Origin of the sequence: Paenibacillus hubeiensis (assembly GCF_032334105.1) — a bacterium.
GTDB classification, from domain to species: Bacteria; Bacillota; Bacilli; order Paenibacillales; family Paenibacillaceae; genus Paenibacillus; species Paenibacillus hubeiensis.
The window spans coordinates 1-57671 of record NZ_JAVYAE020000018.1 but is presented as its reverse complement, the minus strand read 5'-3'; the positions used below and the strand labels follow the sequence as shown (position 1 = coordinate 57671).

At 45.3% G+C, this 57671-nt stretch carries 48 protein-coding genes and 3 pseudogenes (1 of these 51 running past the window's edge); 42 read left to right on the top strand and 9 right to left on the bottom strand.

The genetic code is table 11. The features are described 5' to 3' along the window. From RSX24_RS28560 to RSX24_RS28515, 10 genes are all read left to right on the top strand, one after another. Positions 1 to 36: the 3' end of an ABC transporter substrate-binding protein gene (locus RSX24_RS28560; protein ID WP_343262474.1), read on the top strand. It extends 975 nt beyond the left edge of the window; the window shows 36 of its 1011 coding nt (coding positions 976-1011); its start codon lies beyond the left edge, outside the window; it ends in the stop codon at positions 34 to 36. 221 nt (positions 37 to 257) lie between these two features. Then, positions 258 to 1259 (top strand): FecCD family ABC transporter permease, encoded by a 1002-nt coding sequence (locus RSX24_RS28555; protein ID WP_343262473.1) that lies wholly within the window; start codon positions 258 to 260, stop codon positions 1257 to 1259. Further along, positions 1256 to 2263, top strand: coding sequence for a FecCD family ABC transporter permease (locus tag RSX24_RS28550; protein ID WP_343262472.1), 1008 nt, complete (start codon positions 1256 to 1258; stop codon positions 2261 to 2263). Before RSX24_RS28555 ends, RSX24_RS28550 begins: the two co-directional genes overlap by 4 nt. Before the next feature lie 46 nt (positions 2264 to 2309). Further along, entirely contained in the window at positions 2310 to 3920 is a 1611-nt protein-coding gene (locus RSX24_RS28545; RefSeq protein ID WP_343262471.1) for a helix-turn-helix domain-containing protein, read from the top strand. Between the two features lie 225 nt (positions 3921 to 4145). After that, positions 4146 to 5858: a helix-turn-helix domain-containing protein gene (locus RSX24_RS28540; protein ID WP_343262470.1), complete on the top strand. Its 1713-nt coding sequence runs from the start codon at positions 4146 to 4148 to the stop codon at positions 5856 to 5858. A gap of 42 nt (positions 5859 to 5900) precedes the next feature. After that, complete coding sequence (locus RSX24_RS28535) at positions 5901 to 6914, top strand: ABC transporter substrate-binding protein (protein ID WP_343262469.1); 1014 nt, start codon at positions 5901 to 5903, stop codon at positions 6912 to 6914. A gap of 24 nt (positions 6915 to 6938) precedes the next feature. Further along, positions 6939 to 7982 (top strand): FecCD family ABC transporter permease, encoded by a 1044-nt coding sequence (locus RSX24_RS28530; protein WP_236417480.1) that lies wholly within the window; start codon positions 6939 to 6941, stop codon positions 7980 to 7982. Further along, complete coding sequence (locus RSX24_RS28525; RefSeq protein WP_343262468.1) at positions 7979 to 9010, top strand: FecCD family ABC transporter permease; 1032 nt, start codon at positions 7979 to 7981, stop codon at positions 9008 to 9010. Before RSX24_RS28530 ends, RSX24_RS28525 begins: the two co-directional genes overlap by 4 nt. A 4-nt stretch (positions 9011 to 9014) precedes the next feature. Continuing rightward, entirely contained in the window at positions 9015 to 10631 is a 1617-nt protein-coding gene (locus RSX24_RS28520; protein ID WP_343262467.1) for an alpha/beta hydrolase, read from the top strand. 213 nt (positions 10632 to 10844) lie between these two features. Then, positions 10845 to 12083: a M48 family metallopeptidase gene (locus RSX24_RS28515; protein WP_343262466.1), complete on the top strand. Its 1239-nt coding sequence runs from the start codon at positions 10845 to 10847 to the stop codon at positions 12081 to 12083. A gap of 125 nt (positions 12084 to 12208) precedes the next feature. Here the strand turns inward: RSX24_RS28515 and RSX24_RS28510 are convergent, their stop codons facing one another. Continuing rightward, positions 12209 to 12490 (bottom strand): transposase, encoded by a 282-nt coding sequence (locus tag RSX24_RS28510; RefSeq protein ID WP_236417474.1) that lies wholly within the window; start codon positions 12488 to 12490, stop codon positions 12209 to 12211. A 398-nt stretch (positions 12491 to 12888) separates the two neighbouring features. Here RSX24_RS28510 and RSX24_RS28505 point away from each other — a divergent pair, with 398 nt between their 5' ends. The 8 genes from RSX24_RS28505 to RSX24_RS28470 all read left to right on the top strand — a co-directional run bounded on the left by RSX24_RS28505 (position 12889) and on the right by RSX24_RS28470 (position 20050). Then, entirely contained in the window at positions 12889 to 13077 is a 189-nt protein-coding gene (locus RSX24_RS28505) for a hypothetical protein (RefSeq protein ID WP_236417473.1), read from the top strand. Between the two features lie 208 nt (positions 13078 to 13285). Further along, positions 13286 to 14047 carry a type I methionyl aminopeptidase gene (gene map / locus RSX24_RS28500; protein ID WP_236417472.1) on the top strand — a complete coding sequence of 254 codons (762 nt, stop codon included), beginning with the start codon at positions 13286 to 13288 and terminating at the stop codon, positions 14045 to 14047. 551 nt (positions 14048 to 14598) lie between these two features. After that, entirely contained in the window at positions 14599 to 15651 is a 1053-nt protein-coding gene (gene coxB, locus RSX24_RS28495) for a cytochrome c oxidase subunit II (protein ID WP_236417471.1), read from the top strand. A 71-nt stretch (positions 15652 to 15722) separates the two neighbouring features. Beyond that, on the top strand, positions 15723 to 17573 hold the full coding sequence (gene ctaD, locus RSX24_RS28490; protein WP_438286903.1) for a cytochrome c oxidase subunit I: 1851 nt from the start codon (positions 15723 to 15725) through the stop codon (positions 17571 to 17573). Continuing rightward, positions 17570 to 18199: a cytochrome (ubi)quinol oxidase subunit III gene (locus tag RSX24_RS28485; protein ID WP_343262465.1), complete on the top strand. Its 630-nt coding sequence runs from the start codon at positions 17570 to 17572 to the stop codon at positions 18197 to 18199. The genes ctaD and RSX24_RS28485 overlap by 4 nt, the downstream gene beginning before the upstream one ends. 3 nt (positions 18200 to 18202) lie before the next feature. After that, positions 18203 to 18523: a cytochrome C oxidase subunit IV family protein gene (locus RSX24_RS28480; RefSeq protein ID WP_236417468.1), complete on the top strand. Its 321-nt coding sequence runs from the start codon at positions 18203 to 18205 to the stop codon at positions 18521 to 18523. A gap of 105 nt (positions 18524 to 18628) precedes the next feature. Beyond that, complete coding sequence (gene ctaG / locus RSX24_RS28475) at positions 18629 to 19552, top strand: cytochrome c oxidase assembly factor CtaG (protein WP_236417466.1); 924 nt, start codon at positions 18629 to 18631, stop codon at positions 19550 to 19552. Between the two features lie 33 nt (positions 19553 to 19585). Next, positions 19586 to 20050 (top strand): DUF420 domain-containing protein, encoded by a 465-nt coding sequence (locus tag RSX24_RS28470; protein ID WP_236417464.1) that lies wholly within the window; start codon positions 19586 to 19588, stop codon positions 20048 to 20050. 119 nt (positions 20051 to 20169) lie between these two features. Here the strand turns inward: RSX24_RS28470 and RSX24_RS28465 are convergent, their stop codons facing one another. Next, positions 20170 to 20463 carry a hypothetical protein gene (locus tag RSX24_RS28465; RefSeq protein WP_343262464.1) on the bottom strand — a complete coding sequence of 98 codons (294 nt, stop codon included), beginning with the start codon at positions 20461 to 20463 and terminating at the stop codon, positions 20170 to 20172. Between the two features lie 216 nt (positions 20464 to 20679). Here RSX24_RS28465 and RSX24_RS28460 point away from each other — a divergent pair, with 216 nt between their 5' ends. From RSX24_RS28460 to RSX24_RS28420, 9 genes and pseudogenes are all read left to right on the top strand, one after another. After that, positions 20680 to 21390 (top strand): hypothetical protein, encoded by a 711-nt coding sequence (locus RSX24_RS28460; protein ID WP_339275915.1) that lies wholly within the window; start codon positions 20680 to 20682, stop codon positions 21388 to 21390. 88 nt (positions 21391 to 21478) lie between these two features. Next, on the top strand, positions 21479 to 21880 hold the full coding sequence (locus RSX24_RS28455) for a GntR family transcriptional regulator (RefSeq protein WP_236417459.1): 402 nt from the start codon (positions 21479 to 21481) through the stop codon (positions 21878 to 21880). A 7-nt stretch (positions 21881 to 21887) separates the two neighbouring features. Beyond that, a complete protein-coding gene (locus tag RSX24_RS28450; RefSeq protein WP_339275918.1) occupies positions 21888 to 22805 on the top strand; it encodes an ATP-binding cassette domain-containing protein in 918 nt (305 codons plus the stop codon). Further along, positions 22802 to 23704: an ABC transporter ATP-binding protein gene (locus tag RSX24_RS28445; RefSeq protein ID WP_236417455.1), complete on the top strand. Its 903-nt coding sequence runs from the start codon at positions 22802 to 22804 to the stop codon at positions 23702 to 23704. The genes RSX24_RS28450 and RSX24_RS28445 overlap by 4 nt, the downstream gene beginning before the upstream one ends. Then, a complete protein-coding gene (locus RSX24_RS28440) occupies positions 23697 to 24992 on the top strand; it encodes an ABC transporter permease (protein WP_236417453.1) in 1296 nt (431 codons plus the stop codon). Before RSX24_RS28445 ends, RSX24_RS28440 begins: the two co-directional genes overlap by 8 nt. Positions 24993 to 25101: 109 nt before the next feature. Further along, on the top strand, positions 25102 to 25284 hold the full coding sequence (locus RSX24_RS28435) for a hypothetical protein (protein WP_343262463.1): 183 nt from the start codon (positions 25102 to 25104) through the stop codon (positions 25282 to 25284). Between the two features lie 136 nt (positions 25285 to 25420). Further along, positions 25421 to 26641, top strand: coding sequence for a TraB/GumN family protein (locus tag RSX24_RS28430; protein WP_343262462.1), 1221 nt, complete (start codon positions 25421 to 25423; stop codon positions 26639 to 26641). Positions 26642 to 26903: 262 nt separating this feature from the next. Next, positions 26904 to 27992 (top strand): hypothetical protein, encoded by a 1089-nt coding sequence (locus tag RSX24_RS28425; protein WP_343262461.1) that lies wholly within the window; start codon positions 26904 to 26906, stop codon positions 27990 to 27992. A gap of 408 nt (positions 27993 to 28400) precedes the next feature. Then, a pseudogene (locus RSX24_RS28420) lies at positions 28401 to 28791 on the top strand (phosphotransferase-like protein). Between the two features lie 233 nt (positions 28792 to 29024). On the opposite strand, the gene RSX24_RS28415 reads toward RSX24_RS28420, so the two are convergent. Then, positions 29025 to 29672: a 7-cyano-7-deazaguanine synthase gene (locus RSX24_RS28415; RefSeq protein WP_343262460.1), complete on the bottom strand. Its 648-nt coding sequence runs from the start codon at positions 29670 to 29672 to the stop codon at positions 29025 to 29027. A gap of 206 nt (positions 29673 to 29878) precedes the next feature. On the opposite strand from RSX24_RS28415, the gene RSX24_RS28410 reads away from it, so the two are divergent. The 5 genes from RSX24_RS28410 to RSX24_RS28390 all read left to right on the top strand — a co-directional run bounded on the left by RSX24_RS28410 (position 29879) and on the right by RSX24_RS28390 (position 38344). Then, entirely contained in the window at positions 29879 to 30535 is a 657-nt protein-coding gene (locus tag RSX24_RS28410) for a 7-cyano-7-deazaguanine synthase (protein ID WP_343262459.1), read from the top strand. Positions 30536 to 30941: 406 nt separating this feature from the next. Next, positions 30942 to 32087, top strand: a complete 1146-nt coding sequence (locus tag RSX24_RS28405; protein WP_343262458.1) for a hypothetical protein — start codon at positions 30942 to 30944, stop codon at positions 32085 to 32087. A 68-nt stretch (positions 32088 to 32155) separates the two neighbouring features. After that, the gene (locus tag RSX24_RS28400; RefSeq protein WP_343262457.1) at positions 32156 to 35413 is read left to right on the top strand and encodes a DEAD/DEAH box helicase; all 3258 of its coding nucleotides are present in this window, start codon (positions 32156 to 32158) and stop codon (positions 35411 to 35413) included. Between the two features lie 109 nt (positions 35414 to 35522). Further along, a complete protein-coding gene (locus RSX24_RS28395; RefSeq protein ID WP_343262456.1) occupies positions 35523 to 37328 on the top strand; it encodes an AAA family ATPase in 1806 nt (601 codons plus the stop codon). A 2-nt stretch (positions 37329 to 37330) separates the two neighbouring features. Next, positions 37331 to 38344: a hypothetical protein gene (locus tag RSX24_RS28390; protein ID WP_343262455.1), complete on the top strand. Its 1014-nt coding sequence runs from the start codon at positions 37331 to 37333 to the stop codon at positions 38342 to 38344. 1368 nt (positions 38345 to 39712) lie between these two features. Here RSX24_RS28390 and RSX24_RS28385 read toward each other — a convergent pair. Further along, complete coding sequence (locus RSX24_RS28385) at positions 39713 to 41500, bottom strand: sensor histidine kinase (RefSeq protein WP_343262454.1); 1788 nt, start codon at positions 41498 to 41500, stop codon at positions 39713 to 39715. Beyond that, complete coding sequence (locus tag RSX24_RS28380; RefSeq protein WP_343262453.1) at positions 41497 to 42177, bottom strand: response regulator transcription factor; 681 nt, start codon at positions 42175 to 42177, stop codon at positions 41497 to 41499. Before RSX24_RS28380 ends, RSX24_RS28385 begins: the two co-directional genes overlap by 4 nt. 290 nt (positions 42178 to 42467) lie before the next feature. Between RSX24_RS28380 and RSX24_RS28375 the strand changes: the two genes are divergently transcribed. The 4 genes and pseudogenes from RSX24_RS28375 to RSX24_RS28360 form a co-directional block, all read left to right on the top strand. Continuing rightward, on the top strand, positions 42468 to 43157 hold the full coding sequence (locus tag RSX24_RS28375) for a hypothetical protein (RefSeq protein WP_343262452.1): 690 nt from the start codon (positions 42468 to 42470) through the stop codon (positions 43155 to 43157). 66 nt (positions 43158 to 43223) lie between these two features. Beyond that, on the top strand, positions 43224 to 44942 hold the full coding sequence (locus tag RSX24_RS28370; protein WP_343262451.1) for a hypothetical protein: 1719 nt from the start codon (positions 43224 to 43226) through the stop codon (positions 44940 to 44942). A 14-nt stretch (positions 44943 to 44956) separates the two neighbouring features. After that, the gene (locus tag RSX24_RS28365; RefSeq protein WP_343262450.1) at positions 44957 to 45370 is read left to right on the top strand and encodes a hypothetical protein; all 414 of its coding nucleotides are present in this window, start codon (positions 44957 to 44959) and stop codon (positions 45368 to 45370) included. A gap of 136 nt (positions 45371 to 45506) precedes the next feature. After that, positions 45507 to 45974: pseudogene (locus RSX24_RS28360) on the top strand (TraB/GumN family protein); the annotation flags it as partial. A 244-nt stretch (positions 45975 to 46218) separates the two neighbouring features. Here RSX24_RS28360 and RSX24_RS28355 read toward each other — a convergent pair. Next, positions 46219 to 46719, bottom strand: coding sequence for a MarR family winged helix-turn-helix transcriptional regulator (locus RSX24_RS28355; protein WP_339275924.1), 501 nt, complete (start codon positions 46717 to 46719; stop codon positions 46219 to 46221). Positions 46720 to 46891: 172 nt separating this feature from the next. Here RSX24_RS28355 and RSX24_RS28350 point away from each other — a divergent pair, with 172 nt between their 5' ends. Continuing rightward, positions 46892 to 47032: a hypothetical protein gene (locus RSX24_RS28350; RefSeq protein WP_343262449.1), complete on the top strand. Its 141-nt coding sequence runs from the start codon at positions 46892 to 46894 to the stop codon at positions 47030 to 47032. Positions 47033 to 47225: 193 nt separating this feature from the next. Further along, a complete protein-coding gene (locus tag RSX24_RS28345; RefSeq protein ID WP_343262448.1) occupies positions 47226 to 47672 on the top strand; it encodes an SgcJ/EcaC family oxidoreductase in 447 nt (148 codons plus the stop codon). 421 nt (positions 47673 to 48093) lie between these two features. Here the strand turns inward: RSX24_RS28345 and RSX24_RS28340 are convergent, their stop codons facing one another. The 3 genes from RSX24_RS28340 to RSX24_RS28330 all read right to left on the bottom strand — a co-directional run bounded on the left by RSX24_RS28340 (position 48094) and on the right by RSX24_RS28330 (position 52046). Continuing rightward, positions 48094 to 49431 (bottom strand): sulfatase family protein, encoded by a 1338-nt coding sequence (locus RSX24_RS28340; protein WP_343262447.1) that lies wholly within the window; start codon positions 49429 to 49431, stop codon positions 48094 to 48096. 28 nt (positions 49432 to 49459) lie between these two features. Further along, positions 49460 to 51016, bottom strand: a complete 1557-nt coding sequence (locus tag RSX24_RS28335; RefSeq protein WP_343262446.1) for a PTS transporter subunit EIIC — start codon at positions 51014 to 51016, stop codon at positions 49460 to 49462. Positions 51017 to 51218: 202 nt separating this feature from the next. Beyond that, positions 51219 to 52046 (bottom strand): PRD domain-containing protein, encoded by an 828-nt coding sequence (locus tag RSX24_RS28330; RefSeq protein ID WP_236417440.1) that lies wholly within the window; start codon positions 52044 to 52046, stop codon positions 51219 to 51221. 283 nt (positions 52047 to 52329) lie between these two features. On the opposite strand from RSX24_RS28330, the gene RSX24_RS28325 reads away from it, so the two are divergent. The 4 genes and pseudogenes from RSX24_RS28325 (at position 52330) to RSX24_RS28310 (ending at position 57232) form a co-directional block, all read left to right on the top strand. Then, entirely contained in the window at positions 52330 to 52830 is a 501-nt protein-coding gene (locus tag RSX24_RS28325) for a PTS sugar transporter subunit IIA (RefSeq protein ID WP_236417439.1), read from the top strand. Positions 52831 to 52989: 159 nt separating this feature from the next. After that, positions 52990 to 53105, top strand: a pseudogene (locus RSX24_RS28320) (IS200/IS605 family transposase); the annotation flags it as partial. 180 nt (positions 53106 to 53285) lie between these two features. After that, complete coding sequence (locus tag RSX24_RS28315) at positions 53286 to 55460, top strand: immunoglobulin-like domain-containing protein (protein ID WP_343262445.1); 2175 nt, start codon at positions 53286 to 53288, stop codon at positions 55458 to 55460. 188 nt (positions 55461 to 55648) lie between these two features. Continuing rightward, on the top strand, positions 55649 to 57232 hold the full coding sequence (locus tag RSX24_RS28310) for a histidine-type phosphatase (RefSeq protein ID WP_343262444.1): 1584 nt from the start codon (positions 55649 to 55651) through the stop codon (positions 57230 to 57232). Positions 57233 to 57671: the final 439 nt, after the last annotated feature.

Sequence of the window (57671 nt, the reverse complement as noted above, 5' to 3'; positions counted from 1 at the left end):
GACGATCTGAACCAATATGTGGCGAATCCATCATAAGGTTTGTCCGGTGCCGGTGTAATGAAGCCGCAGAATGACGTCTATAATGAAGGATTTTTATAGCATGCGCTCGAATTGGGTCGTCAACGTGACGATCCAATTTTTCTGCATCAACAGGCTGCTGTCATTGATTCCGTTTTATATAGAAGAAACTCGGATCTTTAATCATATCGTTACCTTAGAAATAGATCAGCTATGTGGGGCAAGAGGTGGATTTAACAATGAGGATGAATACAGGATTACGAGCGACGGGATTGGCCCTGCTGCTGGTTATGGTGTCTCTCGCATTTCTGGGCAGCATTATGTTTGGCATCGTGAAGGTCCCGCTGCGTTCCGTTATGGATGCGTTCTTTTCATTCGACGGTTCGCGCGAGCATTTGATCATCCGCAGCGTGCGTCTGCCGCGAGCGGTCATCGCGGTGCTGGTTGGGTCTTCGCTGGCCGTGGCCGGATGCATGATGCAGGCGGTGAGCCGCAATGCGCTTGCCGGTCCGGAGTTGTTCGGCATTAATTACGGTGCGGCACTGACCGCAGTGATCGCATCGTTCTGGCTGGGTACGACTTCGCTGCAAATGTTTGCGTGGTCATCGCTGCTAGGTGCAGCGGTGGCAGGTTTGCTGGTATTTCTGCTCAGTTCTGCAGGCAAAGGGGCCATGTCGCCGATCAGGCTGGTATTGGCCGGTTCAACGTTGAATCTGCTGTTTGCGTCGCTGACGCAAGGCATTCTGATCATGAACGAGCAATCCCTGGATACGATGCGCTTCTGGCTCGCCGGAGCATTGACCGGAAGAGATATGGGTTTGCTGGTTCAATTGATACCGTATATCGGCATCGGATGGGTTGGCGCGGCCATGCTTAGCAGGCAGCTGAATATTTTCGGACTTGGCGAAGAAGTAGCGCAAAGCCTTGGGCAACGAATGCTGCTGATTCGCGTGGGCTGTATTGCAGTGGTGGTACTGCTCGCAGGCAGTGCGGTCGCCATCGCCGGGCCCATCGGGTTCATCGGCCTCGCCGTGCCGCATATTGCACGGATGCTGGCCGGTGAGGACTATCGCTGGATTGTGCCGTTTTCGGCCCTGCTGGGGGCGCTTCTTTTGCTCGCGGCGGATATTGGCGCAAGATTCGTACTGCCGGGTCAGGAAATTCCGGTCGGCGTGGTAACGGCCTTTTTCGGGGCTCCATTTCTGATTTACCTTGCCCAAAGAAAGGAGAGACGTTCATGATCCCCGCGCATATTCGCAAACGTGCATCGTTAATCCTGATGGGCTTATTGTTTCTGAATGCAGGCGTGCTGGTGCTAAATGTCATGTTGGGCGAGCGCTCGATCCCGCCGATGGAAGTGCTGCGCAGCCTGATTGGAGCGGGTGACCCGGAGTATCATTTCACGATCTTCCAGCTCAGGCTGCCGCGTGTGCTAACCGGCTTTCTGGTCGGCTGCGGGCTAGCCCTCGCGGGCGTAGTGCTGCAAGTCATTACCCGCAATCCGCTGGCTTCGCCGGGTATAATCGGATTAAACGCTGGGGCGGCTGCGGCCGTGGTTGCCGTTATGGTACTGGTGCCTGCTTTCCCGATGCGGGCGATGCCATGGATTGCGTTCAGTGGAGCACTGCTTGCGGCTTCGGTCATTTATGGTCTGTCGTGGCGAAAAGGGGAGGCGGCTTTGATCTCGCGCATGCTGCTGATTGGCATCGGGATCTCCGCGATGGCTGGGGCACTGATTACCTATCTGTTAACGTTGGGCAAAATCTTTCGGGTATCCCAAGCTTCCGTATGGATGGCAGGCAGCCTGTACGGGCGAACATGGGATCATTTCTGGCCGCTGCTTCCTTGGGTACTGATCCTGTTTCTACTATTATTATGGAAGGCAGGCGTGCTGGATTCGTTCTTGCTGGACGTGCAATCTACGGCCGGTCTTGGCGTTCGGGTGGAACCGATGAAAATGCTGTTCATTCTGATCAGCGTTGGTTTGGCGGGAGCTGCGGTTTCGATGGCGGGCACCATCGGGTTCGTGGGATTGATGGCGCCCCATATGGCGAGAAGCATCATCGGCAGCCGAAGCCTGGTGCGATTGCCCGTTGCCGCACTGATTGGTGGGCTTATCGTCATGCTGGCCGACCTGACCGGGCGGCAATGGTTCGCTCCTTACGAAATTCCGGCGGGGCTAATTACCGCACTTGTCGGCGCGCCGTATATGATTTATTTGCTGCTGGGCCGCAGGGCTATATAATGAAGGAAAAGAATGCAGTCTGACGAAAGGCGGGTGCATCCGTTCCATGTCATCTCTTTCCAACGAAGCCCAGCAGATCTATCTTTTGTCTTCCGTACGCAAACGCAGATTTCCTAAACGCAGCGGGGCCGGAAAGTTAAGGATTCCCGCATACATATTATGCTTCATTATCGAAGGCGAGGGCGTCATCGTGCTGGACGGAGCCTTGCAAAAGGTGCGGCCATTCCAGCTGTACCTGCTCGTTCCGGGCATGATCGTCGATATTCCAGAGCAAGCAAGCACGTTTGAGTATTACGGTATTTGGTTCGATCCGATCCGTTTAACGAAAAAGCAAGGAGCTTACGAGGCACGGACTGCCTCGCCATTGGCAGGAGCGCTGTCACCCGGCATGCTGCCGGTTCATCAGCCGCAATCCATCCTGCAGGCCATGGTACAGCTGTACCAATTGGGCAAAAAAGAATCCATCCGCCATTCCTTTCAAGGAAGGATGCTGTTGGAGCAGCTGATTCATGACCTTGCCCAACAAGGGCCTGTACCGTCGGCCAAGGCCATGGATGAACGGATCGAGCGGAGCATCCTGTACATGAAGCGGAACTATCCCGATAAAATCAGCATCGAACAGCTGGCCGAGGCGGCCGGCGGCATGTCGGCAGCAGCCTTTTCCCGGCTGTTTCGCCGAGAAACCGGCATGCCACCGATCGAGTATTTAAGCAATGTGCGCATGGCCGAGGCCAAAGTACTGCTTAGCGCCAAGGACAGTCGCGTGAAAGAAGTGGCAGCAGAAGTCGGGTTTCGAAGCGAGTTTTACTTTAGCCGCATGTTTCAGCGAACCGTCGGCGTTTCGCCCACCCAGTACATGAAGCGAGGCATGCTGAAGGTAGCGGTGGCATCCTCCTTGAGCCTGGAAGACCACCTCAAATCACTGGGCATCGAACCGGTATGCGTTGCAGATTTGTTTCGTTACCCCGGGCAGAGCGAAGAACAGCATGCGAATCACGTGAAGGACCAGCTTGCGCTGTTGCAGCAGTCCAGTCCGGATCTGATCATCGCCGACGATTATCATGCCGAGTTCCGGGACGAGTTCAAAAAGTCGGCTTCTCCGGTATTCCTTGACTTTGAAGTGTGGGATTGGAAGAGGAACTTTGAGCAAATCGCCGAACTTGTCCATCGGGAACGGGAAGCGTCCGAGATGCTGACAAGGCTGTATGTGCAAAGCGAAACGACCGGGCAGAAGCTGCGCGGCATGTTGGGAGACGAACGGCTGATGCTGATGCAGGTCAATCACCGGGCGATCGGCATTCAGGGCCGGGCGGGTCATCCGTTGAACGAATTGATTTATGGCGAACTGGCCTTGAATCACGGCGCACCGGCATCGGAGGAGCTGTGGCGGCTGGAGATGCAGCCGGAGGAGATTGCCATTCTGGAAGCGGAGCATGTGTTTATTCATCAGCATCATGTATTGGCTGGAAGCAGCGAACGTTATCAGGATCTGATGCGTACGCCCGCCTGGTCCGGCATGGAGGCTGTACGGCTCGGCCGCGTATATGAGATTCCGAACTGGTTTGCGATGAGCTGGACGCCGCTGGGCAGACAGCGCATCATGGTGGAGCTGCTGGACATGTTGAACGGCCGATGGCAAAGCGAGAACAGGAATTAAGCAGCGTTAAGTTCGAATCGAACAACGATGAAGAAGGACAGGTTGCAGCCTTGGTTGCAGCGCTGTTCTTTTTTGTGCTGGAAATGGCAAGGGAATGTACATAAAGCGTTGATTTTCATTTATAATGATAATGATTCTCAATCAACAAGAACTATACGAATCTATCTAAGCCGCAAATTTGTGGTTTCTATCATCGTTTATAACCATAGATCAGGAGTGTATGAAATGGAATTATCGCGAACCGGATCGTCGGCATACCCTGCACCAGCGCCGGAAAGGACGATTTATCTGCATCATGCCGAATTGGCGACCGTTGGACATGCCGGGCATTTGACCCAAATGATGGCTACCCAAACGACATTGATCATTCTGCTCGAAGGCCATTGCCATTTAAAGAAAAAAAACCGCAGCACGTTGATGAAGATGGACACGGTCTACACCTGTTATCCGGGCACGACCTTTGAATTCATCGGAAAAGGCGAGCCGTCGCTCGTCGCCATTCTGCGAGTGGAACTCTACCAGCCGTCAACGAGCCGGCCCGGAATGCTCGAATCGGCTTCGCAGCATATCTCCGCACTGCTGCCTGACGAAGCAGCGCATCCTGTTCCCGGGGCGGCGGGAGATTGCTGCAGATCCGTGTGCGCAATGCTTCGCTCGGGAGATCCGATCCAGCAGCTGCGGGCCCAGCTTCAGGTCATGGGGTTGGTGATCGATGCCGCTTCGGCGTGCTCCTCCGGTTCATCCATGCAGGCCAGCGGCGTCGAACGGGTCAAACATTACATGGATGAGCATCCGGAAGAACCGCTGAACTCAGGTAAATTGGCCGAGCTGGCCGGACTAAGCCCTAAACACTTTGCGGAACAATTCAAGAAACGATATGGAAAAAGCGCTCGCGAATATATCACGGAATTGCGTCTCGCCAAAGCCAAACGCCTGATGCTCCGACCCGGCCGAAAGCTGAAGGATGTCGCCCACGAGGTGGGGTACCAGGACGAGTTTTATTTCAGCCGGTTGTTCAAAAAAGAATTCGGCGTTTCCCCCTCAAGCTATATCGGCAAACGCAAGCACAAAATCGCCGCTTATGCATGTGCCTCCACATTAGGAACATTGCTCGCGCTGGAACAGCTGCCTTACTTGGCCCCGCTTCATCCCAAATGGACGAACTACTATTTGGAGAGATACGGGGACGACATCCCCTACCATCTGGAATATGGTTCAAGTGATTCGGCAGCACACCCGAACATCAAGCAGATCGCGGAGGCTGCGCCGGAGCTTATCGTATGTCCGGATTATGTTACCGGGACGGAGTATGAAACATTGAGGGATATCGCTCCGGTGTTCAAACTTCCTCCGGAAGGGCCGGGCAGTTGGAAACAGGGGTTGATTCAGCTTGGCACCATTTTGGGCCTGGAGGAAGAGGCATTGCAGTGGACTCGGGAGTTCGAGATCCGAAGCCAAAAGACAAGTCGCGCGATATCCAGCCTTCATGGGCGAAAGGCGGCCCCCTCCATTTTATTTGTGCGCATGATCCGAGGCCGACTGCTTGGATTTGACTCGGCGGGCACGCTCGATTACGTGTATAACGATCTCGGAATCCGGCGCCCGCGGTGTACTCCGAGAGATGGCGACGAGTGGTCGCCGGTCACATGGGAGCAGCTGCAGGCAGAAGACGTGGACTACGTGGCGTTGATGATTCGGCAGGACTCGAAAACGCTGGAGCAGTGGCAAGCGCTCAGCCGGTCGCCCGAATGGCGGGCACTGCAAGTGGTTCGTCAGGATCGGGTATTCATGCTGTCCTCCAATCCGTGGCGCGAGTATTCTCCGATAGGTTTGGACCGGGCACGTCTGGATTTGTTTAACCATTTGAAGTCTGCCGGAAAAAAATCCATGCCGAATCCTCCTGCAGTCTATGGAGAAGACATCGCAAACCGCTCATAATAAATGATAATGATTATCAATATTAGCGGAGGGGTCAACCAGATGAAAAAAGCAACGATACTTCTGCTGTCCACCATCATGCTTGGCATGTTGGCAGCTTGCGGAGGACAGAACAATACAAGCGGCGAGGCCCAGTCGGCAGGGCAGGCCGCACAGACGAAAACAACCGAGAATGCGGCATCGGGCGAGACTGCATCGGCGACGGCGGAGAGCGGCACACGAACGGTAAATTACCTTGGAACGGACTATGAGGTGCCTGCCCAGATCGACCGATATGTCATTACGGGTGCGCTTGAAGCGATGGAGGATTCCATTCTTCTCGACATCCATCCGGTAGGGGCCATTACTTCCGGAGGCAAATTCCCGGACATGTTCGCTTCCATCACGGATCAAGCGGAGTCGATCGGTGAGAAAATCACTCCGAACTTCGAGAAAATCCTCTCCTTGAAACCACAGGTCATTCTGGGAAGCACCAAATTCGAGGCAGCGGTATTGGACAAGCTGAAACAGATTCAGACCACCATTCCGTATTCCCACGTTGCAACCAACTGGGAAGCGAACTTGATGCTGCTCGGCGAGTTGAGCGGCAAACAGGACAAGGCCGCAGAGCTGATCCAAACCTACAAATCCGATCTGAAACAAGCCAAACTGACCGTGAACGAAACGCTCAAGGATAAAAAGGTCGTGCTGGTTCGTATCCGTGACGGCGGCATTTATATTTATGGACCCGACCTGTACTTCAACACGCTCCTCTATGGCGAGCTTGGACTGACGGTGCCTGATGCCGTTGCGGCTGCGGAAAAACAAGAACTGCTGTCCATGGAACAGTTCGCTGCCATCAACCCGGACGTGCTGTTCATCCAGTTCTCGGAGGACGAGAATCCGGATAATACGGCCGCGCTTAAGGAGATCGAGAGCAATCCGATTTTCCAAAGCGTCAATGCCGTCAAGGAAAAGCAGGTGTACGTAAATATTGTGGACCCATTGGCACAAGGGGGGACCGCATACAGCAAAATCCAGTTCTTGAAAGCTTTCATGGAAAAAGTTCAACCATAATGTCAGGGGTATGGGTATGATTCAATGTTAACTACCAAAACCATGGAACATCACGATTCGGGCTCCCGCAAAAACAGGCGGCTTGCGCTCCTGCTTGTTCTGTCTCCGGCAGCGGCGCTGCTGATCGTAACTTGTTCGGTACTTTATGGCGCCAAGGATATTGCTCCGGATGACGTTTGGAATGCGCTGATATACTACGATTCAGGCAACGTGGACCACCAGATCATTCTGCATTCACGCATTCCGCGGGCAGCGGGTGCACTGCTGGTCGGCTTGATGCTGGCCATGTCGGGGGCCGTCATGCAGGGAGTAACCCGTAATGACCTGGCTTCGCCATCCCTGCTCGGAGTGTCGGACGGTTCGGTGTTTGCCGTTACGCTATGCATGATTTTGGTTCCAAACGTTGGCGGCTCGGGGCTGATCCTGGTATCGATGGCCGGATCGGCGCTCGGAGTTGCGCTTGTATTTGGCATGGCTGCGCTCATTCCACGAGGCAGCTCGCCCGTCACGCTGGCTATATTGGGGATCATTACAGGCATGTTCTTGAACGGTGTATCGGATGCATTAGCCATGTATTATCATATCCCGCAAAAAATCAGTTTCTGGTACAACGCCAGATTGTATCAAATGGAACTTGGAGAGCTGGAAATGGTTTGGCCATACGCCTTGGCAGGCATCATTCTCGTACTGCTTTTGTCCCGATACATCTCCGTGCTCGCGCTGGGAGAAGAGGTTTCGGCCGCGCTTGGGCAGCGGGTGCGGCTGATCAAAGGCATTTCGATGCTGGCAGTGGCTTTGTTGACCGGCATCGCGGTGGCTATTGCCGGCAAAATCGCTTTTGTCGGCCTGATCATTCCCCATGTGGCGAGAATGATCATCGGCAACGACTACCGGCGGGTCATTCCTCTATCCGGTGCGCTCGGTGCATTGTTTCTGGGACTGTGCGACATTTTGTCCCGCTTCATGAATTATCCGTTTGAGATGCCGATCGGGGTCGTGCTGGCGATCTTTGGCGTTCCTTTCTTTCTGTATCTGATTCGCCGCAGGAAGAAGGAGGTGGCATCGTGAGAAATGCAAAGAAAACGACGGCCGGTTATGCTGCCGTGATCGGTTGTACCTTGGCCGCCATTGCGGGCATGTTTCTTCTCGGACTGATGACCGGCGAGATGAAGCTTTCCATCGGCGACGTGTTAGGTACCTTATTTGGCAATCAAGGACAGTCGGACTATGATATCGTCATATTCCAGTTCCGCCTGCCTCGCATCGTACTCGGCGCATTGCTTGGGGCAGCTCTGGGCATGTCCGGGGCCGTCGTGCAGAGCCTGACGCGCAACCCGCTGGCAGACCCGGGCATTTTGGGCATCCATGCGGGCGCGGGCATGTTCGTCATCCTGTTCATGTTTGTCTTCCAGGACTTGATTCCGTCGACCGGACGGTTGGCGGTCATGCTCATGCCTCTATTCGGCGTCGCGGGTGGCGTGCTTGCGGCGCTGACGATATTCATGCTGGCGCGAAACAAGGGACATCTTGAGCCGCAGAAGCTCATTTTGGTCGGGATCGCGGTGACGACGGGATTTTCGGCGGTGACGCTGTACATTTCCCTGAAGATGAATCCGCACGATTTCGAGCGGGCGGCAATGTGGCTTGCGGGAAGCTTGAATTCCGCCAACTGGATTTTCATCGTCTCCATTCTGCCTTGGATGGTTGTGCTGCTGCCGTACCTGTTCTGCAAAACGCAGGTGCTTGATCTGCTGCGGCTGGGCGACGACAATCTGATCGGACTCGGAATGTCCGTACAGCGGGAACGGAACTTGCTGCTGTTTGCCAGCGTGGGCGTAGTGACGGCTGGCGTAGCCGTGGCAGGCAGCATCGGGTTCGTCGGGCTGATCGCCCCTCATATGGCGATGCGGCTTACAGGACACGCACACCGCAGATCACTTCCGATCAGCGGTTTATTGGGCGCAGCGCTGGTGCTGATCAGCGACTACGTTGGCAGGACGGTATTTTCCCCGTCCGAATTGCCCGTCGGCGTTGTGCTGTCCATTGTCGGCGTCCCTTATTTTGTGTGGCTGATGTGGTCACGTTCACGGAGGTAAAATGATGATTGAAATGCAGCAGCTGGAGGTGGAGGGACGCAAGCTCACTGTTTTTCTGCCTCCTTCGTATGCCTTGTCCGGAAGGCAGTATCCCGTTGTGTACCTTCACGACGGGGCCAAGCTGATGATGAGCACGTTGAACTACATGTACAGGTTGTTCCGTGAAGGTTTGCTGGCAGAGGTGATCGTTGTTGGCGTGGATAGCGAAGCACGCAATGACGAATATACTCCCTGGCCAGCGCATGCCGCGACCGAAGGGAAAGAACCGTTTGGAGGTTTGGGGGCAAACTACGTCAATGAACTGGCGGATGTGATCAAACCCGAGATCGACCGCCTGTTCCGCACGGTTCAAGATGCCCGCTCGACGGGGCTGGTCGGTTATTCGCTCGGGGGATTGATTACGCTCTATGCCGCATATCGGAGGCCCGATGCCTTCGGCAACTTTGGCATGTTATCGCCATCGACGTGGTATGAAGGCATGCTGGAGTATGTGGAGCAGCATTCGCTGCCAAACCGGGAAATCCGCATGTACATTTCGCTTGGCAATCGGGAAGGCATATATAAGAGCAATATTCAGCAAAATGCGGTGGCAAACACACTGCAAGTGTATCATCGGTTAAGCGGGCAGCTGCAGGAAACAAATCGTTTGCGTTTGGACATTTTGGATGATGCAACGCATGATCTGGTTTTTATGGCACGCCAGTTCCCGGAGGCGCTCGGATGGATGTATGGTCATAAGGTTCGGCAGGTTACCATCAAGCCAAGCGAAATCAGCCGCGGCATTGCCCATAAAGGAGATGCTATCGTTACGGGGGCGAGTCCTGCTTTGCCGGGCACGGAAACATGGGACATTCGTTCCATGCGCAATGGAATGCTCTACCGCATTTTCGTTCATCTTCCGCTCAAGCCGCCTCCACCTGAAGGCTATCCGGTTTTGTATACGGTGGACGGCAATGCCTACTTTGCTTCGTTGAACGACGCGATGCGATTGCAAACCCGCCATCCGAAAGGGCTGCCCTCCGGCCTGATCGTTGCCGTCGGTTATCCGGAAGACGGACCGTTCGTGGCGGAACGCAGGTTCAGGGATTTGACGGTCCCGGATCGGCAGCAGGGATTGCGTCCGGATGGTTCTTCATGGCCGGTAAACGGAGGCGCTGACACGTTTCTGGATTTCATCGAATTTGAATTGATGCCGCAGATCGAGGGCAGGTATCCGGTGGATACGCGTCAGCAAGCGTTGTTCGGCCATTCGCTGGGCGGTTTTTTTACGCTGTATACGCTCATGAGGCGGAATCACTTATTCCAGAATTACGTGGCAGGCAGCCCGTCGATCTGGTGGAAAGACCGCGTTTTGTTTGACATGCTGCCTGAATTTGAGACAAGGCTTCGGAACAGCCGGTTGGACTGCTCGCTGATGATCGGCATAGGGGGAGAAGATACCAAATTGCTGGCTAATGCGAAACAATTTTACGATCGGCTGGTTCCTTACGAGGGAAGCTCCATTCAGCGACTACGGCATCACGTTTTCGAGGGCGAGGGGCATATGTCGGTGCTGCAGCCGATGTTCAGCCCGATGCTCCGCTTCGTTTTCGCCAAAGAGGGCGAGAGATTGCGCATCTAAAATAAGTGGCGGCATGACACCGATAATACGAAAAACAATGCTCTGGTTCGGAATGATCCGAATCAGGGCTTTTCTAATAGATTAAGGTTGGAACGAGTTAACGTAAATGTGCAAAATGTTTGTAGTTCCCTAGATACTGTAAATCAATTGAAGTCGCTTATACAATGGTTTACAACATAAATGCCTATTAGGCGGCTTGGAGGGAAATGCATTTTGAATGACAGTGAATGGTATGTCTGTCCGGACTGCGGGCAAGACATCGAGGTCAATGAGGGCTATAAAGCCTGGTGCGAACATTGCAATTGGAACATTGCCGAGGAGGAGGAACAAGGGGAAACGGGCTGGCTCCGAACAATAAACCGGAAATTGGACGAACGTTTTTCAGGTCGCTTGCTCGATGAATTCAAGTATAGCGTAACCCGAGAGTTTCCATTGACCAAATATCGATTATATGCGTACATGCTGGCTTTAATTGTACATACGTCGACGTTAGCCATCTTGGGCCTCGCGATTCTTTGTTTTGCCACCAATTCGACTTGGCTCGGTTTTTTGGGAATACTCCTTTTATTGCTATGGATTGCGGTAATGCTGCCTTATCGCAGGCGTTTGCCAGGAAGGGTTATTACGAAAGAGGATTATCCCGAACTTCATCAACTGATCGAAGAAATACGGCAACAATTAAACGCGCCGTCTGTGCACATGATTCGGGTAACCGAGGATTACAACAGTTATATTTTAAGCTGGAAGGGGAAAAGAAAGATTCTCGTGCTCGGCATACCGCAACTTGCTGCATTGACGACGGAAGAAAAGATAGCGATAATCAGCTTTCAAATGAGCCTGCTGGCACATCCAAATGCTGCCAAACACGCCTTTGTGGATCGGGCGATGAACCTCCTGCAATCTTGGCAGGATGCACTTGATCAGAGCGATAGCGGCATTTTGGCCATTCTTCTGTTTCCGCTTGTCATTCTGGGACAGGTCGTTGCTTTCTTTCTGGCGCTTTTTCAAATTCTGTTGATGCTGACCTTAAGGGATGAGATGCAGCGTTCCATCTACATTGCAGATTACGAAGCTTCACTAATCGCGGGCAGCCAGGCATGGAAGTCCCTGCTCCTGAAAGCAACCATGGAAGAGTTCTTTCTTACCACAGCTTTTCAAGTCGCAAAGTATCCGTATAGCAAGGAGTTGTATGAAGAATTCAGACAACGCATCGCAACGATTCCGCACAAGGAAATGTTGCGCGCCGAACGGTTGCAGGAAATGCAAGAAGTACATAACGTGTTTAACCATCCTTCCGCAAAAAACCGCTTGGAAGTCATGAGGGAGCATTGGTGTTTTGCCCCTTCATATCAGCCTGATGCAGCACAAGTAAAAAAAATTCAAGCCGAGTTTCATGATCTTGAACAGCGTTCCCAAAAGATTTTGTTAAGCCATCTTCGAGAGACTGGATAAAGGAGTACGGTAAAAGGGACATTGCTTTGCGCATGGCAAGCATGTCCCTTCATTGTTGTCAGCAAGACAACACTTGCCGTTGGAGCATTTGTTGTGCTTGTCTCGATAGCACGCCGTCTTCTAATCTAGCGGTCTCCCCGCTCCAAATGTCGGCGTGGATGCGTGATTTTGCCCATTTTGTCCGTATCGTTTTCCTTAGGAACCAAGCGCTCATCCGTTCGGCCTTCATGATGGTTGTCAAACGCAAATTCGGTCAGTTTCCATTCGCTCTTGCCGAGCACGGGATCGGCGGGAAAATGTTGTCCGCGATGAAGATGTTCCTCGCGTCCGGCTTCATTAACGTAAACGCCATCCACTTCCACTTCTTCATGGGAAAGAGGGAGCATATCGTTTTCCTTGCGTTCCATGAATGGGCACCTCCTTGAACAAGGGGAATTTGACTCAAAATGATGTCCTTGATAATATCCCCCGAACAGTCAGGTGATATGCTTTGCAGAGAATGGCAAATAAAAAGCTCAAAAATTTCGCTAAAAAAATATAATGCGGATTAAACTTTTTGGGCATGGACACCGTTATATTTATTAGGGAGAAATCGTCAATTCGAAAGATGTTTCCGAATATGCTATAATAAGATCATGATTCGAACCGAATCATATCGGGTATTGATGTGTCAGGTGCTTGCTACGCAAAGTTCCCGACCAGAAGCTTGTTCAAGCCGCGTACACAACTTCATGAATGGCATTTAAGACTTATTCGGCGTTCCTAAACGGAGCATTCACTTTCAACGTTTTGGGAGGGAATTACTATGGCAACGAAAGGTCACAATGAGGTCAAAGAAAGTTTGAGGGAGATGACTCGGATTTTCCGTCCTAAAGATCCCAAAAAATTCGTGAAGGAGTATGTGAAGAAATACCGGATTACGGGTGGATACGAGGAAGAACTGACTTCTGTGGTCGAGCATGAGCTTGTCAAAATGGATTCTTCCGTATCCTGAAACGAACGACCATGAATACTGTTCCGAATATGAATAGAACCGTCTACCGGGCCTCGGCTCCGGCAGACGGTTTTTTTTGTTGCTCACCGTTCATTTTGGCTGCTGATCCAGGCGGTAGCGTTCACGATTATTGCCTGTGTGCTTTTAAGGGGCTGTGCCTCAGGTCTTCTGCATATATATGGAATTACAACATCGGCAGGAAGGATGAATGCAAGTGGACCCTATATTGAAGACCAAAGAGGAAATCGGCTATATGCAGGAAGCAGGGCGTATTCTGAGGAGCTGCCATGAGCAGATCGAACGATGGCTGGCTTCGAGAATAACGACGCTTGAAATCAACGAACGGGTCGAGGCATTTCTGGCAAAGCAGGGGGCCACGCCGGAGCAAAAGGGATATAAAGGATACCCGTATGCGATATGTGCTTCCGTAAATGATGTGGTATGCCACGGCTTTCCGGATGAGCGAGAGCTGGCCGACGGGGACGTCATCACCATAGACATGGTGGTCAACAAAGACGGATGGCTGGCCGACTCTGCCTGGACGTATGCCGTAGGCGAGCCCGGAAGGGTTTTGCGCAAATTGATGAAGCGTACGGAAAGGGCGCTGCATCGGGCGATTGCTCAGGCAGTACCGGGCAAAACGCTCGGGGATATCGGGAATGCCATTGAGCGGGTAGCCAGACTGCACCGGTATGGCATCGTGAAACCGCTCATCGGTCACGGGATCGGTCAGTACATACACGAACCGCCGAACGTGCTTCCTTACGGCAAACGAAGAACGGGAATGATGCTTACCGAGGGAATGGTCATCACGATCGAGCCGATTTTCACGAAAGGCTCGTCGGGAGCCGTGATCTGGGATGACGACGGTTGGACCGTACGCACGGCCGACGGCAGCGTCGGCGTTCAATACGAACACACCGTGGCCATTACGGCGGATGGACCGCTTGTGCTGACAGGTGGCAGTTAGGTTAGAGGCAGACCTTTGATCGTCGCGGAGCTTCACGCTGTTTTGCAGGTGATGCTGCAAATGGCGTGAAGCGGACAGGGAGGCGGGGAAAAATCTTTTGGCCGCAGAAGGAACTGGAGTCCGCGAAAGCGAATTCCTTTTGCATAAAAGTACATTTTTTGAAACAGGATCGAAGTTGAGAAAAATAGCATGGCCTCACCGAATTATGGAAAATACTTTCAAAGTCAAAGGTTATAATTTATAACTGAAATCGTTTGCAAAACGAGTGGTGGTGCGGACTTTTTATAAATGTGAACAAAGTGTGAATATGTGTCCAAAGATTGACAAAATCATACCCTCAACTTATATTTAATAAGTGATTTGTCCATATAGAATGATTTGGAATAATGCGCAGACATACCCTTTGGAGGAAATGGGGGGAGCCATGGAAGCGTTATTTTTTCAAGTTCTTCCGTAAGATGGACAGGATTGTGGCTTCCGCCTGATGCGTTTTCTGGAGATTGTCAGGATGCCGCCATAATCTGCGAAAATGCCAAAGGTGAGGTGGATCAATGATGAAACAGTGGCAGGCCGCAAAGAGAATCGTCCCGTTAATCGCGATGTTGTCTTTGCTGCTCTCCGCATGCGGGCGGGAAGACTTGTCGGTAATGAAACCTCAGGGTCCGGTGGCGCAAAGCCAGCTCGATCTGATGAAGCTCTCCATCACGATTATGATTGTTGTGCTCATCATTGTGTTTGCGATTGCCGCTTACGTCCTGATCCGTTTCCGCAGGCGGTCCGGACAACAAGAAGTGCCCGAGCAGGTAGAAGGCAATTTCAAGCTGGAGGTCATTTGGACAGCCATTCCGCTCCTTCTGGTCGTTATTTTGGCCGTACCCACGGTCCAAACCATTTTTGCCCAAGGCGAGGACGCCTCCAAAGACAAAAATGCCATTCAAGTCCAAGTTACCTCGCATCAATACTGGTGGGAATTCACTTACCCTCAATATGACATCACCACTGCACAGGATCTCATCATCCCGACCGGGAAAAAAATCGCATTCGAATTAAAAACCGCAGACGTGCTTCATTCCTTCTGGGTGCCGTCGCTCGCGGGCAAAATGGACACAAACCCGGATGGAACCGTCAACAGATTCAGCTTCTCCGCACCAAACGAAGGCGTATACCGAGGCAAATGCGCCGAGCTGTGCGGCAGATCGCATGCCTTCATGGAGTTTAAGGTCAAGGCGGTAAGCCAGGAATCCTTCGACCGTTGGGTCAATGAAATGAAGGCGCCGGCCGTGCTCCCCGAAGATGCCCAGCTTGCCGAGAAATTCAAAACCAACTGCCTCTCCTGCCACGCGGTGGGCGATCAAGGCGGGCCGGTTGCTCCCAATCTCACCGGAATCGGCGGCAAGGAATCGGTAGCAGGGATTCTGCTAAACAAACGGGAAGGGCAAGAGGAAGGCAACCCGGTGCTCGACAACATGAAGGAATGGCTCCATGATCCTCAAAGCGTGAAACCGGGCAATACGATGCCGAATCCGAAGGATCTCGGATTGACGGACGAAGAGATCGACGGCATTGCCGAATATTTGGCGAACTACAAATTGAACTATGAATAGAATAGCGGGGACGAAAGAGGGGGTATGGAACCTTGGCTCATGCTCATAGCGTCAAGCGCTACACGGGTTTAATGGATTGGATTACCACCGTCGATCACAAAAAAATCGCCATCCTTTATCTGATTGCCGGCGGGCTGTTCTTTGGCATCGGGGGGATCGAAGCCATTCTGATCCGGATTCAGCTGATGAAACCGATGAACAACTTCGTATCGGCCCAGGTGTTTAACGAACTGATCACGATGCATGGAACAACGATGATCTTTCTTGGCGTCATGCCGATCATTTTTGCCATTATGAATGCAGTCATTCCGCTGCAAATCGGAGCGCGTGACGTCGCGTTTCCGTTTATCAATGCACTTGGCTTTTGGACGTTTCTCTTCGGCGGGCTGCTGCTGAATCTGAGCTGGATCATGGGCGGAGCTCCCGATGCGGGCTGGACGGCCTATACGCCTCTCTCCGGCAGCGACTACAGCGGGACGCACGGGGTCGACTTTTACACGATCGGGTTGCAAATTGCAGGTCTGGGTACGTTGATCGGGGGCATTAACTTTCTCGCGACCATCATTACGATGCGTGCGCCAGGCATGTCTTACATGCGCATGCCGATGTTTGCCTGGACGACGTTTATCACGTCGGCCATTATCCTGTTCGCGTTTCCGGCCATTACGGTCGGCCTCGTATTGTTGACGTTTGACCGGATTCTCGGAGCCAACTTTTTCGATGTTTCGGGCGGGGGAAACCCCGTGCTCTGGCAGCATATCTTCTGGATTTTCGGTCACCCGGAAGTGTACATACTCATTTTGCCGGCATTCGGCATCATTTCCGAGGTGATTCCGACCTTTTCGCGCAAGCGGTTATTCGGATACAGCTCCATGGTGTTTGCAACGATCCTCATTGCGTTCCTCGGCTTCATGGTCTGGGCGCATCACATGTTTACGACGGGGCTGGGGACGGTTGCGAACGCGCTGTTTTCGATCTCGACGATGCTCATCGCGGTGCCGACCGGGATCAAAATTTTTAACTGGCTGTTTACGATGTGGGGGGGACAGATTCGTTTCACTGCGGCGAACCTGTTCGCCGTCGGGTTCGTTCCGACCTTTGTCATGGGCGGAGTTACGGGTGTCATGCTGGCTTCCGCGCCGGCCGACTTCCAGTTCCATGATACGTACTTCGTCGTGGCGCATTTCCACTACGTCATCGTGGGCGGCTTGGTTCTGGGCCTGTTTGCAGGGCTGCATTACTGGTGGCCGAAAATGTTCGGGCGTATCCTGAGCGAAACGCTGGGCAAATGGACGTTCTGGACGTTTATGATCGGCTTCCAGCTCACGTTCTTCGTACAGCATTTCCTTGGATTGATGGGCATGCAGCGCAGGATCGTTACGTATTTGCCGAACCAGGATTTCGACCTGTTGAACCTGGTCAGCTCCATCGGGGCATTCCTGATGGGCGTCGGGGTGATCCTGTTCCTGATCAACATCGTCATCACAACGAGAAAACCGGCGAATGCGCCAGCCGATCCGTGGGAAGACGGACGAACGCTGGAATGGTCCATTCCTTCGCCTCCGCCGGAATACAATTTCAAGCAAACTCCGCTTGTGCGAGGAATCGATGCCTTTTGGAAGGAAAAGATGGCCGGCCACAAAGAAATGACGCCTGCGGAGCCGGTAGGACCTATTCATATGCCGTCGGCGACGCCGCTGCCGTTCGTCATGTCCGTAGGCATTTTTATCGCCGGGTTGGGCTTCATGTTCAGCAAGGACGACTTTGGCAATGCGTTGATGAACGGGCTTTTCAACAATTACATCGTCGTCATTATCGGTCTTCTGATCACCTTTGGTTCGATGCTGCTGCGCTCGCTCTATGATGACCATGGCTGGCATATCGAACCTGAGGACCAAGACGGGAAGGGGGCTGCACTATGACAACTGCACATGTCGAAACGGCAGCAAACGGAAACCTGCCCCATGAGCCGGAGAAAGCCACGCTGGAAGGCCGCAACAAGCTGATCGGTTTCTGGCTGTTCCTCGGCGGGGAAACGGTATTGTTCGGCACGTTGTTTGCCACCTTCCTGGCCTTGCGCGGCCAGACCAACGACGGTCCGACGGCTAACGAGCTGTTTCACCTGCCGCTGGTGGCGGCGGCGACCTTCATCCTGCTTGTCAGCAGTTTGACCAGCGTATTCGCCATCCAGGCCATGCACCGCGGGGATCGGAACAAGCTTGCGCTATGGCTTGTCATCACGGTTGTATTGGGGCTTGGATTTCTGGGACTGGAAATCTACGAGTTCTACGAGTACGTGAAGCATAAGGAATTCGGCATGACCACGAGCGCGTTCAGTTCGGCATTTTATACGTTGGTCGGCTTTCATGGTGCCCACGTTGCTTTCGGTATTTTATGGATCAGCATTCTGGTCGGGCAATTGTTCAGAAAAGGATTAACGGTGGTCACCGCTCCCAAAGTATACGTCTCGGCCATGTACTGGCACTTTATCGACGTCGTGTGGGTATTCATCTTTACGGTTGTGTATTTGCTTGGAAAGGTGGGGTAGCGCATGTCGGCACAGGATAAAACGGATCAGCATCCTGCAAAGCACCGTCACCGCATGGAAGGTCCGCAAAAACACGTCGTGGTATTCATATTTTCCGTTATTTTGACCCTGATTGCTTTTGCGGCCGTGAAGGCAGGCGGAGTTAACGCCACCTTTACCATTATTCTGCTGGTCGTCATGGCCATCCTGCAGGTGTTCGTTCAGTTGGGATATTGGATGCACATGAAGGATAAAGGGCATTTAATGCCCATCCTGTTCATGGCCTTTGGTTTTTTCGTAGCGTTTACTTGTATTATCATGGCTCTCTATTGGGTCTGGTGGTAAAAAGAATGACGGCGGCGCGCCAAGCGCCGTCTTTTCCCCTTTCGGGCGATGCCCCCTAGGGGTAGCAACTCAACAACCATTAACGTTCACGGGGAGGATTCCCGTATGCTTGGATTGCAGTATTTCAGCTTCAGTGATCTTTGGAACCCGTTGGTGTTGGCGCTGTTTCTCGTTGTCGCGGCGGCCTACCTTGTGATCGTCGGTCCTTTCAGCGAGCGTGTCAAAGATGCCGAACCGGCGACGGGCACGCAGAAACTGCTGTTTCTGGTCGGATTGGCGGTGCTGTATCTGGCTCAAGCCGGCCCGTTCAATTTGCTCGGACATGTCATGTTTAGCTTTCATATGGTGAGCATGGCGCTGTCTTACCTCGTGGCGCCTCCACTGCTTATGAAAGGGCTGCCGGTCTGGATATGGCGGCGAATCGCAAGGCGAATGCCGGCCAAATCATTATCGTTTCTGGCTCATCCCATTGTGGCCGCAGTTGTGTTCAACGGCCTGTTTTCGATGTACCATTTGCCGGTCGTTCACGATTACGTCATGTTGAATTTCACGGTACATCGTTTGTACTATATCGCACTTTTTGTAACTTCCATGCTGATGTGGTGGACGCTGCTTAATCCCCTGCCGGAAGGCAGGCAAGCGTCAGGGTTGTCCAAAATGGGCTTCATCTTCCTCAACATGGTGCTGTTGACGCCTGCTTGCGGACTTATTATTTTTGCGCCGCAACCGCTCTATGCCACATATAGCGATCCTTCGGTATGGGCAGAGGCGATGCGATATTGCGTATCCACGGATTCGTCGGCATTGCTAAGATCATTCGGCGGACCGGGTTTCTTTAATTTCTTGTCCTCGGCTCAAGAGGATCAGCAGGTAGGCGGCATTTTGATGAAGTTTATTCAGGAAGGGATTTTCATCTCCATGCTGGGTTACGTGTTTTTCCAATGGTATCGCAAGGAAAAGCGAGAAGATGATGACGACCCGCGTTCTTTGGACGGTACGGGCGAACCGTTTCATTCCGCGGCGAAATAACGCCAGTGATGTTGCAGCAAAGGGGGATTTGCGATGGATATGTATTTGTTGTTGCCCACGATCAGTACGGCTTTGATTGTCATCAGCGCCCTGCTGGTCGGCATCGGTTGGGTGCTGATCGTACGGGGCAAGCGGGAGGCACACCAATCGATGATGGTCGCCGGTGCCGTTGCCGCAGTATTGTTTTTTATCATTTACATGTCGCGTACCGTTTTTGTGGGGAATACGTCCTGGGGCGGCGATCCGGAGATGGAAGTGTTTTATCGGATTTTTCTGATTTTTCATATCATTCTGGCCACCGTTGCGGCGGTGTTCGGCATTTCAACCTTGGTGCTGGGATTCAAGAAAAAATTCAGTACCCATCGGCGCTGGGGCCGATTTACGTCCATGATCTGGTTTAGCAGCGCGTTGACCGGGGTCGTCGTGTATGTGCTGTTATATCTGTTGTATCCAGGCGGGCATACACGTCCCGTGTGGGAGACGATACTGGGAGCGTAGCAAACATGCATTTTCATTTATATGAAGTTAAAAAAGGGCGGTATAGATTTGTGCACTTTGCAGGCACAGATCGTACGGCCCTTTTTGGTACGGTGCGGGAAGAAACTATCCAGCCAGCATCAATCGCCGCCGCCTCCACCGCCATCACCGCCGCCGCTGCTTCCGCTATCATGGCTGGAATGATGACCTGAATCGTGGGAGGAGGCATGGTCATGATGATGGCTATGGCGATGATGCGAATCGTCCCCGAATAGGAAGGGTGCACCGGCACCGGAGTCGCTGTACGCCGAGTTGCGGCTGTCGTTGTCGCTGCGACGCCTCCGGGCTTGATTGCGCGAAGAGCTCCATGCGATTAACGCGATGACAATGGCGATAAAGAGCACGACCGGTATGATTTGAAATAAACCATCCATTGGTAGAATCCTCCTTTCCGTAATCAGAAGTGTTGTTGATTTTATCATATCAGAAAGCTAACCCCAATTCCTGATTCAGGAAAAAAAGGGGTTGACGAGGCGAATGATGAGTCTGTATACTGTGTATATTGATATACACAGTAATCACAGTGGATCGAACTTAAGCACAACGGTTGCTTGATGTGTACAGACATGAGAGGAAAGGCAGGATATGGCATGGGCGCATGGAAACAGGCGTGGTGGTTAACAAGGAATGAGCAAAGCAAGGACCGCTTTCAATGGTTATGGAGTGCCATATTCATGATTTACTGCGGCGGTATGGGAGGGGTTATGCTGGTCGGGGAACAGGAAGTTCCGAGCGTTGTCTTTGACGGATATTTCATGATCATGCTTCCCTTTCAAGGCTTCTTGTTCAGCAGAAGATCTTTTCGCTACATCCAGGAAGACTCTTATACCCAGATGCTGATCTACTATCGCAGGCTGCCGATTTCCGCACAAGCCGTGATGTGGTCCAGATTGCAGCAGTCCTTGCTGGCATTCATCTATAACGGGATTTTCTTTTATGGCTCGTTGTATGTTACCCAATTGCATCACCAGGGTTTTCGTCTGGATCAGTACCTGGCTTTTGGCCTGACGTGTACCGGATTCGGATTCCTGATTACAGGATTCTATATTTACGGGGAATTTCTGCATAGCGGAAAAAAATATTTGCTGCTAAGCGCTTTTCAGGTCCCTTTGATCATTTTGTTGGTTTTCATCATTCATTTGACCGGAAATAACGGGTTTATGTCTGCCATAAAGATGAGCAAAACTTGGGGATTGCTTTCTCCGCTGATGTGGATCATGTTGGCCGTCGGATTGACGTCGTTATGGCTTCTCAGCAGGGTTACGCTAAAACAACTGATTAAAAGGGACTTAAGCATATAAATGAACACAAATAACTTGAGACATGTAAATGACGAACCGGCTCGTTCATGTGATGAACCGATGTGTACCAGAGAGCGGGGTGCAAGGCATGAATATACCGATTCAAATCAATGAAAACAGCGCTGAACCTTTATATCACCAAATTGAAAACCAGTTAAGGTCATTAATCATTACTGGCCAATTGGGGGAGGGAACACATTTGCCGTCCATTCGGGAGTTTGCGGGATCGCTGAATTGCAGCGTCATCACGGTTCGCCGGGTGTATCAGGACTTGGAGAACGAGGGATTACTGCGCACCAAGCAGGGAACGGGTACATTTGTTGCCAAGGTCGAAGCGGGGGATCGGGAAAATTATAAATTTACGGCGGCCAGGGATGCGCTGCGCGCTGCGGTTCAGGCAGGCAAGTCGGTCGGTTGCGATGAAGAAGAGATGCTAACGTTGTTTAAAGAAGTTGTCGCAGACGTTTACAATCCGAAGGCAAGGGAGTGATGTGCTGATGGAAGCTATGGCGGTTCAATTGAAGGGTGTCTCCAAAATGCGAAAGCGCAGAATGATCGGTCCGATTGACCTGAACATTCCGGAGGGGTATGTCGTGGCCATTCTCGGCCATAACGGATCGGGCAAAACCACGCTGCTTAACATGCTGCAGCAGATCGTGCTGCCGGATGCGGGCGAGATACGCTGGTTTGGCCAAACTCATGCTGGAGAACTGCCCCTTGACATCAAGCAGCAGATCGGTTTCGTGACCGACGGCGCGGTGGAAGAAAATCATGTGACTGCGAAGGATGCGGCCCGATTCCGTGCCTACTTGTATCCTCGCTGGGACATGGACCTGTTCAATCGGCTTATGGATGAGATGGAAGTTCCGCAGGACGTGAAGCTCATTAAACTCTCCAAAGGAGAACGCCGCAAATTTGAAATTGCTGCCGCTTTGGCCTCAAGGCCGAAATTGCTGCTGTTGGATGAGCCATCCTCGGGGCTGGACCCCTTTGCATGGAAAACGATGGTGGATCAGTTCCGCCGCTTCATGGAAAACGGGGACACCACCATATTGATTGCTACGCATATTGCCGATGAGGTGAAGCGATTAGCGGATTACATCATATTGATGAACCGCGGACAGTGCTTGGGCATCGCGGAGAAAGACGTCGTTCTCGACCAGTGGAGAGAGGTCTGGTACGAAGGGGACTTGAAGCCGGAGAGCATCCCGGGCGCCGTCGACTCGTACCGTGAAGCCGGCGGACTCATTCGGGTGATCACGACAAGGATCAGCGAAGCGCGAGAGCGACTGGATTTGGCCGAAGCAAACATTTTGAAAGTCCGGAACCTTGAGCTCGATGAGGTGCTGGAGTTTTGGATTGCCGGATACGCTCCGGCACAATGGAGATCACCGAAGGGAGACGATGAACGATGAATCGACTGGCATTGAGGCAAGTCGTCAAACAGTATGCAGACAAAACGGCGGTTAACGGAGTCACGCTTGATGTGGCTGAAGGTGAGATTTATGGCTTGTTGGGGGCGAATGGAGCGGGGAAAACGACGACCATGCGCATGGTATTGGGCTTGATTCACCCGGACGGCGGCGAGATTCGCTATAACGGCAAACCGTACAATGCGGAGCTGCAGCAAATCATGGGTTACCTTCCCGAGGAACGGGGGTTATATCCCAAAGTGAAGGTTAGCGAGCAGATCAATTACCTGGCACGTTTGCGCGGCATGAGCGGCAAGGATGCCGACAAAAGCCTGAAATACTGGCTCGAACGTTTCGAAGTGCCCGAATATTACGATAAGAAGATTGAAGAGCTTTCCAAGGGCAATCAGCAAAAAATGGGCTTCATCGCGGCCGTGGTGCATCGGCCTCAGATTCTGATTTTGGATGAGGCGTTCAGCGGTCTCGATCCGGTCAACGTAGAATTGCTCAAATCGACCGTTAAGGAGCTGCGCGATGAAGGAACGGCCATTCTGTTCTCCACACACCGGATGGAGCATGTGGAAGAGCTTTGCCGCCGAATAACGATTCTCCATCGTTCCAACACGGTCGTTCAGGGGGATATCAAGGAGATCAAAGGCCGATATCCGCGCGAGCAGGTGTATTTAAGCACTACTGGCCAAGTGAATGGTTTGGAGCAGTTGTCTGGCGTCACCAAAGTGGACCGTACGGAGAACGGGTATCAGATCCGAATCGGACAAGCGGAAGCGGCTCAGGAGATTCTCAGATTGGCCATGTCGCAGACGACGGTAGAACATTTTGAAATCAAGGAACCAACGTTGAACCAAATCTTTATTCGTGAGGTAGGTGAGTCGAATGAATAAGATGGGCACGATTGTCGGCTTTACGTTTAAGAATAAAGTCAAAACGAAGTCTTTTGTGGTCACAACCATTGTGCTTGCGCTTTTGATTTCCATCGGCATTAATATTCCGTATTTTATCAATATGTTTAATGGCGGCTCAGGCGGTGAAGGAACGAGTGCCAATCCAGTCAACATCGGTTTGTTGAGCGAAGGCCAGGATGAGATCGCGAGCAAGCTGCAGGCGTTCTCCGCAGCGCAGGGAGATCAGGCTTATCGTTTCGTATCCGATGAAGGCAAGGATGAAGCCGCTTTGAAGGCCGACGTGGAGTCGGAATTGCTGGACGGGTATTTGAAACTGGAGCCTGCGACGAACCAGAGCTTCCCGCAGCCCGTACTCTATTCGGCAGAAGACGTCTCTCCGCAAATTATCGCTTCCATTGAAGCTGCCCTGCAGAGCGTGAAGTTGGATGTCATTACGCAGAACACGTTGACCGCAGAACAAAAGGCATTGATCAGCACACCCGTGAAGGTGACTGCGCAAAGTCTCGAGGCAGGCCAGAATGGCGCTGCTGAAGAAGGCGGCAACGGCATGAGTCCGATCAACTATGTTGTGGTTTACCTGCTGATCATCCTGTTGTTTACGTCCACGATGATGACGGGCAACATGATCGCTTCCGAGATCACAGCCGAGAAGAGCTCGCGGATCATGGAGATTTTGATTACGAGCGTGTCCCCGCTCAGCCAGATGTTCGGCAAAATCATCGGGATTTTCCTGGTGGGCATGCTGCAGATCGGCATTTTCGGAGCAGTGATCGCAGGGAATATCATGCTGCCTCACAATCAAGGCGTATTGAGCGAATTCAGTATGAACCTGAGCGACGTGAACGTGTCCGTCATTGTATATGGTTTGATCTTCTACATTCTGGGTTACTTCCTCTATGCCGTGTTGTTTGCGGCGATCGGTTCGATGGTAAGCCGTACGGAGGAGCTTGGGCAGGCGGTGCTGCCGATTACGATGCTTTCCCTGGCTTCCTTTTATATCGCGCTCTTTAGCATTTCTGCACCCGACATTTTGCTTTTGAAAGTAGCCAGCTTCGTGCCGTTCACTTCGCCTACGGCGATCCTGGTACGCATCGGGGCGGGCGTTGCGCCGACATGGGAGATTTGGGTATCGCTGGCCATTCTGGTCGTATCGATTCTGGCCTTTGGCTGGTTGGCGGCAAAAATCTACCGTACCGGGGTCCTGATGTACGGCAAACGCCCTACGTTCAAGGAGCTTTTCAAAGCCATGAAGGCGTACAAAATTTAATATTGAAGGCAGCTTATATGCTGCTGCTGCTGCTGCTGCTGCCTGTGTATGTGTTTTCCGACGATAACAGAATCTCTGACATAACAATAATTCATTGGAGGCGCTGAATGTGATTAAAAACATGAGTTCAAAATCACTTATGATGTTAAGCGCGGCTGCAATTATTCTTTTGCTAGGATCGTTCGCAAGTGCTGAAGGATCTTCGACAAAGGATGCCGTGCAAGGTGCGCTGATGGGGGCCGTAGCTGTTATTGCTGTTGCTTGGCTGTGGGTTGCTGGAAGTAAGAAGTAAAATCGCAAAACGGGAAGAGGGGCCATGCTAGGAAAAAGGTGGAACCCTCCCCAGTCTATTATCGTAATATTGATGGAGTTACTTCTTTGGGCTAATAGATTTAATCTACTATATATTTTAAAGGAGAGTACATAATATGAAAAACTGGAAACGCATGCTCTTGTCCCTGACGATCTCGGTCGGTTTGCTCGCATCTGCAGTGCCGGCGATGGCCGCGCCGCAGCAGACCTCGGTAAAAGTGAATGACGAAACGGTTGAGTACACTGTTGGTGCACCGGTTAACGATAAAGGAACAACGCTTGTGCCGCTGCGCTCTACATTGGACGCCATGGACGTGAAGCTGACGACAGCAACGGATGATACGATTACAGCCGTGGTTAACGGCAAGACGATTACGCTGAAAAGCAAGCTTACGCGCATCAATGGCGTAACGTATGCGCCGATCCGCATCGTTGGAGACGCTGCAGGTTACGAAGTTAACTGGGATGCGAAGACGCGTACGGTATTGTTGGTTTCCAAAGGCGGGGCAACAGAAACCGTTCAGACCGGCGGACGCGGCTTTATGTGGGAAGTCGAAAGCAACGGCAACACCGTATACCTGGTAGGCTCGATGCATATTGCGGATGATAGCTTCTATCCGTTGCGTAAAGAATTTGAAGAGGCATTTGCCGAGGCGGATTATCTTGGAGTAGAGATCGATATCAGCAAAGCGGCGGATGAAGCTCAACAGAAACTGGTGCTCGATCTGGGATCGTACCAGGATGGCACAACGCTGAAGGACCACATCTCCAGCGAGACGTATGCTCAACTGGGAGAGATTTTGAAGAAAAACGGAATGGAGTCTAATGCGCTGGATACATTCAAGCCGTGGGTTGTGGAGAGCACGCTGGCAAGCCTGAAATCCATGAAAGCCGGTTATGAAGCTTCCGCTGGAGTAGACCTGTATTTCATTCAGAAAGCGATCGAGCGCAAACTTCCGGTCATCGAACTGGAGTCGTATGAATCCCAACTGGGCATGTTCAATAGCTTCTCGAAAGAGCTGCAAGAAAAAACGCTGAAAGCAACATTGGACAATTTCGACGTGCTGGATGACAGCGTGGATCAAATGGCTGAAATGTGGAAGACGGGCAACGACGAGCAGCTGCTGGAGCTGACGAACAGCTTCTCCGATGACGAGGAATACAACAAAGCGATGCTGATCGACCGTAACATTGGCATGGCCGACAAGATCGACGGATACCTGAAAAACGGCAAAGGCGAAGAGTATTTCATTGTAGTCGGCGCGGCGCACTACCTGGGCGATCACGGGATTGTGAAGTTGTTGGAGGATAAAGGATATACAGTGAAAAGAAAATAAAAGAATCAAAACTCCTTTATGGGAGTGGTTATTATCAATTATCTCCTCATGATAGACAGTGATAAAAGAGATCGTGTTACAATGAACTCAAGCACTGGATATCAGAGGGGATTTTTGTATGCCTGCGAAGAAAGGAGTAGTCGTCCGTCTGTGAATGAAGGCTTGATGTACAGCTGGATTATGGAGAAGTGTGGATCTAAGAGTGAGAGCCGGATCATCATCTGTGTTCAATTTCAGAACCATTTCAAAGTGAGGGAGTTCAATGAATAAGTCGAAACTGGGGGATAAGTTTTTAATAAAGAGTGGAATTTTGTTATGTATGCTCGTACTGTACTTTCCATTGTGTATAGGGATATCAATGTTACTGTTCCAAGTCATTAACAAGGTAGTCCCGGGTGCCTTTTATAGGTATGCTACTGAGAATAAATATAGTGAGGACGTCTTTTTCTCAATTGAAATTGATGCTAAAACAGGGATAAGTGATACTATCACAGAGACTTTTAAGATTATAAAAAAGGAACTACCAGATAACCCTCAAGCAATATTTCATGAGCTTTTAAAAGATGAGGCTTTATTTCTTTCACAGCTCGAAGAAAACAAGGCGTATATGGATTATTTAGTCGACAGTAGCTTAACCGTAGAAGAATTAACAGCATATATGAAGTCGATATCTAATTTAAGCAATGAGATATTGAATGGTAGTTTTTATTTTTCAGCAGTAATAATATTTTTAATCTTGTACATCTTTTTACGATTTAGAATAGAATTATATTGGCTAGCAGGCACATTGTATGGTTTTTCAATCTTAGATGGTTTTACATCGGGCATCTTTTCAAGTGTTTTTTATAACCCTATGCGCTTGGCGAGTAAGATGATGGGTCAGGAATATACATTAGATCAATATAATATGTACATAGGGTTTTTGCCCAAAATTAAGGAAGCGTTTTTAACTTTTATTATTTTCGATACTATAGGACAGATTTATAGAGAGAAATGGGAAAAGAGAAGATCGGAGAAGCTCACAGAGATTTATTATTCGCTAGGTGTTGTTTTAAATATGATGAGAGGTTTGAAAACAGCAAACAGTAACTTTCCCTTTATAAAGATAAGTAAAGTGAACGTTGATTTACATTACCTATGCAAATATGCATCAAAAAACAGAAAGGATCTTGCCTTGAAAGAAGTGAGAGAGCTTACATTAATGTTTTTAAGTAGAATTGAATCTAGTTCTCTATTAGTAGAAGATGTCATCATATTTTTAGAAAGATTACAAACAGAGTTGAATGGGTCTGACAACTTTCGAAGTAACTTGATGTACCTGGGAAGTTTTAAAGAGTACGGAATTAACTAATTATTGATATAATCCAAATAATTTTATGCAATCAAGAAATTAATGTAACTATAGCTGCAATTGAAGATGGTAAGAAGGTTCACTTTATTGAAGATGACATAATGTATACCAATTGTTTAGTTATAGCCGACAACCTTGATCAACTTTTCGGAAATGCAAAAGTAATCCCGCCGAAGAATATCCAAATTAAAAACGAATGAACGTATTTACAGTTTATTCGTTTTTAATTTGTCTCTGCGGCAACAAAGACAGGAAAGGTTTATAAAGACTCATTATTCCGAATTAAGCTAACGGGCAGGATAATTCAATCGTTTCTCTAATATTCTCCGATTATATAATTTTACTAAAATTGTAAATATAATGTTATCTGAAAGATACTCAATGATTATTTTTCGAAGGGATGATTGATTGAAGCAAGGGATATTAATTTTTCTAAATGGAACTTCAAGTTCCGGAAAGACCTCCATATCGACTGAAATGATAAATCAGAAAGTAATTCTTTTTTATCATTTATCAATTGATGATTTTTTTAATAAATACAATGAGTTTATTAACAATAAATCTCCAGATGAACCTCCAAGAGAAATAGATCATCAAGTTGTCTCACAAATACTTGATGATTCCATAGCAGCTTCACAATTTAGCAAACCTATATTGCTTTGATGAATATGACCTCGAAGTAAATACGCAAGAGATGAATCCAACAGAATGTGCCGAAAAGATATTAAGTTTTATTAAGTCCAATAAGAAATACACGGAATTTAAGAAATTACGTAAAAGAAATGTTAGTGTTTCCTAGATGGCATATCAAACAATAACACCATATTCAAGTATTGGGGCTATCACCTCTCGGGCTGCTGAGGGGTCTCGGGATTAAGCTAATGGGAAACGATAGTTCATGAAATAACAAGAAAGCAACCGGTCAATGTGCTCGGTTGCCTTCTAACTAACAAATAATAATTAACGTTTGAAGTCGGGGACAACCCAGACTTGCTCCACATCCTATTGAGTTGGAGCAAAACATGAGAAAATTTAAGAGTAATATATAGTTGGGTCTTCAATGCCTTCGGCCGAAAATGCTGCTTTCCTTGCCAAGCATCCAGCACATTCTCCACAATGAAATGCCCTTCCATCCCAACATCCCCATGTTGTTTCCATTGGTACCCCTAGATCAACAGCCATTCGTACAATGTCCCTTTTGCTGTACTGAATTAATGGCATAATGATTTTGAATTCCTTATCTCGACCAACACTTACGGCTTGCGCAAATAACTCTTGTACCTGATCTAGATTGGAATACCTAGATTCATATTCATCAAGCTCTTCCTTTAGATATCCTATAGCCATGGTATCGAATCCAGTAATATCAGCATATACACCACAAACTGATGTTACCGCTAAGAATGGCCGACTCGTCTCGCAGCATGTCTGATCATAATTTTCATAATCAGGATGTAAGTATCCCTTAAAGCTATTTACTAATCCAGGAATTTCAATAACTTGTATCGGAATATTTAAATTAATCGAAAGTGTATTAACAGCTCTCCTATCCTTGATATTATTGGGCTGCCCAGAATTCACATGAACTCCAAAAACATCCCAACCTTCAGCTTTCATTTTATAAGCCATTACAGCAGAATCAATTCCCCCTGAGATCATCAACATTGCACGTTTTCTCATTTCCTAGAACCTCCAGTTTAGATTTTATTCATTATAAATTCATTATGGGATAAATATGGTAATAATATTCGAGTTATATCTTTTTTTAATTTGACCAGGTAGTGATATCTCATTCCATAACATACAGCACAATTAATACCTTGATATATGTATTTTTTGTTTTATTTGGATAAAATAGAAAATAAAAACTCGCAAGGAGAACAAGTATGAAAGAAAAAGTAATCGTTTTGCTTTCGGGAGGACCGGATTCCTCATCGCTAACATATTGGTTAAATGCTCAGGGCTATGCTCCTATAGGGATTTATATGAATCAGGGAAAACCATATAGTTTTAATGAAGTTCAATCCGTTAATAAAATTGCAGAAGATTTAAATATGTTGGTAGAAACTATTGATATATCCTCAATGATTTCTTTGTTTAATGGAAAGGTTCCAACCTGCGGCGCTAACCCTGGTGGGTATATTCGATTTGGCACTTCTATTGTACTTTCAATAGCTGTTGCATATGCTCTTGAGCATAATGTTAATAAATGTTTTATTGCGATTCATGCGGACGATAAAATTTTAGGGCCCGAATTTACTAGAGAATTCTTTAAATCCATGGAGGAAAGTATTGAAATAGCACAAAAAAATAGTCAAGAGAGTAATGTCTTTCAACTACACACACCTTTCTTAGAAAAAAGCAAGTCAGATGTACTTATCATAGGTAGAGATCTGGAGGTGCCTTTTCAAGAAACCTGGAGTTGTATAGAGTCAACAAATGATAAACACTGCGGTGAGTGTAAATCATGTCTTGCCCGTCAAAAAGCTTTTAATCAAGCAGGAATACCGGATCCAACAATATACCAAAATGAAAATGTATAAAATTATCCGTTGCTGTAAAATCCCCTTAACTCCTAAAACAAAAGTGTTGGGACTAGGATGAGAGTTAAGACTGTATAGTTGTCGAGGGACAAGAACATATTCCCTTTGAAGTCGCTATTTTAGCGGCTTTTTTATTTTATCGGTAAAAGTTCTTGTCCAGAGCCAAGGACAAGAACTTTTACCGATTGCCGAAATGGACAAGAACATGTTCCTATTTATGATTAGATAAATACCTAATTGGAAGTGGTGGTCTTTTTTTGAGTGACTAACACGCTAAAGGCTGGATTATGAATTGCTTTTAGGATTCTATACAAGTATTCAGAAAAGTTAACAAATGAGGTCGTTCTCATCTGATTGAATTAAAAACATTTTTTTAAATTCATTTGTTTTTTTTGGAGATAACAATATGATGGGTATAACAAAGGGGGCGCTGCAGATGAGAGGATTATACTATCATCCAAAGAGAGTGACTGATAAAGATTCAAACCTTATGTTGGATAGTAACACATACCACGCTGTATCGCTATTTTTAGAATTAATCGAGGATCTTGTTCCTGAAATATGTGATGAGTTAAAGGGCTCATATAGTAATTATGAACAGGCATACCGCTGGTTTAAAACGAATCAAAAATCATTTAATGTGGAGCAACTCCCGTGGCCCAGCGAATGGAAGTATGTAAAACATGCTTCTAAGAATCAATTTAAGGAGTATCTGGATCTTAAAGATTCAATTTTATCTTGGGTTGATAAATTTAACCTGCAATCTTACTCTGATTTTTATGCTGGTGTAGGTTTAACTGCATTATCTTTTTATTATGATGATTGTCAACCACACAGTCGAAAAAAGAAGTGGAGGGAATTGAAAGCAATAGCAAAGCAATATAACGTGGCTGTTGAACAACTGAAACAGGTTAAGAGTTATAGATTAACATGGCCTAATGAAGAAAAATTGTCTCTCTCGGAAAGTGTCTTCTTTGAGGAGGAGGACGATACTGTTGAATTAAGTCGTGCTATTGGGCTAGAGGAAACAAATTATAATTTGTTCTTCGAACAAATATATCCGTTTGCGCTTGCTCCAGGGACTATTAGTGGTGTTTTAAATCAAAATGTAAGCCTTGGCGAATTGGAATGGATGAGCTTTCATTATGAAGGTCTAGTTATTCCATTGATTTTACAAAATGATAAAGAGGAGTTTCATCGACTATATGAAAGTAGAGATTTGATTTACACAGGTCTGGCTTGGGATCCAAGGGAAAAAACTTGGAAAGAATTCGAGACAGTAATAGATAATCTATATAAACAGTATAAAAAACTATATAGAGACCGTACTGAAACCTTTTTACAGGAGCAAGGATATATAAAACAAAGAGAAAAAAGAGTGATGGTTCATTTTAAGTGGCTGGTACACTATCAAATTCAAGGTTGGAGTTTAGCGAAGATAGCTGAGCACTATAACAATAATTCCAAAAGAATTTACAATGAGGATACGATCTATCATGGTATTACAAATGCAGCAGAACTAGCCTTATTAAGATTGAGAAGGAAAAAATAATAGGATTATTGATAGTTGTGAAATCAAAAGTGGCTTCATCACATAACTTATAATAGGGGAGACAATCCATGCTAACTACTGAAATTTTGACTCTGCCTGAGATCCAAAGACCCTTGAAAAAGTATTCAGTAGGTTATTCCGTTAACATGATAAGACAAGCTGAAGAGACAGTCATTGTTAGTCAGACTGAAGTGCAATATTTTAATAAACGAAAGGATATGCTCTACATATTAGAAAACGGCGAAAGGATAGTTGTCACATCAAAAAAAATAAAGAATATCCCCAATGATTTAGGTGTAGACGGAGTATTATTAGATAGTGATGGAGAATTAAAGTGGATATGGCATAGAAGGCTAGATTCTGTTTTAAACAATGATGATATAAAACAGGCGTGGGTCCATCAATTTCAGTTCAAACAAGAGATATCTGGAGTGGGAGGAGAATTAATTGCTCGGGGATTAAGACCACCCCAAATAGGGGCTCTTCATTCCATCGGTGCTCATTGGAGCATTTCAAAGCAAGCTGCAACGATAGTTATGCCAACAGGTACTGGGAAGACAGAAACGATGCTCGCAACAATGATTAATTACCCTATAGAAGGAAGTCTGCTTGTCGTCGTACCTTCCAAAGCTTTAAGAGATCAAATATCAAAAAAGTTTTTAAAATTAGGTTTGTTACGTCTACTTGGTAATATTTCTTATGATATCCCTAACCCGATAGTTGGAGTACTAAATAAAAGACCAGTGCAAGAAGAAGATCTGGAGATCTTCAATGATTGCAATGTAGTAATTGCCACTATAAATACAGTAGCCCAGGGGACTGCTTCATCACTTCTTAATTTGATTGCCAACAAGTGTGGGTGTCTTATATTAGACGAGGCTCATCACGTAGCCGCAGAGAGTTGGAACTTAATTAAGGATGCTTTTCAAGACAAAAAAGTCATTCAATTCACCGCTACACCATTTAGGAGGGATGGGAAAACAGTAGATGGAAAGATTATATACTCGTATCCATTAGTAAAAGCTCAAATGGACGGTTACTTTAAACCTATTAAATTCCAACCAGTATTTGAACTAAGGAATGAACATACAGATAAAACCATTGCAGATAAGGCGATTAGTATATTAAATAGCGATCTAGAACAAGGGCTTGACCACATATTAATGGCTCGATGTTCCAGCGTAGATAGGGCTAATGAAGTGTTTACTATCTATAGAAACATAGCAAATCATCATAAGCCAATAATTCTGCACAGTAAGTCTGTCGGTAAAAAAGAATTACTAGATAAAGTAATTAGCCGAGAATCTAGAATTGTCATATGTGTAGATATGTTAGGGGAAGGTTTTGATTTACCGCAATTGAAGATAGCAGCTGTTCATGATACGCACAAGAGTTTATCAGTACTATTACAGTTCATTGGCCGTTTTACCAGAACATCTGGAGATAGATTAGGTGACGCTACTGTAATCGCTAATATCGCAAACCCTGCTACCTTGGGTTCTCTTGAAAGGTTGTATAGTGAAGATGCAGATTGGAATTTTCTACTCAGAGAATATACATCTGAAGCTATGAAAGAGCATGCCAAAATGGTGGAATTTTTACAGAACTCTGAACAACTATTCTCTTCAAGGAATGATAAAGAAAGTAAGTCTCTCTCTCCAAAAATGTTATTTCCTAAATACAGTGCGGCTGTGTATAGATGTGAACAGTTTGTTCCAAGAGAGTTTTATCAAGCATTGAATGATAACCAAACAGTACGTGGTGCATGGATAAATGAGACAGAAAACTCTTTGTATTTTGTGACTGAAAGTCAGATAAAAGTAAATTGGAGTAGAGTCAAGACTACCTATGATCAAAAATGGGATTTATATATTGTATACTACAATCCAGAGTTGAAACTACTTTTCATTCATTCCAGTGAGAAAAGTAGTTTACATCAAGAATTAGCAGATGCAATTTCTAATTATTCAGCTACTCTTCAAATGGGGGATGCCGTTTTTAGAACTTTAGTTGGGATTTCTAGATTGGTTTTTCAGAATGTTGGCCTGAAGAAGCCTGGGCGGCGAAATCTCCGTTATGCTATGTATACAGGGGCTGATGTTGCTCAAGCACTAAGCCCTTCACAAAAGTCTAGTTCTACAAAATCTAATGTTTATGGAAGTGGTTTTGAGGAAGGGATGCCCGTAAGTATTGGATGTTCTTATAAGGGGAGGATTTGGTCAAAGGACCAAGGTCCAATTTTTAGGTTTATCAAGTGGTGCGATAATATCGGTAAGAAAATCATAAATACTAGTATTAACACTGAAGAAATAATTGATAATGTTATCATTCCACAGGACATTAATTGTGTTCCCGACAAAGGAATACTTAATATCGATTGGCCTGTGGAACTCTTACAAAGAAATGAAGATTCAATTTCTCTATTAACTGCAATCAGTGAAGTTTCATTCGCGAACTATAGCATTGAATATGTTGAGACACAAAAAGAGCGAAATCAAATCTTATTTAAAGTAGTTTACGATTCTTTTTGTGCTGTATATTCTCTATCATTGTATGAAGGGGGATATCGAGTAGAAAGAGTTTCTGGTTCAGAATTGGAAATTAAGGTTGGGAAAATAAGATTAAGATTAGAAGAGTGGTTCCGAGACTATCCACCTAGTTTACTATTTGTAGATGGATCAGAGTTAGACGGGAATTTACTTATTGAGCCAAAAAAGAATGAAGAGTTAGCATTCCCACTAATACTTTTGGATTCATGGAATTGGGATGGGATAGATATTACTAAAGAGTCACAGTGGAAAGATGGCATAGTTAGAACGAATTCTATTCAACATAGAGTGATTCAAGAGTTTTTTAATAAAGGTTATGAGGTTGTTTTTGATGATGATGACTCAGGTGAAGCTGCAGATGTTATTTGTATCTTAGAAGAAACCGATAAAATAAAGGTAGCGCTTATTCACTGTAAGTTTTCTGGAGGAAGCAGTGCTGGACAAAGAGTAAAGGATGTTATGGAAGTTTGTGGACAAGCTTCGCGCTCAGTAAAGTGGGCATGGAGATTTGTAGACTTGTGTAAACACATGCAGACAAGAAACAATCCACGCAATCGGCGCGGAAGAGCCACGAGATTCTTTAATGGAAATCTAAACAATATCATGCATTATTCCAAACTTAGCCGGTTTAAACCCGTGGAGTTTGAAGTCTATATTGTACAGCCTGGTCTTTCTAAGGAGAAGATGACGGATGAACAGATAAACATATTAGCATCAGCATACGGGTACATTCTAGAAATTACAGGGATAGAGCTTAAAGTAATATGTAGTCAATAGTAGTTAAGACGATACTTCAATGAAAATAAGCCCTTTTTCTGAAAGGGCTCTGTTTCATTCGGATTTCTTTATTGCGCCGCATTACATTAAAATGGAGTAAGACGAATACTTGAAAGGAAGTAATTTAGTGCAACTATTATATTTATGGACAGAAAATTTCAATGACATGTTCCGCTCAGAAGAATTTAATTTCGGTGGTCCTTTTCGTATGCATTATGAATCAGAAAAACTAGTTATTAAAAATTCACCATTCTTTATCGATGGTTTTTTTTCTGCACCGCAGAGAGCGGATACAATAACTTCAGATATTAATAATATCACAGCTATTATTGGTGAAAATGGTACAGGGAAGTCTAGCCTCATTGAACACCTTATGCTGATTTTGGATAATAAGACGGAGATTACTAGGTTAAATTCAGGACTGATTATGGTTTTTTATACTCTTAAAAAAAGTAAAAGGGCATCTCTTCAAATTTATCACTCATTTGAAAAGGATCCTATCGTGGAATGCTCTAGACCAATAAATATTGAGTTCAAACAATTGAAATTAGGGGGAATCCCTAGTATCCCCAAGATATATTTTTCGAATATCTTTGATTCAAAAGTTATGCCCGAATCATACGCAACTATAAATGTGTCCACTAATAAACTATTGAAAAATTGTTTCGATAATGAGCAAGATGATACACCTAGTATCGATGATTATCATTTCTATGAGACAGAGCAGCAAATTCGCTTTATTAATAATAAGAGTATTCCTAGAAACATAATTCAATTTAAATTACCTAAAAAAATTACAATAATCCTTAATCCTATTAACTTCCCTTTAATAGAATTTGGGGAAAACAATGTCTTTGCGGAATTCATTTCTGGGTTGATCAAGTTGGTTGATGAAAAAAAAGATAAAAAATCATCCTTTATAAGGAGAATTTTAGAACATTTATTAGTCGAAAATAGATTATATAAACATAACGCTATGAACCATTTACCTATAGTTGAAGAGGTCGTTCAGTCTATTCCCATATCTGCCGAGGTTGATGTTTTAAGTTCATTAAAAACGCTCCAAAACATTCTGAAAGTTAGGGTCCAACAAAACAGTTCATTTTTAAAGGTTTTGCAGGGGAGTATTCGTCTATTAGACTACATTATGAAGTTGGAAGTAGATCATCCTAAGCAAAACAATACTCTTAGTAGTATTGAAGTTCCAGTAGAAAGTGAATTGCTTTCGAATATACTCGTTTCTTATTATGATTCAGTTAGGTTCGATCATTATTTGAAATTTAAATGGAGGAGCTTGAGTTCTGGTGAATTAGCCTTGCTAAGTTTATTTTCGAGATTGTATAGCACAAGGGAGTTTATCAATCAACAAAGGAATAATGATGTAATTTTATTTATTGATGAGGGAGAGATATACTTCCATCCTCAATGGCAAAAGCAATTAATTAGTTATTTGGTAGATATTGTACCTAGCTTTTATAGAAATAAAAATATTCAAATTATAATGACATCAAATTCACCGTTTATAGCATCAGATTTACCTAAAACAAATGTGATTTTCTTGAAAAAAATAGATGATCGAAGTATTAGTTTAAGTGAATTAGAAGATCAGCACCAAACTTTTGCTGCCAATATAAACACGCTTTTGTCACATTCCTTTTTCATGCAAGATGGGTTAATGGGTAAATTCGCCAAAGATAGGATCAATCAAGTCATTGATATATTAGTCAATAAAAGTGCATCGGAGATTATTCTTCGGAGAAATGAAATTGAAGCATTAATCTCAATCATTGGAGAACCCTTGATCAGAAATAAAATGACCCAGTTACTTCAGGAAAAACTAATTGTAAATGGAATGTCTCTTGAGGAACGAGTAGCTTCGTTGGAATCCCAAATAAAAGAGCTAAGAGGAAAGTAATTATGATAAGAATTAGGAATCCCCAATTAGAAGAGTGGGCTAGTTCCCTACATGACGATTTTTTTGTCAAAAAAGGGTATAAAGATATTCTGGGGAAATACATGAAAGAAGACCGCTGGGATGCAACGCAAAAAGAATTGTTAAACTACCTATACTTAAAGAGTAGAGAAGTAGTTTCAGGTCGCCCTTCACAACTAGCAGAAACCATTAAATATATAAGCAGAAACTTTCCTAAAGAGCATCTTCAAATGAAAGAAAAAACGAAAGAATCCCAATTTAAAAATGCGTTAAAGCGTGTATTTAACTATGATAACTTTATCAAACAATACGACATGACGGAATGGGGAGCATATACTCTAACTACAAGGTTAAAGGTATCAGTATGCCCGTATTGCAATCGCCAGTTTACTACAACATATCAATCGAGTGATGGAAGAACACGTCCTCAATTAGACCATTTTTTTGATAAGGCTACTTACCCATACTTAGCTATTTCGTTTTTCAATTTAATTCCCTCTTGTTATGTTTGTAATGCTAACTTAAAAGGAACGAGGGCATTTACTTTAGATTCGCATCTTCATCCGTACGAGGATGGATTTGACCAATACAGAACATTTACTATTAAATTTGATGAGGGAACTGATATTGACTATGTGGGTATCTTTGAAGGGAACGTAAAAGGGTTTTCAATAGGATTTAGAGACAATCCTATAATTGATAAGGGAGATCCAATTTGGAGGAAAATTGAGAATAATTGTAATACGTTTAAATTAGCCGAGCTTTACAATGATCATAAGGATTATGCAGCAGATTTATTAATTAAATCGAAAATTTATAATGATGAGCAGATAAAAAACTTGCTTATCTCATTTCCTGATTTGTTTCAAAATGAATCAGAGGTAACAAGATTAGTACTTGGAATAGTGCCAGGTTCTGAATTAGAGTCAAGTGATCGAGTTCTTGCAAAATTCACTCAGGATATATTAATGGAATTGAGGATGCTATCTAAGTATTGAGCGGATCATGTATTAATAGTTTTTTACTTAATGATGAGAGTGCGTGGACGGGGGAGAGTTAAATGATATTTGAAATCACAGATGACATGATGTAAAAAATCAATAAATGGGATTGTTGTAGATCTGCTGATGTAACCGGTGCTAAATTCGCAGTTACGTGGTCGAAATAAAGTGTGATGTATGTGAATGAGTATTGAGTTTATCCGATAATTTCTAACCATCCTTCCCAAACTAGTCTACGGAGCAGTATCAACTGCTCCTTTTTGTTATCAAAAAAATCGGTTAGGAATAAATTTTTTTTTTTGTGTCGTTAAATTACTAAAAGTCCTACGTGAAATCTGAGGTAATGAATATACGGTATTTAATCAGGCATAATGCTGGGGATTATTCCAAAATGCCGGCGAACTTATCCGTTCTGGGCTTCTTTTTAACGATTATCATCTATATTATGCAGTCAAGAAAAAAATAACTAAAATTATTCTAAAAGGAATCTGCTATCGTTAATGAACTTTTAACAGGGGCAGCTAATGGACAATTTGAGGTGGCGCATGAAATTTAAATTACAGAAGAAATGTTAACCAAAATTACTGATTGGCATACTTGTGATGTCAATCAAGCTAAATTTGCATACACATTTATCCAACTGGAATTGGCCTTGTGGTAAGTGAAGTGTGATGTATGTGAAAGAGTATTGAGCTTATCAGAGGACTTCGCATAATCAAAAAATGGTTTTGGAGTTCCTTAACTTGTTTCAATTTTTACTTGATACGGAAAATGTAATGCATAAAGTTGATTGCTTCGGGCATAGTATTAATTAAATCATTCACTAGTTGCTGCAAGGGGAAATATACCCTTATATGAGGGGACGTTTTTTAAGTAAACTTATGCTATGAAATAATATATCTGCATGACACCTAGCTTCACTTCCTTCTTCTTTTAACAAAGTCCATGGAACTTCTAGCGACATATTGTGTGTGGCTTTCATAGACGACCTAAATATAAGGATAAAATAATTCTAAACATAAAATGGACCCTTCTGAAATCGAAAGTAAGATTCAGAAGGGTCCATTTTTCTAGTTTATAGTGTAAGCAAGCCTACACATCTTTAAATACAAGCGCATCTTTTATTCGTTGTATTGCTTCCTTAGTGCATAGTGGATAAAAGGGTTACATCGATTTTACTCTGTATTTTATCCTATGAAACATCTTTTTATCTTCTAGAAGTTATATGGCCTACTGTTATTTTAGCTAGAGTCTCCATTGTTGTGTTGAACCTCGTGTTCAATTCTACCTAGATATGTTTGAGCAATCTATAATTACTCCCCCGAATCCCTACTGAATTAATGACATTAATTAAAGACTACTTAACTATTTAATCCCATCCGTGTTACTTGCAAGGGATAACGTAAAATAAAATGTCACGCCATCTGACGTATTCTTGGCTCCACACTTTTGGTGATGTAGTTGCATAATCTCTTTAACAATTGAAAGTCCTAAGCCTGTTCCACCGGAGGTTCGACTTCGAGCATTCTCCTCACGGTAAAATCGTTCCCAAATTAGTGAAATTTCACTTTCGGGAATTGGGGGACCAGAGTTTGTGATTGAGATATACACCGTTTGTTCGCTTGTATGTGTTTCATAATTTATGTGGATGGTACTCCCGACAGGGGCATAACAAATTGCATTGCTAAAATAATTAAGGAGTACTTGTTCTATTTTTTCAGGATCGGCTGATACAAGGATACTCTTGTCACCTTTAATATGGACATATAACGCGTTAGCTTTTATGAGTTGTTCTACATTGATAGTAGTCTCGACAATCAGATCATGAAGCAAGAAAGTGACAGGCTTTAATGGGACGACACAGGCTTCAAGCTGTGTTAGATCCAGCATGTCCATCACGAGTTTTTCCATGCGATTCGCTTCCCGTAATATTATTCGAGCATACCGCTCTCTTTTATTCTCGGCAATTTGATCAAGCAGACCTTCTGCGTAACCTTTTACCACGCTAATCGGAGTTTTCAACTCGTGGGAGGCATCTGAAACGAAACGTTTTTGGATAGCTTCCATTTTACTTTTGTATTCCATTTCCTGAACAAGCTTGTCATTCGCCATCCGTAGCTCACTCAAGGTGCGTTCCAGATTTGATGATAGGCTGACAAGGCTAGTTGATAAGCTGCCGAGCTCATCGTTGCTTTTGATTGGAGATACTACCGTGAAATCAAGTTTCGCCATTTGTGCTGCGATTCGATTTAACTTGAGAAGTGGGCTAGAAACCAATTTGGAAAATAGAAGGGACAGAACCACAATTAACAGTAATCCGCCTGTGATGCTAAAAAAAGCATAGTACAGTTCAAGTGCATTAAAGGCTTCTCCGAGCTGTGTTAACGGTGTCAATGCGAACAAATACCCTTCGGTATAGCCGTTGACTACCAGTGGTTGGACAAATACGAGATTGTGAACACCACTTATAGTTTCTTCCCACTCCGTATGAAATGCTTCGCCTTGGGTCACTTGTTTCCAATATTCCTTCGGAAGAGGGAACCATTCTTTCAACGCGGCGGCCATGATCCCCTCTCTGTTATTCCATTGCCCGGGTTTGGGTAAGAATATAGAGACGATAGTGCCTTGAATATGCTCTAATTTTTTTTCATTCACGTTGTTAGGGAGTATGCCAATTGAAAGTGAATTTTCTTTTGCAATGATATATGGTGAGAATAATTTTCTGTTTTGTTCATCGTAGTACTCCCCTTGAATAGTTACCTGGTCACCGGTTTGTAAGCCGTACTGCGCAAGTTTAGGCAAATCCGAGAAGAAGGAAGTAGAAATCGCAATAATCTCGCCAAAATCTGTCTCTATCCAAATCTTGAAAGGATTATCATAACGAATCTCTCCTTGTTTATCTACAATTACTAGTTGTACATGGTTTTGTGTAATAAAGTCACCCATAGTGGAAGATAAATCTTCCGAGTTAAGTTTTTGTTGGTTGTAATTAGAAGCGAAACTAGAAAGTTTCTTTTGAAGATCCAAAGCGCGTTCATTCTGATAGAAATTTTCGAAAAACCAAAAGTGACTAAAGATGACAGCAGCAAAAAAGACAATATAAAAAACCAAATTGCTGACAAATAACTTGAACACAATGCCCTTTGGTTTCATGGGGTATCCTCATATTTGTAACCAATGCGAAAAACTGTATGTATATACCGAGCATCAGATCCCAATTTTTTTCGTAGGTTTTTAATATGTGTGTCGACAACCCGAGGATCCCCGAAATAATCGATGCCCCATACTAGGTTTAGTAAGTGCTCGCGACTCATAGGCAGGTTTTTATTTCTCAGTAAATGAAGTAATATGTCGTATTCCTTATAGGACAAATCAATGAGTTGTCCATTCACCTCGACAGATTGCTTAGTGTCATTGACGATAGTTTTACCAAAGCGAAACAGGTGATCCTCCTGGTCGCCAGTTTGTTTCACACGCTTCATTAGTGCCTCAGCACGCGCGACTAGTACTTTTGGACTGAATGGTTTGGTAACGTAATCATCTGCACCCAATTCAAAACCCAGCAGTTTATTCTCTTCTTCAAATTTCGCTGTAAGAATGATAATAGGGACAGTAGATACGGTTCGAATTTGTTTGCATACATCCCAACCGTTCATGCGGGGAATCATTAGATCGAGTATTACTAGACTTATTGGACGAGAGTTAAAGATAGCTAATGCATCTTGGCCATTGGACGCCTCCACAACTTCCCATGAAGATTTTGTAAAATAGTCGCTAACAAGCTCGCGAATAGACTCTTCGTCCTCAACTAACATAACAGAATTTCTCACAAATTTTCCTCCCATACTACACATGAATCACATAACTTTTTAGTATTATAGCAAAAAATACATAAATATTTCTTTTATTTAACTCAATAGGGAATAAGAGTGTTGAAATTATTTTATGCGTTTTTCCTTAAGAAGGGCTTTAAAATAATAGGGCGTATCATTTGGTGAATTTGTGATTTTAGGAGAAAAATCAAAACTAAATTACGGATTGTAAATAAATCCCTTTACTTTATAAGAGGATTGATACATAATATTAATTGTAATTAATTTAAAAATTTGGAGGAAATTTCATGAAAAAGAAAATTATTTCTAGCCTTATGGTTTTAGCTATGGCTGTCCCTTTTTCTAGTGCGTTTGCTTCTAGTGGGGTAAATAACTGGGAGGATGTACTTAAAGAGACATCCACTGGGCAATATGTTGCTGCTAAAGAGGATGTATCATTTCAAGAGGCACTGGCGGCTATTAAAGAAATACAAGCTCAGAATCATGCAGAGCGGCTTGAAAAAGATCAAGAAAGATTAGCTGAACTTGGTTTAGAAGGCGCTGAGCCGATTCAAAGTGGCGAGATTCAAAGACCCGGAGCTTCTGATGGAGGAATCACTATCATGAGCGGGGAAATCCAAGGTGGGTCAAAAACGTATATTAACGAATATGGTTTCCAGGGAATTATTATTCAAGCTAGTACCAATTGGAGTAACTATGCAACCTATTCCTCTTGGGATTACTCTACAGTAGGATGGGCGCGACCTGGATTTTCGAGTGCTAAGGTTAGCACAACAATGGGGTTGTATGGGTTAACTACATCATGGCCTCCTACATATAAAGAGTATACCCATGAGAGTAATTGGGTGTATAACAACACAATTGCATCAATATCTGGAAGCGATTGGGGTGCGGGTGTATTTGCTTACGCTTCTGCTGCTTCATCTATGACAGCAGCTCCACAGGGTAGCGGGAATTACCATACTTTTGATTATTAATTTACAAAATAAAAGCTAGTGGGTGAGTGCCTCCACTAGCTTTTATTTCTTAAGGGGATTAATTGTATGCGAAAATTAATTTTATTATTAGTTTGTGTATTAACTATATCCGGTTGTAACAATGAAAAGGCAAAAAATGAAGAATTTATAAAACAGAACGAAACTCCTCTCGATACCATTTCATGGCTTAATCAAACTAGCGATGTCTTAAAGGAATCTTATACACGAATTGATACAGTTGGAGGATATAATGATATTTCAAAATTATACAAGGTTAAAGAAGAAAATAGAATTGATCTAAGCAATTCAGCTTGGAATCTTAAAGCATTGGAACTCTTGGGATATAAATCAAATCTTAATAAAAATCAAAAAGGGAATCTTGAGAAATTGCTAAGATTAGAATATGACACAGACAGCGATAAGTCGCTTCAACTTTATAAATATTGGACCATTTCTGTGATTTACAATGAACTAGAATTAAACATCCCCGAAAATTTGAAGAAGGATATAATGAGTTATATTGAAGAGAATACTGATGAGAATGGGTTCTTTCTTTCAGATGAAGGACCATTTGATTCGGTGGACTCGACCTTAATATCTATACGGTTGCAAAAACAACTATCTCAACCATTTGTTCTGAATTATAATTATCTTTCAAAAAAAATAGATGGGGAAATTAATCTTGAAGATCCACAAAATAAATTGATCTCTTACGCAATGATCCTATTCGAATCTAATGGTGCGGGAAAAATTGAGAAAGAAGTATACGCGAGATTGGTTAAACATTACACTGAAAAGTTAACAAAGTGGAATTTTAAAACTAACGCAAATATAGATGAGCTATATCTTTATCTTGTGATAGCAAACTACTTGAATGTCAATTTCGATATACCTTCTGATGTTACTGACCGGTTTGAACGATTATTGGAACAGCAAATAAATTATAACCAGTATCCCGATGGTTCATTGACATATGAGGTGCTTTACATTCTTCCTAAAGACCTTTTGTCTTCTAACCGAGATAAATTCACCGATTTTCTCCTTCAAATGAGTTCAGATGATCTGTTATGGAATAGACCATTACTACGTGATCCTAATCTTAAGGATACACAGTATGGCATTGTTATTTCTTCGATTATATCTTCTCAGAATTCTTTAGAAGAAATGCGATCAATTTCAAATTTATATCTTCAGGAAAGTAACAGAGAATTTATGGGACTTAGTAAACTGCCCTCGCTTTTGGCGATTTATTATGCATTAGAGGAGTATAGCCTGATTAATGATAGTTTAAAAATTGAGCTTCATGATTATTTAGAAGAGATTATGGCGCTTCCTGTGGAACAAGAAGCGCAGTTGCTTGTTGATTTATATGAAGTGTATAAGATTAATGATCTGGTTATAGATGATGTCCTCTCTCAAATAAACAAAGATATTATTTTGAAGACGAATAAGTTAGGAGAAGTAAATACAGACATTAGAACTATGGCAGGATATATCTTAGCTTATTCTCTTGAAAATGAAGGAGATACTACTTTATTTAAAGAAATTATGAATAAATTTAAGAAAAAAGATGGATATGCGTTTAACATGAACTCACAGGAACCAGATATAATAGGGAATTATTACGCCGAGTTTATACTAGGCGAATTTAACATCACAGAGGAAAATTTCAACCTATCAAGCTATAGAAACGATCATGGATATTCACTCTATAGTTCAGAAAAAAATGTGTCCACTCTACAATTAACTTACTACGGCCTGTTGTTGGAAAATAAAAAAAATTAGGAGGTGTAGATACCTTGTTGAAGAGAATAGTAGGGATAACTATCATTATACTATTATTAATATTAGTAGGTTTTAATGTAGTGTCGCGGTTTGATGGCGTTGTAAATAAAAGTGAAGTCGTTCAAAGCTATGATAAAGATAGTAAACTATATAATGCAACCGTAACTTTTGATATGATTAACCTAAAAAAAATTACTGACCTGAAGATTATGGTTTTATACTCAGACAATACGGTTGAATATCATGATGTTTCTTCGACAAATAACAGTTATACATTCCAATTAACTAAGGATCTAGCGGATGTCTCTCTTAAGCAAAGTAAGTATACTAATCCTGAATTTCTAATAACATGGATTGTAGATGGTAAGAAAAAAGTCAAATATGTATATTCAGGAACTCAGAATACCGAGATATCCCTTAACGAATAATATGCTTCTATCTCGGCAATCAACCGTAGCTACGCCCTTCACTGTCTTTTAAAGTAAGTTTTTTGCACGATATTAGTCATTTAACAGCAATGCACCTTCCTAAACTCAGAGCTTGAGACAGAGAATGCACTTCTGTTCAAGCCTGAAATCCATGAAAGCCGGTTATGAAGCTTCCGCTGGAGTAGACCTGTACTTCATTCAGAAAGCGATCGAGCGCAAACTTCCGGTTATCGAACTGGAGTCGTATGAATCCCAACTGGGCATGTTCAATAACTTCTCGAAAGAGCTGCAAGAAAAAACGCTGAAAGCAACATTGGACAATTTCGACGTGCTGGATGACAGCGTGGATCAAATGGCTGAAATGTGGAAAACGGGCAACGACGAGCAGCTGCTGGAGCTGACGAACAGCTTCTCTGACGACGAGGAGTACAACAAAGCGATGCTGATTGACCGGAACATCGGCATGGCCGACAAGATCGACGGATACCTGAAAAACGGCAAAGGCGAAGAGTATTTCATTGTAGTCGGTGCAGCGCACTACCTGGGCGATCACGGGATCGTGAAGCTGCTGGAGGATAAAGGGTATAAAGTAGAGCGGAAATAAATAACCAAAGGGCCGATATGGATAAATATCGGCCCTTTTGTTTTTTTGAAGATAAACCTATTGTTTTTGCATATTTAGGTGCCCATTCAGGTGTTCCATGCTTTTTGAAGTAATATAGTTTGTTTATATATTCATTTAAAACTTTCTGAGGGCTCCTTCATTTCTCTAAACCAACGACGCCCGCTTTGTTTTCGAGATTATTATTTTCTGGCTGGTGCTTCTGGAGCACTAGCCTTTTTTACGATTAATTGCTGTTGGAATCTTCCTGATTCTTCAATTTATCCATTTCAGCAAGCGTCATTTCGTTGCACTGGCGGATGAATTCAAGGATCAGAGACGTTTGCTGCTCATCGTACCGCGACAGGATCTGAAGTGTGGACTGCATAACCGATTGGAACAGAGGGGAAATTTCGGCGGAACGCCCTTCCGCAGGCTTGACCACCACTCGTCTACGATCGTTCGGATCTTTATCCCTGGTGACATAGCCGGCCTGCTCTAACCGATCGATAACATTGGTCACGGCGCCTGTCGTCAAACCGGTTAATTGGGCCAATTGTCCGGCGGTTACGGCACCAGTACGGTTTAAAAAGTCCAGACACTTGTGATCGGTCGCATTCAACCCCAATTTTTCCGAAATGAGCTGGTGAAGCATAACGGCTCGCGCGCTGTTTTGGCGCAATTCGTAAAGCAAAGCCTGTTGCGATGGAGATAGGTCATGAAACTCTAGGGAATTGCCTCTTGACATAGCGAAACCTCCAATATAAGATTAAATTATCTTAATTGATTAAGATATATAATGAATTAAGAAAATAAGTCAATTAAGAATTTTATGAAGTCAGTATATCACAATGCCAAATGACCGCAAATTATTTTTGACGAAGAACGGAGCAATTGGGGAATGGGGACGGCCGATTCACGTGTCAACCAGCCTGGTTCACGCCAACAAGCTGAATAAGTCCGCTAACCTGACAGCCAAAGCGGCTTTGCACGGCTTCAGCCGCATGTTGGCGGTGGAGCTGGCAGCGGGATATTTTATAACGTGGGCATACCTGAACTGACGTGATCGGAATGGGTAACGCACGTGTTGCCGCAACAGATGCTCAATGATATGCGCGATCGTTTCCGACAGGACGATCGGGCACCCCGATGACGTCGCGAATCTGATCCTTTATCTGGGACGCCGCGAACAGTTTTGTCAATGGTGAAGAAATCCGCGTTACCGGCGGAAAATAACAATGAGGTGCGTGCATAATGATGGAAAATCGCAATGTACAGGGTGTAAGCGAGATCGAATATTTGTTTGAGAAGCTGAAGCTGGCCTGGGACAGAGGGGATGGAGAGGCCTATGGGGCCTGTTTCACGGAAGATGCCGACTATGTCACGTTTCAGGGGGAGCATCTGCAAGGGAGAAAAGCGATTGCCGATACGCATCAGCAGCTTTGGAACAGCGTGCTGAGAGGATCGACTTTGGAAGGCGAGATTAAGAAGATTCATTTCATTACGCCGGAGTTCGCCATTTTTCATGGATTGGGTACGGTCAAACTCAGATGGCAAAAGACAGGGCCGAAGAAAAGAGACTCCATTAACACGAATGTCGCCGTTAAACAAAACGGCGAGTGGAAAATAGCCTCTTTCCAGAATAGTCGAATTTCGGGTCCGGGCCTTATGCAAAAAATATTTACGAAACTTAGCAAGTAACCCCTGCCTGTAGAGAGAAAGAGACGCATTGTTCGAAACCAGTGGATCGTCAACGGGGAGGTTTATCCGTATACGCCGACCTTTGTCGTCAAAGAAGGCGAGACCATTAAAACGATCTTTATCAATAAAAGTTTATCGGAGCACCAGGTGCACCGTCAGACCTGAGAATGATATTTTAAGAAGACAGCCGGTTAATTCGTGAACTGCACCCCAATTGTTTAGACACCATCTAACAATCGAAGGTGCAGTTTTTTTGTCCAAATTTAATTTAGACTTGAAGATAGAAGCTATTCATCAATATTTATCAGGAATGAAGGGATTAAAAGCATTGGAAATCCTTAAGTATTGATCATGAAGTCCTCCGTAATAAAGACGGTCTGTCTTCTTGGAAAGTACGTCGAGTCGATAGACGTTTTTCTTATTATTTGTTTCCTGGAATATATGCTCTGCCGTAACGGGCTTCCTCCGCCCATTTTGCCGATTCGATGCCTTCAACCGGACCGTGAAGCAGCGGGTCGTCAGTAGAGGACATCCATTGTTCCACTTTGGTACGAAGTTCCCGGGCTATCTCAGCATAATCGGGGTCGTCGATCAAATTGGTATATTCAAGCGGGTCCTTCTCCAGATCATACAGCTCCTCAGGCTCGTTGGGGACATAGAACTCTTCACGGACATCCGGCCCCGAGATGCTGCGGTGAATATCGACAGGCATATAGATTTTCGGCCCGTCCTCGAAGTTTTTTACATATTTATAACGACTTGTTCGGATGCCGCGCATCGGATGGTATTTATCGTGCCAGGTCAGCTCGCAGAAGAAATCGTTACGCACAGGTTTCTTTTCTTCTCGCAGCAACGAAGCAAAGCTTCTGCCGTCAATGTCTGCAGGGATTCCGGCGTCCGCCAGCTCCAGCAGGGTCGGCATGATATCGATATTGCATAACAGCTCATTAATGACCCGGCCTCCTTCGATGAGCTTGGGGCTGTACATAATAAGCGCCGTTTCCAGTCCGGCATCCTTCATCGTGCCTTTGGCACGCGGGAATGCGATTCCGTGGTCTGTGGTGTATACGACAATTGTGTTATCCTCTAGCCCTGTCTCTTTTAAGGTGCGCATTATGCGGCCCACTGCTTCATCCAGCACTTTAACGGAACCGTGAAACTGTGCCAAATCCTTGCGGATATTTTCCGTGTCCGGAAGATAGGGAGGAACCTGAACCTGGCTGATATCGTCCTTGACATTGTCGTACTCGTCAAAGGAGCGGTGAGTCTCCCAAAAGCCGATATTGGCGAAAAAGGGCTGTCCCTCCGGTTCGATTGCTTTTTTCTGTAAAAATTCAATGGCCGTTTCGGCCACCTGAGGAGCTCTGGAACCCTCGATCCCCAGATAGTTTTGATAACCCAGCTTGTAAGTGGAGCTGTACGTTCCTTTTTCCTCTTCACCTATAGTTTCATGGCTGAAGCCGATAAGCGTTGTGTCATACCCGGCCTCATTCATGGCCATCGGCAGTGTAGTTTGATCTTCCCCGATATGAAAATTTAAATGAGCCAAGCCGATCAGGCCGTTGTTATGCGGATATTTGCCTGTCAGAATGCTGCCTCTGCTGGGACTGCACTGTGGGGCAGGGCAGTAGTACTCGTCAAATCTAACCCCTTCCGCAGCGAGACGGTCCAGCTCCGGGGTTGGGACCTGATGTCCGTAACAGCTGAGATAACGACCGGTATCATGAGATATCATGAAAACAATATTAGGTTTACTCATCTTAACCAGCTCCTTTTTTCTTTATCTCTTATTCTCCCATTAATTCCTCAATTTCCGTTTTGATCACGGCCACATGCGGGCCGTAAATCACCTGTACCCCTTTACCGCGGATAATGACTCCACTGGCTCCGGTTTGTTTTAGCTGCTCTTCCGATACCTGTCCCTCTTGATGTACGGTAACGCGCAGGCGGGTTGCACAGCAGTCCAGATCTTCGATGTTGCTATTGCCGCCCAGTGCGGCCAGGATGCGGTCGGCCTGATTGTCGGTGGAAGCACCCGCATTCGTAGGTTCTTCCTGATCCGCTGCGTTTCCAGCATCTTCTCTCCCAGGTGTTTTTAAATCCAACTTTTTAATGAGGATGCGGAACGTAAAGTAGTACAGGAAGAAGAAAGCTATGCCCGCAATCGGAATGAGAACCCAGTTCGTTTTTTCATCGCCCTGAAGAATACCGAATAGCGTAAAGTCAATGAGTCCCGCAGAGAACGTCATGCCAATGGTAATGTTCAGCATGTGAGCAACCATATACGCAAGACCCCAATATGCGGCATGGATTACGAACAGGATCGGAGCGACAAAGAGAAATGCAAACTCCAAAGGTTCGGTGATGCCTGTCAAAAAGGATGTGATCGCACCGGTAAGCAGCAGGCCGAACACTTTTTTCTTGTTTTCCGGTTTGGCGCAGTGATACATGGCCAGTGCCGCACCCAGCATGCCAAACATCATGGTCAGATATTTGCCGCTCATAAAGCGCGCAGTGCCGACAAAATAGTGCTGTGTGGCCGGATCTGCCAGCTGGGCGAAGAAGATGTTTTGCGCTCCCTGCACCTGGGTTCCGTTAACCATCATGGAGCCGCCAAGCGCTGTCTGCCAGAATGGGAGGTAAAAAATGTGGTGAAGCCCCAAGGGGCCGAGCAGCTTGACAATAAAGCCGAACAGAAATGTTCCGAAATAACCTGTGCGGTCCACGAGACCGCCAAGCCCGGCAATGCCCGATTGGATCGGCGGCCAAATGAAGAACATCAGGAGACCGAGCAATACGGCGGAGAAAGAGGTGATAATGGGCACAAATCTTGACCCGCTGAAAAATCCCAGCCACTGCGGCAGCTTGACCTTGCCGAATCTTTTGTGCAGAACATAAGTTAACAGGCCGACAATGACACCGCCGAACACACCGGTTTGGAGTGTTTGAATCCCCAGAATCATCGCCTGCCCGACGTCGGCCAGCTTTTCTTTGGCCAATGTCCCGGAAATGACGAGCAGGGCGTTCATGGAAGCGTTCATGACGAGATAAGAGAGCACTGCTGCCAGCCCCGCAACGCCTTTGTCGCTTTTCGCCAGCCCTACGGCAATGCCGACAGCGAAGATGATCGGCAGGTTGCTGAAAATGATTTGGCCGGCATAGCTCATGATGACAAAAATCGCCTGCAGCCACACTTGATCCAGAAACGGATAATTGCTGATCGTGTTCGGATTGGAGAAGGCTCCCCCGATACCCAGCAGCAGTCCGGCTGCTGGCAGAACAGCGATAGGTAGCATTATGGCCTTGCCAAAAACCTGGAACCGGCTGAACAGATTTTTAAACATAATATCCCCCTCTTTTCATTCTGGGGATTAGTTTCTGATTCCATGCTTTTGGGCAACAAAAAAAGACCTAAAATGCCGAAGGTATACCTGTACCTTATAAGCATTCTAGGTCTTGCCTGCATAACCAGTCACAATCCCCTGTATGTGATTGACGTTTGAATGAGCCCATTGTAAACGGTTTATTTTCATTCGTCAACAAATTTTATACATCTTCAAGAATTCTCTGCAGATGCAGGGCGATGTATGCCATTTCCGATTCCGGAAACTCGATACGATACTTTTGCTGCAAATATTCAGCTGCCTTTTTGGCTGCTTTAAAGCCATGCTTGTACGTTTTTTTGATCATTTTCAGCATGTCCTTATCCAGGGTGTGAAAGGGCTTTTGGTCATAAAAACGGCTGAGTGCCAATTCCAGGTGAGTGAGTAGGCGATGGTATGAGATGCTGTCTTGATCAATATCCGCGCCCAGTTCCTCCAGCATGATTCCGACTGTCTCCTGGATGATGATCGTTTTCTTGATGGATTTTTCAATATGCGAGTTTTCCATCTTGGCCGTATGGATATGCAGGGCGATATAGGCGGCCTCATCCTCCGGGAATTCAATACCAAAGGCGTCTTTAATCTGTTCCAAGGACCACAGTCCGATTTTGTACTCCGTACCGTACAGCAGCCTGATCTCGTTCAGCAGCTTGTTCCTCACCTGAATGCCATTCCTGGAACGTTCAATGGCGAAGGACAGATGGTCAGTCAGCGCAATATGAATATGGTTATTCAGACTCATGCCCAACACCTGTTCGGCGTGTGAGATAATTTTTTCTCCCATGGCGATATGGGATTCGGGTACAGAGCTTAACAACTGCTGAAATTTTTTGCTTTCTTCCTTCAGCACAAAGGTTTTCTCAATTTTAGCCGGGTCGATCAAGTCATTCTTGCCTTTTTGGAACGCGATGCCCGGACCCATGATGATCTTTTCTTCATCACCTTCCTTCACCACAACGGCATTGTTGTTTAAAACACGGTTGATTTTCATATCATTTCTCCAATCCACTTTCACAGCTCTGAAACTTAAAATTTTGTGGTTCTGATTGTATCAATACTTCTACGTGAAGTCATCCTCAAAATTTTTTGAGTTCGTTGCACTATATCTGCAATCATTGACAGGCAGGCAGAAATTAATTAGTATAGTGGCATAAATTAATGATGCGGGATTGTGACTGTTTAGCAGGCAAGACCCAAAATTTGGTACGGACAACTTTCCGCACTGAATTTTGGGTTTTTTTTATTTCCCGGACGACTACAAGGAGGAGATACAGATGCTGTCATTTTTCAAAAAGGATAAAACAATCAAGGAGCTTGCTGTAATGGCTCCTATTACAGGACAGGTTGTCGGCCTTGAACAGGTGCCTGACCCAGCCTTTGCCGGCAAAATGATGGGTGAGGGAGCGGCCATTGCACCGGTGGAAGGTAAAATGTATGCTCCGTTTGACGGAAAAATTGCGCAGCTTATTAAATCCAAGCATGCTATCATTCTGGAGCATGAGTCCGGGGCGCAGGTGCTTATTCATGTGGGAATCGACACTGTTTCTTTGAAAGGGTCTGCATTCTCCCCGGCCGTTCAAACAGGGGATAAAGTGAAGCAGGGCCAGTTGATGATGGAATTTGATATGGATATGATCCGTAAAGCGGGTCTGCCGGTCATTACTCCCGTAATTGTTCCTGACGGAATCGATGCGGTTCAAGCCGTTCAGGTTCATGAGGGCAGTGGCGTAACAGCAGGAAGAGACACCATAATGACGATTAAACTGGGAAAATAAAACTGGCGGCTGGAATTTTATTATGAATCCGCCGATGAGAGCGATTCCAAGCATAGACCCACCTCAGGTGGATGAGTCTTTGCGTTCCATTGGGGGGCCGGTTCCAACAGCAGCCTCAAGAGCGGAAGCATTGCAACTTATAAGGAAAAAGTAGCTTAATTGATATTTGATCGACATGTGCATCTAAAGTATCGGTATGGGAATCGGAAATGTTGGTGCAAAGGATTTTACGTGGATACCCTTGAAGGAACAAGAAAGTGATTGAAGAGGGCATCTCGCGATAGTTATCCATTTTGGAAGATGCAACGGAGGGCTATATGAGGGTTAGATTTGAGCTGACTTTTAAAAATTCGCTTGATCTACAAAAGAAAAGCAGGGCAACCGATATATATATGCTACCTAACTTTGCTTTAAACAGAAGCGTGGCATTATAACATCTTATGGAGGTCATCTGCTTGAAATTGCCCAAAAAAGCTTCATTACTTTTATCTGTTCTTCTGTTATCACCTATGGTACTGTCACCGACTAGCATCTACAATTTTAATGGATCAGGTAACATCGCCTTTGCGGCTGAACCACAGGCTAATTCAATTACCATTACAGGACCAGGTGTATTTTCGCCTAATCGTGAGTTACAACTGACTGCGAGCGGCACGATGAATAATGGCACCATTACAGATATCAGTTCAACCGCTACTTGGAATTCCGACAACGAAGCTGTTGCAACTGTGTCTCCTGGAGGAATTGTAACGGGGGTAACGGTGGGAACCGCCAATATTACCGCATCACGTGATGGGAAAGTCTCCGATACGTTCCCTGTCACAGTAACGTGGGCAACATACCAAAAGTTACAAGAAACCAAGGACTTATTAGAACTACCATTCACCGGTGGTCAAACTAAGGATAATGTCACCTCAAGTATCGATTTACCTACTCAGATGGAGAATGTATTTTTGTCCTGGTCTTCATCTGACACAACGATTATTGCAAACAATGGTAACGTTAAACGTCCTCCATACATTGGTGGGGATAAACAAGTTACGCTCACGGCTACACTTCAAGCTGGAAGTGAAGCTCCAGTAACGAAGGTGTTTACTCTTAACGTTGTTAAAGCAGAACCCACACCAGAGGATAAGCTTCGTGAAGCCTTGGATGAGTTGCAGATCGGTTATTATAATGGAGACACGGCCGATGGGGTTAGAAGTTCAGTTGTACGGTTGCCTATTGGAGGGAAATATGGATCGTCCATATCATGGGTATCAAGCGACCCGGAGATAATTACTTCCAATGGTAGGGTGTACCGGACGTTAGACGATACGGATCATGTCGTTAAATTGACTGCAAGAGTATATGTGGATGGGGTGTTTGAAACTCGTGACTTCATCCTTAACGTTAAACATATAAATAGAGATAAAATAATTACTTCGTTTGCTCTTGATGACCATGTTGGAGTTATAGATGAAGATAACAAAACAATCACGTTCGACATACCTAGGGGTGCATCTGACAAATCCATGATTGTTACTTATACTGCAAAAGCATTACAGGTTCTCGATAATGGGATTATGATGACTAGTGGGGTATACAACATTTATCCGTTCTTCGTTAAAGATCACAGTGTCACTGCTACTGATGAATTGCTGAATCCTGTACACTACAAGTTGGTATTTACAGGCGGATCCACAGCACCGACGCCAGCGCCAACACCGACGCCAGCGCCAACACCGACGCCAGTACCAGCACCGACGCCAGAGCCAACACCAACGCCAGTGCCAACACCGGCGCCAGAGCCAGCACCGACGCCAGAGCCAACACCAACGCCAGCGCCAACACCGACGCCAGTACCAGCACCGACGCCAGAGCCAACACCAACGCCAGAGCCAACACCGGCGCCAGAGCCAGCACCGACGCCAGAGCCAGCACCGACGCCAGTGCCAACACCGACGCCAGTGCCAACACCGACGCCAGTGCCAACACCGACTCCATTACCTGCGCCAACGACAACGGATAACGCTTTTAGAAAAGACGTATTTAAGCCTGGCATCAGTGCTACTCAGGTACTGGAATCAAAAATTAACGATGCTCTTAAAAGTCAAGGCAACGCTTTTAAGCCGGTTGATATAAAAAATCATTGGGCCAAACAAACCATTGATATTTTCACTAAATTGAACATCATTAAAGGTTATGAAGACAAGACGATTAGACCTAATCAAGACATGTCCCGAGGAGAGTTCGTGGGGATACTGTCCCGCATTTTTGATGTGGGTGGAACAAATCAGGTTGCTCTAAAAGATATTAAAGGTCATTGGGCGGAAGACGCCATTGTGCAGTTTACTCAAGCAGGTATTATTAGTGGAAACGGCGATGGTACATTTAAACCAAACAAGGCTATTACACGAGAAGAAATGGCCGTGATTCTATCCAAGATCGTCGATTTCCAAGGGATAACCCAAAACAAGATTGATAGCTCCAATCCCATTCAAATGGTAGCCCAAGCGGGCATTATTCAAGGTAATGGTAATGGGGACCTCAATGCAAAGGGCACAGCCTCAAGAGCGGAAGCGTTGCAACTGATCCTTAATACTTTAAAGCTGAACTCCAAAATCAAAACGATGCTTGAACTTTTATAAAAGAAATGAAGAAGCACACAAGGCGCCTTGATTTGCAGGCGCTTTTTTCTTTTCTTCAACGAACGAGCAATATTTTTTAGAATTTACATAAAATTAACAATGTTTAAAATTGCAATGATATTTCTCCCTTATAATCTGGTGAGCTGAAAAAGGAATCTAACATAAAGGGGACAGGCTAAGCCAACTACATGAAAAACATAAAAAAAATCGGAATTTCAGCAGCAGCACTTGCTTTGTTAACGTCTGTAGCGGTAATTGATGTTTATGGTGCGGGCTTTAAACGAACGATCGAGGTATCCGAGCAGTCCGTCAATGTGATCATAAATGGACAAAAGATGGAAGGAGAATCGTTTCTCTACAATGGGGTAACCTATGTACCCGCGAGAGCGATCGGGGAAGCGTTAGGCAAGGAGGTAGGCTGGGACGAAAATACCCGCTCGGTGTTAGTGGGCCAGCAAGTGAATGATACGCAAGGGTACCGTGGGACCAAGACGCCATATCCTTTTAAGGAAACGACGTATACATCAGTTCCGGAAGGGTACAAGCCTGTGTTTGTCAATTATGTGGGAAGACATGGCTCCAGGCACTTATCTGCCTCCAAGTACGATAAAACGCTCTTGGAACTGCTCCAAATTGCTGAGAAGGATGGGCAGATCACCGAGCAAGGAAGAGAATTGAAAAATGAGATCGTAAAATTGATGGCAGTGGAAAAAGACCATTACGGTTTGCTTTCCGCCTTGGGTGAAGAAGAGCTGGAGGGGATCGGAGCCAGACTGGGTCAAAACTTTAAAGATATATTCAGTCCGGATAAAAAAATCATTGCACAAGCTACCTTCAAGGATCGGACGCCTCAGAGTAGAGACAACTTCTTGGAGGGACTTCAGAAAAGCCTGGGAGACGAAAACCTGGACATTCGTACATCCACCTTCGAAGAAGGGAAAGATCCGTATTTAAGACCATTCGACATCGCGACGAAATATAACGAATATGCAGAAGATGGGGAATGGGTAAAGCTGTTTGAGGACTACGCCTCACAGGAAACAGGCACGCGATATGCGAAGGAGCTTCTTTTACAATTCATTTCACCAAGTTTTTATGAAAGGTTGGAAGCCGGGGAGTTTAAGCTGAAAGATGATAAAGGAAAGGTTAAACTGAGCAACCCGACAGATGCCGCCTCCAATCTATATGAACTGTACATCATCTCTTCTAATTTAAAAGAGGAGGGTAATTTTGAGTTCGGCAAATATTTCACTACAAACCAATTAAAGTGGTACGGTAGCATCGACAATATCAACGACTTTTATGAAAAAGGACCATCCCTAACGTCGACTGATTTGCCACAGAATATCGTTGCGCCTTTAGTTAAAGAATTGATTCATTCCACAGACCAGTCTCTAATGGAAGGAAATACAGCTGGAGTCTTCCGGTTTGCCCATGCAGAAACCATCATTCCTCTTTCCTCATTCTTGGACATTAAAGGCGCTAATGTCAGCGTAGATGATCCGAAGGAAGTGAGTACAAAATGGGATGGTTCCGTCATCTCCCCGATGGGTGCCAATATCCAGTGGATCCTGTATTCCAACGGCAAAGATTATCTTGTTAAGATGCTGCGCAACGAAGAAGAAATTGCTTTCCCGATTGAAACGAATAGTTATCCGTACTACAAATGGGATGATGTCAAAGCATATTATGAAAACAAGCTGAAATCGGTTGGGGTAGATATGGACAGCAGTCTGGAAGATGATATTAAGCTGCTGCAAGAAAAGTTTTAACTGAGGTTATCATTATAGAGGGTACCAGGGGCTGCTAATGTTTAGCGGCCTCTTTATTAGATGTTCCACATACGATGAAGCTCACGGGGATGGAAACGATGATCGCCTGAGGCGGAGCATTTATGTGTTGTAGTTTTATAGCTGGAGCATCGGCAAAAAAAAGTTTTTTTGAGAAACCTATTTACAAGTGCTGAATGTCTATGGTATATTCTTATTCCGGCCAAGAAAACACCGAGAAACATGGTGCGGCAAGCAAAGCAAATAAGCTTCGAGAAAAGAAACTTAAAAAAAGTGCTTGCAAAGTTGGTTCGGATGTGATAAGATATAAGAGTTGCTAAGGACAACAACTTAGTAACGAAAACGAAGTTTGATCTTTGAAAACTGAACAACGAGTGAGTAATGCGAAGGTTTTTGGTACATGTTGTATGACTGTATAAAA

Bases quoted from the DNA above. Each gene is read 5' to 3' on its own strand.
- RSX24_RS28340 (WP_343262447.1), bottom strand. From the start codon at position 49,431: ATGAGTAAACCTAATATTGTTTTCATGATATCTCATGATACCGGTCGT.
- RSX24_RS28470 (WP_236417464.1), top strand. From the start codon at position 19,586: ATGGATATGTATTTGTTGTTGCCCACGATCAGTACGGCTTTGATTGTC.
- RSX24_RS28455 (WP_236417459.1), top strand. From the start codon at position 21,479: ATGAATATACCGATTCAAATCAATGAAAACAGCGCTGAACCTTTATAT.
- RSX24_RS28385 (WP_343262454.1), bottom strand. From the start codon at position 41,500: ATGAAACCAAAGGGCATTGTGTTCAAGTTATTTGTCAGCAATTTGGTT.
- RSX24_RS28540 (WP_343262470.1), top strand. From the start codon at position 4,146: ATGGAATTATCGCGAACCGGATCGTCGGCATACCCTGCACCAGCGCCG.
- RSX24_RS28545 (WP_343262471.1), top strand. From the start codon at position 2,310: ATGTCATCTCTTTCCAACGAAGCCCAGCAGATCTATCTTTTGTCTTCC.
- RSX24_RS28355 (WP_339275924.1), bottom strand. From the start codon at position 46,719: ATGTCAAGAGGCAATTCCCTAGAGTTTCATGACCTATCTCCATCGCAA.
- RSX24_RS28440 (WP_236417453.1), top strand. From the start codon at position 23,697: ATGAATAAGATGGGCACGATTGTCGGCTTTACGTTTAAGAATAAAGTC.
- RSX24_RS28415 (WP_343262460.1), bottom strand. From the start codon at position 29,672: ATGAGAAAACGTGCAATGTTGATGATCTCAGGGGGAATTGATTCTGCT.
- RSX24_RS28325 (WP_236417439.1), top strand. From the start codon at position 52,330: ATGCTGTCATTTTTCAAAAAGGATAAAACAATCAAGGAGCTTGCTGTA.
- RSX24_RS28390 (WP_343262455.1), top strand. From the start codon at position 37,331: ATGATAAGAATTAGGAATCCCCAATTAGAAGAGTGGGCTAGTTCCCTA.
- coxB (WP_236417471.1), top strand. From the start codon at position 14,599: ATGATGAAACAGTGGCAGGCCGCAAAGAGAATCGTCCCGTTAATCGCG.
- RSX24_RS28485 (WP_343262465.1), top strand. From the start codon at position 17,570: ATGACAACTGCACATGTCGAAACGGCAGCAAACGGAAACCTGCCCCAT.
- RSX24_RS28405 (WP_343262458.1), top strand. From the start codon at position 30,942: ATGATGGGTATAACAAAGGGGGCGCTGCAGATGAGAGGATTATACTAT.
- RSX24_RS28335 (WP_343262446.1), bottom strand. From the start codon at position 51,016: ATGTTTAAAAATCTGTTCAGCCGGTTCCAGGTTTTTGGCAAGGCCATA.
- RSX24_RS28425 (WP_343262461.1), top strand. From the start codon at position 26,904: ATGAATAAGTCGAAACTGGGGGATAAGTTTTTAATAAAGAGTGGAATT.
- RSX24_RS28375 (WP_343262452.1), top strand. From the start codon at position 42,468: ATGAAAAAGAAAATTATTTCTAGCCTTATGGTTTTAGCTATGGCTGTC.
- ctaG (WP_236417466.1), top strand. From the start codon at position 18,629: ATGCTTGGATTGCAGTATTTCAGCTTCAGTGATCTTTGGAACCCGTTG.
- RSX24_RS28345 (WP_343262448.1), top strand. From the start codon at position 47,226: ATGATGGAAAATCGCAATGTACAGGGTGTAAGCGAGATCGAATATTTG.
- RSX24_RS28330 (WP_236417440.1), bottom strand. From the start codon at position 52,046: ATGAAAATCAACCGTGTTTTAAACAACAATGCCGTTGTGGTGAAGGAA.
- RSX24_RS28505 (WP_236417473.1), top strand. From the start codon at position 12,889: ATGGCAACGAAAGGTCACAATGAGGTCAAAGAAAGTTTGAGGGAGATG.
- RSX24_RS28310 (WP_343262444.1), top strand. From the start codon at position 55,649: ATGAAAAACATAAAAAAAATCGGAATTTCAGCAGCAGCACTTGCTTTG.
- RSX24_RS28520 (WP_343262467.1), top strand. From the start codon at position 9,015: ATGATTGAAATGCAGCAGCTGGAGGTGGAGGGACGCAAGCTCACTGTT.
- RSX24_RS28530 (WP_236417480.1), top strand. From the start codon at position 6,939: ATGTTAACTACCAAAACCATGGAACATCACGATTCGGGCTCCCGCAAA.
- RSX24_RS28370 (WP_343262451.1), top strand. From the start codon at position 43,224: ATGCGAAAATTAATTTTATTATTAGTTTGTGTATTAACTATATCCGGT.
- RSX24_RS28430 (WP_343262462.1), top strand. From the start codon at position 25,421: ATGAAAAACTGGAAACGCATGCTCTTGTCCCTGACGATCTCGGTCGGT.
- map (WP_236417472.1), top strand. From the start codon at position 13,286: ATGCAAGTGGACCCTATATTGAAGACCAAAGAGGAAATCGGCTATATG.
- RSX24_RS28550 (WP_343262472.1), top strand. From the start codon at position 1,256: ATGATCCCCGCGCATATTCGCAAACGTGCATCGTTAATCCTGATGGGC.
- RSX24_RS28400 (WP_343262457.1), top strand. From the start codon at position 32,156: ATGCTAACTACTGAAATTTTGACTCTGCCTGAGATCCAAAGACCCTTG.
- RSX24_RS28410 (WP_343262459.1), top strand. From the start codon at position 29,879: ATGAAAGAAAAAGTAATCGTTTTGCTTTCGGGAGGACCGGATTCCTCA.
- RSX24_RS28445 (WP_236417455.1), top strand. From the start codon at position 22,802: ATGAATCGACTGGCATTGAGGCAAGTCGTCAAACAGTATGCAGACAAA.
- RSX24_RS28510 (WP_236417474.1), bottom strand. From the start codon at position 12,490: ATGGAACGCAAGGAAAACGATATGCTCCCTCTTTCCCATGAAGAAGTG.
- ctaD (WP_438286903.1), top strand. From the start codon at position 15,723: ATGGATTGGATTACCACCGTCGATCACAAAAAAATCGCCATCCTTTAT.
- RSX24_RS28450 (WP_339275918.1), top strand. From the start codon at position 21,888: ATGGAAGCTATGGCGGTTCAATTGAAGGGTGTCTCCAAAATGCGAAAG.
- RSX24_RS28555 (WP_343262473.1), top strand. From the start codon at position 258: ATGAGGATGAATACAGGATTACGAGCGACGGGATTGGCCCTGCTGCTG.
- RSX24_RS28460 (WP_339275915.1), top strand. From the start codon at position 20,680: ATGGGCGCATGGAAACAGGCGTGGTGGTTAACAAGGAATGAGCAAAGC.
- RSX24_RS28480 (WP_236417468.1), top strand. From the start codon at position 18,203: ATGTCGGCACAGGATAAAACGGATCAGCATCCTGCAAAGCACCGTCAC.
- RSX24_RS28535 (WP_343262469.1), top strand. From the start codon at position 5,901: ATGAAAAAAGCAACGATACTTCTGCTGTCCACCATCATGCTTGGCATG.
- RSX24_RS28465 (WP_343262464.1), bottom strand. From the start codon at position 20,463: ATGGATGGTTTATTTCAAATCATACCGGTCGTGCTCTTTATCGCCATT.